General features: G+C 75.7%; 53 protein-coding genes. 21 read left to right on the forward strand and 32 right to left on the reverse strand.

Annotated elements, in window-relative coordinates; translation table 11 throughout:
* Positions 1 to 176: 176 nt before the first annotated feature.
* Positions 177 to 518, reverse strand: coding sequence for a helix-turn-helix domain-containing protein (locus ACI78U_RS15885; protein ID WP_456876303.1), 342 nt, complete (start codon positions 516 to 518; stop codon positions 177 to 179).
* 250 nt (positions 519 to 768) lie between these two features.
* Positions 769 to 1,587, reverse strand: coding sequence for a pyrroline-5-carboxylate reductase (gene proC, locus ACI78U_RS15890; protein WP_456876304.1), 819 nt, complete (start codon positions 1,585 to 1,587; stop codon positions 769 to 771).
* Positions 1,588 to 1,673: 86 nt separating this feature from the next.
* On the opposite strand from proC, the gene ACI78U_RS15895 reads away from it, so the two are divergent.
* A complete protein-coding gene (locus tag ACI78U_RS15895; RefSeq protein ID WP_456876305.1) occupies positions 1,674 to 2,243 on the forward strand; it encodes a type 1 glutamine amidotransferase domain-containing protein in 570 nt (189 codons plus the stop codon).
* A gap of 18 nt (positions 2,244 to 2,261) precedes the next feature.
* Here the strand turns inward: ACI78U_RS15895 and ACI78U_RS15900 are convergent, their stop codons facing one another.
* Together ACI78U_RS15900 and ACI78U_RS15905 are read right to left on the reverse strand one after the other, a co-directional pair.
* The gene (locus ACI78U_RS15900; protein ID WP_456876306.1) at positions 2,262 to 3,026 is read right to left on the reverse strand and encodes a hypothetical protein; all 765 of its coding nucleotides are present in this window, start codon (positions 3,024 to 3,026) and stop codon (positions 2,262 to 2,264) included.
* Positions 3,026 to 3,970 (reverse strand): Ppx/GppA phosphatase family protein, encoded by a 945-nt coding sequence (locus ACI78U_RS15905; RefSeq protein WP_456876307.1) that lies wholly within the window; start codon positions 3,968 to 3,970, stop codon positions 3,026 to 3,028. Before ACI78U_RS15905 ends, ACI78U_RS15900 begins: the two co-directional genes overlap by 1 nt.
* An 82-nt stretch (positions 3,971 to 4,052) precedes the next feature.
* Between ACI78U_RS15905 and ACI78U_RS15910 the strand changes: the two genes are divergently transcribed.
* From ACI78U_RS15910 to ACI78U_RS15920, 3 genes are all read left to right on the forward strand, one after another.
* Positions 4,053 to 4,859 carry a hypothetical protein gene (locus ACI78U_RS15910; protein WP_456876308.1) on the forward strand — a complete coding sequence of 269 codons (807 nt, stop codon included), beginning with the start codon at positions 4,053 to 4,055 and terminating at the stop codon, positions 4,857 to 4,859.
* A gap of 93 nt (positions 4,860 to 4,952) precedes the next feature.
* Positions 4,953 to 7,151 carry a bifunctional MFS transporter/dTMP kinase gene (locus ACI78U_RS15915; protein ID WP_456876309.1) on the forward strand — a complete coding sequence of 733 codons (2,199 nt, stop codon included), beginning with the start codon at positions 4,953 to 4,955 and terminating at the stop codon, positions 7,149 to 7,151.
* Positions 7,152 to 7,156: 5 nt separating this feature from the next.
* Complete coding sequence (locus ACI78U_RS15920; protein WP_456876310.1) at positions 7,157 to 7,996, forward strand: class I SAM-dependent methyltransferase; 840 nt, start codon at positions 7,157 to 7,159, stop codon at positions 7,994 to 7,996.
* Between the two features lie 12 nt (positions 7,997 to 8,008).
* Here the strand turns inward: ACI78U_RS15920 and ACI78U_RS15925 are convergent, their stop codons facing one another.
* Positions 8,009 to 9,010 (reverse strand): helix-turn-helix domain-containing protein, encoded by a 1,002-nt coding sequence (locus ACI78U_RS15925; protein ID WP_456876311.1) that lies wholly within the window; start codon positions 9,008 to 9,010, stop codon positions 8,009 to 8,011.
* Between the two features lie 82 nt (positions 9,011 to 9,092).
* On the opposite strand from ACI78U_RS15925, the gene ACI78U_RS15930 reads away from it, so the two are divergent.
* Both ACI78U_RS15930 and ACI78U_RS15935 read left to right on the forward strand, forming a co-directional pair.
* The gene (locus ACI78U_RS15930; protein WP_456876312.1) at positions 9,093 to 9,302 is read left to right on the forward strand and encodes a hypothetical protein; all 210 of its coding nucleotides are present in this window, start codon (positions 9,093 to 9,095) and stop codon (positions 9,300 to 9,302) included.
* A 10-nt stretch (positions 9,303 to 9,312) separates the two neighbouring features.
* Complete coding sequence (locus ACI78U_RS15935) at positions 9,313 to 9,534, forward strand: DUF3072 domain-containing protein (protein ID WP_456876313.1); 222 nt, start codon at positions 9,313 to 9,315, stop codon at positions 9,532 to 9,534.
* Between the two features lie 131 nt (positions 9,535 to 9,665).
* Here ACI78U_RS15935 and ACI78U_RS15940 read toward each other — a convergent pair whose 3' ends face one another.
* Positions 9,666 to 10,346 (reverse strand): winged helix-turn-helix domain-containing protein, encoded by a 681-nt coding sequence (locus tag ACI78U_RS15940; protein ID WP_456876314.1) that lies wholly within the window; start codon positions 10,344 to 10,346, stop codon positions 9,666 to 9,668.
* The gene (locus ACI78U_RS15945; protein WP_456876315.1) at positions 10,343 to 11,560 is read right to left on the reverse strand and encodes a sensor histidine kinase; all 1,218 of its coding nucleotides are present in this window, start codon (positions 11,558 to 11,560) and stop codon (positions 10,343 to 10,345) included. Before ACI78U_RS15945 ends, ACI78U_RS15940 begins: the two co-directional genes overlap by 4 nt.
* Positions 11,561 to 11,780: 220 nt before the next feature.
* Between ACI78U_RS15945 and phoU the strand changes: the two genes are divergently transcribed.
* Entirely contained in the window at positions 11,781 to 12,440 is a 660-nt protein-coding gene (phoU, locus tag ACI78U_RS15950; RefSeq protein ID WP_456876316.1) for a phosphate signaling complex protein PhoU, read from the forward strand.
* Between the two features lie 63 nt (positions 12,441 to 12,503).
* Here phoU and ACI78U_RS15955 read toward each other — a convergent pair whose 3' ends face one another.
* The 5 genes from ACI78U_RS15955 to mshA are packed head-to-tail and all read right to left on the reverse strand — an operon-like array spanning position 12,504 to position 17,140.
* Positions 12,504 to 13,274, reverse strand: a complete 771-nt coding sequence (locus ACI78U_RS15955; RefSeq protein ID WP_456876317.1) for a phosphoglyceromutase — start codon at positions 13,272 to 13,274, stop codon at positions 12,504 to 12,506.
* Positions 13,275 to 13,322: 48 nt separating this feature from the next.
* Positions 13,323 to 13,625, reverse strand: a complete 303-nt coding sequence (locus ACI78U_RS15960) for a hypothetical protein (protein WP_456876318.1) — start codon at positions 13,623 to 13,625, stop codon at positions 13,323 to 13,325.
* Between the two features lie 10 nt (positions 13,626 to 13,635).
* Positions 13,636 to 15,237: an MFS transporter gene (locus ACI78U_RS15965; protein ID WP_456876319.1), complete on the reverse strand. Its 1,602-nt coding sequence runs from the start codon at positions 15,235 to 15,237 to the stop codon at positions 13,636 to 13,638.
* Positions 15,234 to 15,818 carry a YbjN domain-containing protein gene (locus ACI78U_RS15970; protein ID WP_456876320.1) on the reverse strand — a complete coding sequence of 195 codons (585 nt, stop codon included), beginning with the start codon at positions 15,816 to 15,818 and terminating at the stop codon, positions 15,234 to 15,236. Before ACI78U_RS15970 ends, ACI78U_RS15965 begins: the two co-directional genes overlap by 4 nt.
* Positions 15,815 to 17,140: a D-inositol-3-phosphate glycosyltransferase gene (gene mshA, locus ACI78U_RS15975; protein WP_456876321.1), complete on the reverse strand. Its 1,326-nt coding sequence runs from the start codon at positions 17,138 to 17,140 to the stop codon at positions 15,815 to 15,817. The genes ACI78U_RS15970 and mshA overlap by 4 nt, the downstream gene beginning before the upstream one ends.
* An 86-nt stretch (positions 17,141 to 17,226) precedes the next feature.
* Here mshA and ACI78U_RS15980 point away from each other — a divergent pair, with 86 nt between their 5' ends.
* Positions 17,227 to 18,015, forward strand: a complete 789-nt coding sequence (locus ACI78U_RS15980; RefSeq protein ID WP_456876322.1) for an SDR family oxidoreductase — start codon at positions 17,227 to 17,229, stop codon at positions 18,013 to 18,015.
* Positions 18,016 to 18,158: 143 nt separating this feature from the next.
* Here ACI78U_RS15980 and ACI78U_RS15985 read toward each other — a convergent pair whose 3' ends face one another.
* Positions 18,159 to 19,160 (reverse strand): UDP-N-acetylmuramate dehydrogenase, encoded by a 1,002-nt coding sequence (locus ACI78U_RS15985; protein WP_456876323.1) that lies wholly within the window; start codon positions 19,158 to 19,160, stop codon positions 18,159 to 18,161.
* 98 nt (positions 19,161 to 19,258) lie between these two features.
* Here ACI78U_RS15985 and ACI78U_RS15990 point away from each other — a divergent pair, with 98 nt between their 5' ends.
* The 3 genes from ACI78U_RS15990 to ACI78U_RS16000 are packed head-to-tail and all read left to right on the forward strand — an operon-like array spanning position 19,259 to position 21,231.
* Positions 19,259 to 20,116, forward strand: a complete 858-nt coding sequence (locus ACI78U_RS15990) for a class I SAM-dependent methyltransferase (RefSeq protein WP_456876324.1) — start codon at positions 19,259 to 19,261, stop codon at positions 20,114 to 20,116.
* A gap of 17 nt (positions 20,117 to 20,133) precedes the next feature.
* A complete protein-coding gene (locus tag ACI78U_RS15995; protein WP_456876325.1) occupies positions 20,134 to 20,970 on the forward strand; it encodes a spermidine synthase in 837 nt (278 codons plus the stop codon).
* A gap of 51 nt (positions 20,971 to 21,021) precedes the next feature.
* Complete coding sequence (locus ACI78U_RS16000; protein ID WP_456876326.1) at positions 21,022 to 21,231, forward strand: PspC domain-containing protein; 210 nt, start codon at positions 21,022 to 21,024, stop codon at positions 21,229 to 21,231.
* Between the two features lie 13 nt (positions 21,232 to 21,244).
* Here ACI78U_RS16000 and ACI78U_RS16005 read toward each other — a convergent pair whose 3' ends face one another.
* The 9 genes from ACI78U_RS16005 to murD all read right to left on the reverse strand — a co-directional run bounded on the left by ACI78U_RS16005 (position 21,245) and on the right by murD (position 28,825).
* A complete protein-coding gene (locus tag ACI78U_RS16005; RefSeq protein WP_456876327.1) occupies positions 21,245 to 21,529 on the reverse strand; it encodes a DUF2516 family protein in 285 nt (94 codons plus the stop codon).
* A gap of 157 nt (positions 21,530 to 21,686) precedes the next feature.
* Positions 21,687 to 22,412: a hypothetical protein gene (locus tag ACI78U_RS16010; protein WP_456876328.1), complete on the reverse strand. Its 726-nt coding sequence runs from the start codon at positions 22,410 to 22,412 to the stop codon at positions 21,687 to 21,689.
* Positions 22,409 to 22,933, reverse strand: coding sequence for a helix-turn-helix domain-containing protein (locus tag ACI78U_RS16015; RefSeq protein ID WP_456876329.1), 525 nt, complete (start codon positions 22,931 to 22,933; stop codon positions 22,409 to 22,411). Before ACI78U_RS16015 ends, ACI78U_RS16010 begins: the two co-directional genes overlap by 4 nt.
* Positions 22,934 to 23,033: 100 nt before the next feature.
* On the reverse strand, positions 23,034 to 24,002 hold the full coding sequence (locus ACI78U_RS16020) for an asparaginase (protein WP_456876330.1): 969 nt from the start codon (positions 24,000 to 24,002) through the stop codon (positions 23,034 to 23,036).
* Complete coding sequence (locus ACI78U_RS16025) at positions 23,999 to 24,565, reverse strand: RsiG family protein (RefSeq protein WP_456876331.1); 567 nt, start codon at positions 24,563 to 24,565, stop codon at positions 23,999 to 24,001. The genes ACI78U_RS16020 and ACI78U_RS16025 overlap by 4 nt, the downstream gene beginning before the upstream one ends.
* Positions 24,562 to 25,668, reverse strand: coding sequence for a CAF17-like 4Fe-4S cluster assembly/insertion protein YgfZ (ygfZ, locus tag ACI78U_RS16030; RefSeq protein WP_456876332.1), 1,107 nt, complete (start codon positions 25,666 to 25,668; stop codon positions 24,562 to 24,564). The genes ACI78U_RS16025 and ygfZ overlap by 4 nt, the downstream gene beginning before the upstream one ends.
* Entirely contained in the window at positions 25,665 to 26,120 is a 456-nt protein-coding gene (locus ACI78U_RS16035) for a Fur family transcriptional regulator (protein WP_456876333.1), read from the reverse strand. Before ACI78U_RS16035 ends, ygfZ begins: the two co-directional genes overlap by 4 nt.
* A 25-nt stretch (positions 26,121 to 26,145) precedes the next feature.
* A complete protein-coding gene (locus ACI78U_RS16040; RefSeq protein ID WP_456876334.1) occupies positions 26,146 to 27,474 on the reverse strand; it encodes a hypothetical protein in 1,329 nt (442 codons plus the stop codon).
* Complete coding sequence (gene murD / locus ACI78U_RS16045; RefSeq protein ID WP_456876335.1) at positions 27,467 to 28,825, reverse strand: UDP-N-acetylmuramoyl-L-alanine--D-glutamate ligase; 1,359 nt, start codon at positions 28,823 to 28,825, stop codon at positions 27,467 to 27,469. The genes ACI78U_RS16040 and murD overlap by 8 nt, the downstream gene beginning before the upstream one ends.
* Before the next feature lie 129 nt (positions 28,826 to 28,954).
* Here murD and nhaA point away from each other — a divergent pair, with 129 nt between their 5' ends.
* Together nhaA and ACI78U_RS16055 are read left to right on the forward strand one after the other, a co-directional pair.
* A complete protein-coding gene (nhaA, locus tag ACI78U_RS16050) occupies positions 28,955 to 30,304 on the forward strand; it encodes a Na+/H+ antiporter NhaA (protein ID WP_456876336.1) in 1,350 nt (449 codons plus the stop codon).
* 322 nt (positions 30,305 to 30,626) lie between these two features.
* On the forward strand, positions 30,627 to 31,325 hold the full coding sequence (locus tag ACI78U_RS16055; RefSeq protein ID WP_456876337.1) for a hypothetical protein: 699 nt from the start codon (positions 30,627 to 30,629) through the stop codon (positions 31,323 to 31,325).
* A gap of 33 nt (positions 31,326 to 31,358) precedes the next feature.
* On the opposite strand, the gene ACI78U_RS16060 is transcribed toward ACI78U_RS16055, so the two are convergent.
* Positions 31,359 to 32,291 (reverse strand): NAD-dependent epimerase/dehydratase family protein, encoded by a 933-nt coding sequence (locus tag ACI78U_RS16060; RefSeq protein ID WP_456876338.1) that lies wholly within the window; start codon positions 32,289 to 32,291, stop codon positions 31,359 to 31,361.
* 129 nt (positions 32,292 to 32,420) lie between these two features.
* On the opposite strand from ACI78U_RS16060, the gene ACI78U_RS16065 reads away from it, so the two are divergent.
* On the forward strand, positions 32,421 to 33,104 hold the full coding sequence (locus ACI78U_RS16065; RefSeq protein WP_456876339.1) for a TetR/AcrR family transcriptional regulator: 684 nt from the start codon (positions 32,421 to 32,423) through the stop codon (positions 33,102 to 33,104).
* On the opposite strand, the gene ACI78U_RS16070 is transcribed toward ACI78U_RS16065, so the two are convergent.
* The 3 genes from ACI78U_RS16070 to ACI78U_RS16080 are packed head-to-tail and all read right to left on the reverse strand — an operon-like array spanning position 33,105 to position 35,539.
* Positions 33,105 to 34,817, reverse strand: coding sequence for a DUF885 domain-containing protein (locus ACI78U_RS16070; protein ID WP_456876340.1), 1,713 nt, complete (start codon positions 34,815 to 34,817; stop codon positions 33,105 to 33,107).
* On the reverse strand, positions 34,814 to 35,350 hold the full coding sequence (locus ACI78U_RS16075; protein WP_456876341.1) for an FABP family protein: 537 nt from the start codon (positions 35,348 to 35,350) through the stop codon (positions 34,814 to 34,816). The genes ACI78U_RS16070 and ACI78U_RS16075 overlap by 4 nt, the downstream gene beginning before the upstream one ends.
* Before the next feature lie 48 nt (positions 35,351 to 35,398).
* Positions 35,399 to 35,539 (reverse strand): hypothetical protein, encoded by a 141-nt coding sequence (locus ACI78U_RS16080; protein ID WP_456876342.1) that lies wholly within the window; start codon positions 35,537 to 35,539, stop codon positions 35,399 to 35,401.
* A gap of 67 nt (positions 35,540 to 35,606) precedes the next feature.
* Between ACI78U_RS16080 and ACI78U_RS16085 the strand changes: the two genes are divergently transcribed.
* A complete protein-coding gene (locus tag ACI78U_RS16085; RefSeq protein WP_456876343.1) occupies positions 35,607 to 36,416 on the forward strand; it encodes a DUF4184 family protein in 810 nt (269 codons plus the stop codon).
* Here ACI78U_RS16085 and ACI78U_RS16090 read toward each other — a convergent pair.
* From ACI78U_RS16090 to ACI78U_RS16115, 6 genes are all read right to left on the reverse strand, one after another.
* The gene (locus ACI78U_RS16090) at positions 36,377 to 36,994 is read right to left on the reverse strand and encodes an NADPH-dependent F420 reductase (RefSeq protein WP_456876344.1); all 618 of its coding nucleotides are present in this window, start codon (positions 36,992 to 36,994) and stop codon (positions 36,377 to 36,379) included. The genes ACI78U_RS16085 and ACI78U_RS16090 overlap by 40 nt on opposite strands.
* A gap of 126 nt (positions 36,995 to 37,120) precedes the next feature.
* Entirely contained in the window at positions 37,121 to 37,414 is a 294-nt protein-coding gene (locus tag ACI78U_RS16095) for a DUF1416 domain-containing protein (protein ID WP_456876345.1), read from the reverse strand.
* A 2-nt stretch (positions 37,415 to 37,416) separates the two neighbouring features.
* On the reverse strand, positions 37,417 to 38,250 hold the full coding sequence (locus ACI78U_RS16100; protein WP_456876346.1) for a sulfurtransferase: 834 nt from the start codon (positions 38,248 to 38,250) through the stop codon (positions 37,417 to 37,419).
* Between the two features lie 275 nt (positions 38,251 to 38,525).
* Positions 38,526 to 38,837, reverse strand: coding sequence for a thioredoxin family protein (locus ACI78U_RS16105; RefSeq protein ID WP_456876347.1), 312 nt, complete (start codon positions 38,835 to 38,837; stop codon positions 38,526 to 38,528).
* Between the two features lie 72 nt (positions 38,838 to 38,909).
* Positions 38,910 to 39,611, reverse strand: a complete 702-nt coding sequence (locus ACI78U_RS16110; RefSeq protein WP_456876348.1) for an LmeA family phospholipid-binding protein — start codon at positions 39,609 to 39,611, stop codon at positions 38,910 to 38,912.
* A 2-nt stretch (positions 39,612 to 39,613) separates the two neighbouring features.
* Positions 39,614 to 40,429, reverse strand: coding sequence for a hypothetical protein (locus ACI78U_RS16115; protein WP_456876349.1), 816 nt, complete (start codon positions 40,427 to 40,429; stop codon positions 39,614 to 39,616).
* A 216-nt stretch (positions 40,430 to 40,645) separates the two neighbouring features.
* On the opposite strand from ACI78U_RS16115, the gene ACI78U_RS16120 reads away from it, so the two are divergent.
* The 6 genes from ACI78U_RS16120 to pstB all read left to right on the forward strand — a co-directional run bounded on the left by ACI78U_RS16120 (position 40,646) and on the right by pstB (position 46,668).
* Positions 40,646 to 41,413, forward strand: a complete 768-nt coding sequence (locus tag ACI78U_RS16120; RefSeq protein ID WP_456876350.1) for a winged helix-turn-helix transcriptional regulator — start codon at positions 40,646 to 40,648, stop codon at positions 41,411 to 41,413.
* Positions 41,410 to 42,366 carry a mycothiol synthase gene (gene mshD / locus ACI78U_RS16125; RefSeq protein WP_456876355.1) on the forward strand — a complete coding sequence of 319 codons (957 nt, stop codon included), beginning with the start codon at positions 41,410 to 41,412 and terminating at the stop codon, positions 42,364 to 42,366. The genes ACI78U_RS16120 and mshD overlap by 4 nt, the downstream gene beginning before the upstream one ends.
* 232 nt (positions 42,367 to 42,598) lie before the next feature.
* A complete protein-coding gene (gene pstS / locus ACI78U_RS16130; protein WP_456876351.1) occupies positions 42,599 to 43,726 on the forward strand; it encodes a phosphate ABC transporter substrate-binding protein PstS in 1,128 nt (375 codons plus the stop codon).
* Positions 43,727 to 43,830: 104 nt separating this feature from the next.
* A complete protein-coding gene (gene pstC / locus ACI78U_RS16135; protein ID WP_456876352.1) occupies positions 43,831 to 44,784 on the forward strand; it encodes a phosphate ABC transporter permease subunit PstC in 954 nt (317 codons plus the stop codon).
* Entirely contained in the window at positions 44,784 to 45,863 is a 1,080-nt protein-coding gene (gene pstA, locus ACI78U_RS16140) for a phosphate ABC transporter permease PstA (protein ID WP_456876353.1), read from the forward strand. The genes pstC and pstA overlap by 1 nt, the downstream gene beginning before the upstream one ends.
* Before the next feature lie 25 nt (positions 45,864 to 45,888).
* Positions 45,889 to 46,668, forward strand: coding sequence for a phosphate ABC transporter ATP-binding protein PstB (gene pstB, locus ACI78U_RS16145; protein WP_456876354.1), 780 nt, complete (start codon positions 45,889 to 45,891; stop codon positions 46,666 to 46,668).
* Positions 46,669 to 46,714: the final 46 nt, after the last annotated feature.

Consider the following 46,714-nt stretch of genomic DNA (forward strand, 5'->3'; position numbering starts at 1 on the left):
TCACTCCTCGCGGGAGCCTCCGGCCCCCACTCCTCGCGACACCGCGGCCAGGTGCCCTCCCGCGTCGCGCGGAGCCCGACCGTCACTCCTCGCGGGAGCCTCCGGCCCCCACTCCTCGCGACACCGCTGTCGCGGGTGGGGGCCTCGTCGGCCGGTGGGCCGACGGTGTGCCGGCGTCAGGCGATGTCGGTGTAGGCGTCGCGCAGGTAGTCCTGGACGGCGCGCTCGGGCACGCGGAAGGACCGGCCGACGCGGACGGCGGAGAGCTCGCCGGCGTGGACGAGGCGGTACACGGTCATCTTGGAGACGCGCATCATGCTGGCGACCTCGGCGACGGTCAGGAAGGTGACCGCGGCGCGCGGCTGCGGGACGGCGGCGCGGCCGACCGGGACGGCGGCGGGGTGCTGCGGGCCCACCGGGCGCGCGACGGCGGCGGCCGGGATCGGGCGGGCCATCGGGCGCGGGCCGGGGACGGCCGGGCGGACGTAGGCGGCGTTGGTGCGCTGGGGCATGGTCATCTCTGTCTCCGGACTCAGCACGAGTCGAGCGCCGGCTTCCCCACCGACTACGGGACTCACACGTGCTGACACAGAGAGTAGGGGGACCCGCGTGACAGAAGCGATGGAAGAAACGGACAGGCGGAACGGTCCGTCCTGGGCAGAACTACACCTATGCAACTCGCTTCACAGCTGTATCGGCGCGTCAGCAAGGAGATGTGTCGACACGGTGACGCAGCGTCCACGAACGGAGCCGTGAGACGGGGTAGGTTCACCGGCTCCCGTCGGCCCGGCCGAGCTCGACCGAGCGCTGCGCGGCCGCCTCGATGGCCGCGATGAGCGCCGAGCGGACCGAGTGGCGCTCCAGCTCGCGGATGCCGGCGATCGTCGTCCCGCCGGGGCTGCTCACCGCGTCGCGCAGCTGGGCCGGGTGCTCCCCGGACTCGCGCAGCATCACCGCCGACCCCAGCGCGGTCTGCACCACCAGCTCGGTGGTCAGCGCCCGCGGCAGGCCGAGCAGCACGCCGGCGTCGACCATCGCCTCGACGAGGTAGAAGAAGTAGGCCGGCCCGCTGCCCGACAGCGCCGTCACCGCGTCCTGCTGGTACTCCGGCACCCGCGCCACCCGGCCGACGGTCGACAGCAGTGCCTCGGCCTCGTCGAGCTCGGCCTCCCCCGCCGAGTTCCCGGCCGAGAGCACGCTCATCCCCTGGTCGACCAGCGCCGGGGTGTTGGGCATGACCCGCACCACCGGCACCCCGGAGGGCAGCGCCGCCTCGATCGCGGCGGTGGGGAAGCCGGCGGCGATGCTCACCACCAGGTGCCCGGGGTCCACCGACGGCGCGAGCTGCTCGAGCAGCGACGGCAGGTCCTGGGGCTTGACCGCCAGCAGCAGCACCCGGGCCCGCGCGGCGGCCTCCGCCACGCCGACGGCGTCGATCCCGTAGCGCGCCGCGAGCTCGGCCCCGCGCTCCGGGTGCCGCTCGCAGACGACCACGCCGTCGGGACCCGAGCGCCGCACCAGCCCGGCCAGCAGTGCCTCGCCCATCTTGCCGCCGCCCAGGACCGCCAGTCCCCGTCGTCCGCCCATCGCCCGCTCCCGCCTGTCGAGGTCCCCGGTCGGGACCGTAGTGCGCGTGGGTGTGCTGCCCGGGGGGCCCGGGTAGCCGCGCCCGCATGGCAGGAGAACTGGACGGGATGAAGGTGGCCGTGCTCGCGACCGACGGCGTCGAGCAGGTGGAGCTCGACCGGCCCTGGCAGACGCTGGAGGAGGCCGGGGCCGAGCCGGAGCTGGTGTCGCTGGCGGGCGGCACGATCACCGCCTTCCAGCACCTCGACAAGGGTGACCAGAAGAAGGTCGACACGACGGTCGCCACCGCCGACCCCGACGACTACGCGGCGCTGGTCCTGCCCGGCGGCGTCGTCAACGGGGACTTCGTGCGGGCCGACGCCGACGCGGTCGCCTTCGTCACGGCCTTCTTCGAGGCGGGCCGGCCGGTGGCGGCCATCTGTCATGCGCCCTGGGTGCTCGCGGAGGCCGACGTCGTGCGGGGGCGGCGGATGACCTCGTGGCCCTCGCTGCAGACCGACCTGCGCAACGCCGGCGCGACATGGGTGGACGAGGAGGTCGTCGTCGACGGCAACCTGGTCACCAGCCGCGACCCCGACGACCTCGACGCCTTCTGCGCGGCGATCGTCGAGCGGTTCGCGCAGGTCACCGACGACGAGGCCGACGAGGCCGGGTGAGCCGGCCCGCCCGCCGGCTCAGGTGGCGGCGAGCAGCCCGGCGGCCGGGGCGATGGTGAGCAGCGTCCCGGCGAACACGAGGACGGCGACCAGCCTCGGGCCGGTGGGCTCGCGGCCGGTCCGCGCGCGCCACGCCCCCACGCCCGCGACCAGCCCGGTGACCGCCAGCGGGACCAGGACCACCGCGAGCTGGGGCAGCTGTTCCCACACCACGGTGGAGAGGAAGTAGATGCCGACGCCGGCGGCCAGCGCGACCACGAGCTCGCCGGCGAAGCGCAACCACGCCAGCGCGCCCTCGCGGGCGCCCAGCGGCTCGTCGAGGACCTGCGTCTCGCGGGACCGGGCCACCGGGATGGGTCCGGTGGCGGGAGCGGGCTCGTCGGCGCCGGGGACGCCGGGCTTGCGCGAGGGCCGGATCCCGGGGATGGCCGCCGTGGAGGGTCCCTGTGGCCCGCGGCCGGGCTTCTCCGGCGACACCCGCCCGGTGTCCCGGTCCGGCTCCCGGGCAGGCCGGGCCGCCTCGCGGGCGACGCGGCCGGTGTCCGACACCCTGTTCTCCGACACCCGGCCGGTGTCGCTGGCCCGGCGCCCCGGGTTGGGCCGGTCGGCGTCGGTGTCGGCGTCGCGCTGGCGCTGCTTGATCGGGACGTCGCCGGTGTCGCCCCGCCGCCGACGGGCGCTGCGCGGTGCCTCGATGCCGGCCTCGCGGAGGATGTCGGCCAGCGGCCGCCCGCCGGTCTCGGGCCCGCGCCCGGGATCGGGGTCCCGGCGGGGCTGTGCCATCACGCGCCTCCCAAGGTGTCGAGCCGGCGGAGGATGACGCCCTCGCGCAGGGCCCACGGGCAGATCCGCACGGAGGGTAGATCCAGTGCCTGCATGGCGGCCTGCGCCACCACGGCACCGGCGGGCACCTGGTGGGCGCGGTCGGGCGACACGCCGCGCAGCTCGGCCAGCGCGCGGGACTCGATGCGGGACACGAACCCGATCAGCTGGCCCAGGCCGTCGGCGCTGAGCTCGCGCGGCACGCGCAGGCCCGCGGAGTAGGGCGCGGCGCCGGTGAGCCGGGCCAGCGTGCGGAAGGTCTTGCTGGTGGCCGCGACCAGGTCGGGCGGCCCGGCGCCGCGGAGCTTCTTGGCCGCCGGCCGGAGCACGTCGGCGGCGTGCTCGCCCAGCGCGTGGAGCGCGGCCAGGTCGGGACGGCCCCCGGTCGCGGCCTCGGGGAGGAACCGGCGGGTCATCCGGCCGGCGCCCAACGGCAGCGAGAGGGCCACGTCGGGGTCCTCGTCGGTGCCCGCGGCCAGCTCCAGCGAGCCGCCGCCGATGTCGAGGACCAGCAGCCGCCCGGCGCTCCAGCCGTACCAGCGGCGCACGGCGAGGAAGGTCAGCCGGGCCTCCTCCTCGCCGCTGGTGACCTGCAGGTCGACGCCGGTCCGCTGACGGACCCGCGCGAGCACCTCCATGCCGTTGCGCGCCTCGCGGATGGCCGAGGTGACCAGGGCGAGGACCTCGTCGCAGCCCTCCTCCTCCGCCTGGACGCACGCCTTCTGCACCGCCTTGACCAGGGCCTTCTCGCCCTCCTTGGACAGCACGTCGTCGGCGCCGACGTGCTCGGCCAGGCGCAGCAGCCAGCGGTCGTCGTGCTGGGCGGTGGGCTCGGCCCCGCGGTGGGCGTCGACCACGAGCAGGTGGACGGTGTTCGAGCCGACGTCCAGCACCCCGAGCCGCATGGGCCCAGTCTGCCTGGCCCCCTCCGGGGGCTCGTGCCGAGCTGGGTGCGAGGGGAAGGGGTCCCCTCTCTAGCCTGGCGCCGTGGAGGACGTGCCACCCGAGGTCGATCCCGACTTCGCCCGCGAGTGGGTGGAGTTCCCCGACCCGGCCGACCCGCGCCACCGGGTCCGCGCCGACCTGACCTGGCTGTCCTCGGCCTGGACCTGCGTCTTCGGCCGCGGCTGCGCCGGCGTCGTCCCCGGCCGGCCCGACGACGGCTGCTGCAGCCACGGCGCCTTCTTCAGCGACGAGGACGACCTCGCGCGGGTCACCGCCGCCGTCGCCGACCTCGCCGACGACGACTGGCAGCTCGCGCCGGTCGGGCGCGGCGCCTGGACGGAGGAGGACACCGCCGACGACGAGGGCGGGATCCGGTCGCTGCGCACCCGCCTGGTCGACGGCGCCTGCGTGTTCCTCAACCGGCCCGGCTTCCCCGGCGGGACCGGCTGCGCGCTGCACCGCATGGCGCTGCGCGAGGACCTGCACCCGCTCCACACCAAGCCCGACGTCTGCTGGCAGCTGCCGGTCCGCCGCGAGCAGGAGGAGGTCGAGCGGCCCGACGGCAGCACGGTGCTGGTCAGTACGGTCGGCGAGTTCGACCGCCGTGGCTGGGGCCCCGGCGGCACCGACCTGCACTGGTGGTGCACCGGCTCCCCCGCCGCGCACGTCTCCCCCGAGCCGCTCGTGCTCACCTACGCCGCCGAGCTCACCGCCCTGCTGGGCCCGGCCGCCTACGCCGAGCTGCGCCGGCTCACCGAGGCACGGCTGGACCAGGGGCTGGTCGCGCCGCACCCGGCCAGCCCCGCCCCGGTCCCCCTGACGCTGCAGCGGCGGCGGCCGGCGGACTGAGCGTTCTCCTCGGTCCGGGTGCGGTGACCCCCGGACGTCACCCCGCGCCACTACCCTGCGCAGGACGACCGCGACGACCGGACGGCGAGGACAGTGAGCGACGGACAGGCGGCGGACCCGGCGGGCACGCGCGCGTCGGGGTCGTCGCCGAGCGGGCACCGGGCCGACAACGCGCTGCTCGCGCTGGTGCGGATCCCGGTGTTCCGGCGGCTGTGGGCGTCGATCACCGTCTCCAGCCTCGGCGACTGGCTGGGCCTGCTCGCCACCACCGCGCTCGCCCAGCAGCTCACCCGCGACGAGTCGACCGCGGTCCAGGGCGCGGCGATCTCCGGGGTCATCCTCACCCGGCTGCTGCCCGACCTCCTGCTCGGCCCGCTGGCCGGGGCGCTGGCCGACCGGCTCGACCGGCGGATCACCGTCGTCGTCGGGGAGCTGCTGGCCTGCGGGCTGTACCTGTCGATCGCGGTCAGCTACGAGCTGACCTGGCTCTACGTCGCCCAGTTCCTGGTGGAGGCCGTCGGGCTGTTCACCAACCCCGCCAAGCAGGCGATCTGGGTGGCGATCGTGCCGCGGGAGCGGCTCGCGGTGGCCAACCAGGTCTCGCTGTTCAGCGTGTACGGCTCGGTGCCGGTGGCCTCGCTGCTGTTCGCCCTGCTGTCCACCGTCGCCCGCGTGTTCCCCGGGAGCGAGGAGGGCGGCGACGCGCGCACGGCGATCACGGTCGCCCTGCTGTTCAACTCCGCGAGCTTCGCGGTCTCGGCGGTCACGGTGTTCCTGTCCCGCCGGCTCATCCCGCCCACGGCCGTCGACCGCGAGGCGCCGACCAACGTGTTCTCCCTCGTCGCCGAGGGGATCTCGTTCCTGCGCGGCCAGCCGCTGATGCGCGCGCTCTACGTCGGCGTGATCGGCGCGTTCGGCGCCGGGGGCCTGATCATCGGCGTCGCCCAGCTCTACATCGCCACGCTCGACGCCGGCGCGGCCGGTTACGGCGTGGTGTTCGGCATCGTGTTCACCGGGCTGGCCCTGGGCATGCTCACCGGGCCGCGGATCCTGCCCACGGTGCCGCGGCGGTCGCTGTTCGCCCGCTCGATCGGCCTGGCCGGCATCGCCCTGCTGGCCATGTCGGTGCTGCGGGACTTCGTGCTGGCCACCGCCGCGGCCTTCCTCGTCGGCCTGTTCGCCGGGATCGCCTGGATCATCGGCTACACGCTGATCGGCTTCGAGGTCGAGGACCGGCTGCGCGGGCGGGTGTTCGCCTTCGTCGTCTCGTCGGTGCGGATCGTGCTGCTGCTCTCGGTCGCCGTCGGCCCCGGCCTGGCGGGTCTGCTCGGCACGCACGACCTGCGCGTCGGGGAGCTGCTGCTCACCCTGACCGGCCCGGGGCTGACCCTGCTGATCGGCGGGGTCATCGCGCTGCTGGTGAGCGGCTACGCCGTCCGGCAGGTCGCCCCCCGCGGCCGGGCGCACACCCGCCCCCGGGACCTGCTGCGGCTGCTGTGGGGCAGCTCGGACATCCTCTCGGCGTCCTCCAGCGGCGTCGGGCTGTTCGTCGTGGTGGAGGGCGCCGACCGCGACCTCACCCGCCGCTACACCGCCGACCTCGCCCGCGTGCTGCGCAGCACCGGCCACCCGGTGGTCACCACCCACGAGCCCAGCGACACCGCGCTCGGCCGCCAGGTGCGCCAGTTGCTCTACCCGTCGGCGCCCGAGGCCGCGCCCGGCCAGCCGGTCACCGACGGCGAGGGCCGCCCGGTGGCCGCCTACACCGCGGCGCTGCTGGCCGCCGCCGACCGCGCCGAGCACGTGGCCACGGTCATCCGCCCGGCGCTGCAGCGGCGCCAGGTCGTGGTGTGCAACCACTACGTGGACACCTCGATCGCCTTCCACGGCGCCGGGCAGGGCCTCGACGCCGACCGCATCACCCGCACCTCGCTGTGGGCCACCCGCGGCCTGCTGCCCGACCTGACCGTCGTCGTCGACTCCGACGTCACCGCGGCCCCGGCCGGCGCCGACGCCGACGCGGTGCGGGCCGGCTTCCTCGCCCAGGCCGACGCCGCCCCCGACCGCTACGTCGTCGTGCCCGGCGAGCTGCTCGCCGCCGACGCCCCGGCCGGCGGGGACGGACTGGTCTCCCCCGTGGTCCGGCGCCGGCTCACCGCACTGCTCGCCCAGCGCTACCCCGAGGCCGGCCCCGGCGGCGCGGAGGGCAGCGGGGCCGGCGGTGCCGACGACCCGCCGGTCGGCGCGGCGCGCACCGCTACCGGGAGGAGCGCCGGCCGCTCCGTAGGCTGACCGCCGTGGCTGCCCCGGTGACCTCCGCCCCGGTGACGTGGACCGCCGAGGACACCGAGGAGGTCGACTGCTGCCTCTGCGGCGTGCGCGGCCGCCTCGTGCACGACCTGCGGCCCTTCGGGGTCGTCCGCTGCCCGTCGTGCTCGCTGGTGTTCGTCAGCCCACGGCTGGCACCGGCGGCCCTGCAGCGGCTCTACGACGACGTCGGCTACTTCGAGGGCGGGGTGTACGGGGAGGCCGCGCAGGAGCCCCGCCGCCTCGACCCCGCGATGCTGCTGCAGCGCACCTGGACCGCCGGCCGGCTGGCGCTGCTCGACCGGGTCCGCGGCCGGGCCCCCGGCGGCCGGCTGCTCGAGGTGGGCGCCGGGTACGGCCTGTTCCTCGACGCCGCCCGGGCGGCGGGCTGGCGGACCAGCGGCGTCGAGCTCTCGCGCACCGGCGCCCGGCACGCCGTCGAGGCCCTCGGACTCGACGTCTTCTGCGGTCAGCTCGCCGAGGCGCCGCTGGAACCCGGCTTCGACGTCCTGTGCGCGTGGGACACCGTCGAGCACGTGCCCGACCCGCTCGACTTCTGGCGGACGGCGCGCTCGCTGGTGGCCGACGACGGCGTCGTGCTGTTCTCCACGCCCTACGTGTCCTCGCTGCCCGCCCGGCTGCTGGGCACCCGCTGGTGGACGCTCAAGCCGGCCGAGCACATCTGGCACTTCACGCCGCGCACGCACGCGATGCTGCTGGCCCGGGCCGGCTTCGCCCTCACCCGGGTGGTGCGCAGCCCGCTGGCGCCGAGCAACGCCGGGCGGCTGGACTCCCTGGTCGGCGTCGCCCGCCCGATCCCGCTCGACTGAGCCGCGGCCGGGTCAGGCGGCCGAGCCCTCCCCCACGGGCACCGCCGCAGCGGTCCGGAACGTCTGCCGGTAGGCGCGCGGGGACACGCCCCGGCGGCGGGCGAACTGTTCGCGGAAGCCGGCGGCCGTCCCGAAGCCGACCAGCCGCGCGATCTCCTCGACCGGCGCGTCGCTCTCCTCCAGCAGCGTCTCGGCGGCGGCCAGCCGCTGGCCGAGCAGCCACGCGTGCGGCGTCGTCCCGGTGGTGGCCTTGAACCGGCGGGCGAAGCTGCGCGGGCTCATCAGCGCGCGGCGGGCGAGCACCTCGACGCTGATGTCCTCGGCCAGGTGCGCGCAGGCCCACTCGAGGACCAGCGAGAGCCGGTCGTCCTCGCAGCGGGCCACCGGCGCGTCGATGAACTGGGCCTGCCCGCCGTCGCGGTGCGGCGGGACGACCATCTCCCGCGCGAGCGCGTTGGCCGCGGCGGCGCCCCACTCGCGGCGCACCAGGTGCAGCGTCGCGTCGACGCCGGCCGCCGTGCCGGCACCGGTGATGACCTGCCCGTTGTCGACGTAGAGGACGGCGGGGTCGACCCGCACGGCCGGGAACCGGGCGGCCAGCTCGCCGGCGTAGCGCCAGTGCGTGGTGGCCCGCTTGCCGTCGAGCAGGCCCGCCGCCGCGACGACGAAGGCCCCGGTGCAGTGGCTGACGATGAGCGCGCCGCGGTCGTGCGCGGCCCGCAGCGCCTCGACGAGCGCGGTCGTGGGCTCGTGGTCGACCAGCTCCCAGGCGGTCACCAGCAGGATGTCGCTGGCGGCCAGCCGCTCGAAGCCGTGCTCGACGGTGATCGTGATGCCGGTGTCGGTGCGCAGGACCCCGGGCCGCTCGCTGACCAGGGCGAAGTCGAAGCGCGGCAGGCCCATGTGCCGCCGGTCGTAGCCGAACACCTCGGCGGCCACGCCCACCCCGAAGCTGCCCACGAGACCGTCGGCGACGACGGCGCTGACGACGAGGGGGCGGTCGGATCCGGTCATGCGCACAGCATGGCAGAAAAGACGCGGACTGTGTCGTTCCTGCCACTCGTGCGGGCGGGGGGCTGCGGAGCACGCTCGTCCCATGTTGCTGATCACCTGCCCCGTGACCCGGACCGACGAGCTGGTCGCCGACCGGCGCATCCGGTCGGTCACCAACCACCCGACCCACATCGCCCTGGGTGTGGAGTGCCCCTCCTGCGGGAGCGTGCACGTCTACCGGACCGGACGCCGCTGGGCGTCGCGCTCCACCACCCCTCCGGCTCGGGCTGCGGCGGAGCTCACCCCCGCCTAGGATCGAACACATGAGCGAATCGAACGTCAACACGGGCCAGGCCGGCGACCCGACCGCGGAGAAGGACCCGTCGGAGTGGGTGACCGGCGACGAGCCCGCCACCGGGGCCCAGAAGAGCTACCTGCACACGCTGGCCCGCCAGGCCGGTGAGGACGTGCCCGACGACATCACCAAGGCCGACGCGTCGCGCAAGATCGACGAGCTGCAGGAGGAGACCGGCCGGGGCCAGTGACCCCGGCCGGTCCCGCGGCCCGCTGACGTGCTGGAACGGCCCCTCCACAGGGGTCAGGTGACGTGCTGGAACGGCCCCCTCCCGGGTCCCATCCTGAGCGTGCGAAGGGTGGGGAGGAGGGGGTCCTTCTACTACTGCTCGAACTTGTAGCCCAGGCCGCGCACCGTCACCAGGTGCTTGGGGTTGGCCGGGTCGGGCTCGATCTTGGCCCGCAGCCGCTTGACGTGGACGTCGAGGGTCTTGGTGTCCCCGACGTAGTCCGAGCCCCACACCCGGTCGATGAGCTGCCCGCGGGTCAGCACCCGCCCGGCGTTGCGCAACAGCAGCTCGAGCAGGTCGAACTCCTTGAGCGGCAGCGCCACCGGCTCGCCGTCGACGGCGACCACGTGCCGCTCGACGTCCATCCGCACCGGGCCGGCCTCGAGCGCGCCGTCGTCAGCGGGCTCGACGTCGCCGCGGCGGCGGAGCACCGCGCGGATGCGGGCGACCAGCTCCCGGGCCGAGTAGGGCTTGGTCACGTAGTCGTCGGCGCCGAGTTCCAGGCCGACGACCTTGTCCACCTCGGAGTCCTTGGCCGTGAGCATGATGATGGGGACGTTGCTCCGGGAGCGCAGTGCCCGGCAGACCTCGGTGCCCGGCAGGCCGGGGAGCATGAGGTCGAGCAGGACGATGTCGGCCCCCGCGCGGTCGAACTCGGCGAGGGCGTCGGGCCCGGTGGCGGCGACGACCGCCTCGAACCCCTCCCGGCCGAGCATGTAGGACAGCGCGTCGGAGAAGGACTCCTCGTCCTCCACCACCAGCACTCGGGTCATGACCGTCCTTCCTGGAGGACCGCGGCCTCGGCGTCGCGCGCCGCGCCGGCGGGTTCGGGGCGGTCGGAGGGGTCCTCGACCGCCAGGGGGATGCGGAGGGTGAAGGTGGAGCCGAGGCCCTCCTCGCTCCACACGCTGACCGAGCCGCCGTGGTTGCTGGCGACGTGCTTGACGATCGCCAGCCCGAGCCCGGTGCCCCCGGTGCTGCTGGCCCGCGACTGGTCGACACGGTAGAAGCGCTCGAAGACCCGCTCGCGGTCGGCCCGCGGGATGCCGATCCCGCTGTCGGTGACGGCGATCTCGGCCTGCCCGCTACGCGCCCGCGCCCCGACGGCGATCCGCGTGTTCTCCGGGCTGTAGGCGACGGCGTTGGCCAGCAGGTTGGTGACCGCCGTCGTCAGCTGGGACTCCACGCCGCGGACCACCAGCCCGCGCCGGCCACCGACGGCGATGGTGATCCCCTTCGCGGCGGCGGCCAGGCCGGTGCGGTCGACGGCCTCGGCGAGCACCGTGTCGACGTCGACGGGCACCAGCTCCGGCAGCGGCTCGGCGCCCTGCAGCCGTGACAGGTCGATCAGCTCGCGCACCAGCTTGGCCAGCCGGTCGGCCTCGTGCGCCATGCGGGCGGCGAAGCGCTGCACCGTCTCGGGGTCGTCGGCGGCGCCGAGCATGGCCTCGGCGAGCAGGCCCAGGGCGCCCACCGGCGTCTTCAGCTCGTGGCCGACGTTGGCGACGAAGTCGCGCCGGACGGCCTCGACCCGGCGGGCCTCGGTGACGTCCTGGAGCACGAGGGCGACCGGGCCGGGGACGACGGTGGGGACGGCGTCCAGCGGGATGCCGTGGACGCCGACCAGCCGGGAGCCGCCACCGACGAGCTCGCCGGGCAGCGACACGTCGGCGCGCCGGCTCCCCGAGGAGTGCACCGCGCGCACCACCTGCTGCAGGGCGGGGACCAGCAGCCGCCGGTCGCGGACGATGCCGAGGGCCCGCGCCGCGGGATTGGCCACCACGACGGCGTCGTCCTTGTCGAGGACGACGACGGCGGGGTCCATGAGGTCGAGCAGTCTCCTGGCCAGCGCGGCCTCCCGTGCGGCGTCCCCGGGGTCGGCCCCGGCCTGCTCGGCCGCGGCGGACGACCGCCGGGCCAGCAGGACGACGACGGCCCCCAGGACCGCGCCGACGACGAGGCCGCCGAGGACGGCCAACAGGATCACGGAACCGATGCTAGGCCGCACCCCACCGGGGACATCCCCCGTGTGAGTGGCCGCAGAACCGGTCCGGGCGATTGTTCACACCCGGGTGCCCCGGCGTTCACCCGGCCCGGACCTGCAGGCCGCGGAACAGCACCTACCCTCGGGGGGACAGCTGGCGGCGCATCGAGCAGACGGTGTCCGGACGGCGGGGCCGGCGTCCGACCGGTCGGGAGGAGGACCCGTGCGCGAGCACTACCGCGAGGAGCTCGAGGACATCAACACCTGCCTGGTGGAGATGGCGAACTCGGTCGGCTCGGCCATGAGCAAGGCGACCACTGCCCTGCTCGACGCCGACGTCGCCCTCGCCGACCTCGTCATCGCCGGGGACGAGCACGTCGACGCGGTGCGCGAGAGCATCGAGGAGCGCTGCTTCACCCTGCTGGCCCGGCAGCAGCCGGTCGCCACGGACCTGCGCACGATCACCACCGCCATGCGGATCGTCGCCGACCTCGAGCGCATGGGCGACCTCGCGGTGCATGTGGCGAAACTGGCACGGATGCGGTTCCCCGAGTCGGCCGTCCCGGCCGAGGTGCGGCCGATCTTCCTCGAGGCCGGCCACGTGGCGCAGAGCCTGGTGACCAAGACCGGCGCGGTGATCGCCAAGCTCGACGTCCGCGCGGCCACCGAGCTCGAGAGCGACGACGACCTGATGGACGCGCTGCACCGGCAGCTGTTCACCGAGCTGCTCAGCCCGGGCTGGCCGCACGGCATGGAGTCGGCCATCGACATCACGCTGCTCGGCCGCTACTACGAGCGCTTCGCCGACCACGCCGTCAGCGTCGCCCGCCGGGTGGTCTACCTGGTCACCGGCGAGCGGGAGATGACGTCCCTCCCCACCTGACGCGGCCCCTCCGCAGGGTCCCGCCCCGAGCCCGCGAGGGGCGGGACCCCGCGGAGGGGTCCTTCACTTCTTGCCCTGGTTCTTGACCGCCTCGATCGCGGCCGCGGCGGCCTCGGGGTCGAGGTACTCGCCGCCGGGCTTGACCGGCCGCAGGTCGTCGTCGAGGTCGTAGCGCAGCGGGACGCCGGTGGGGATGTTGAGGCCCACGACCTCGTCCTCGCCCATGCCGTCGAGGTGCTTGACCAGCGCGCGCAGGCTGTTGCCGTGCGCGGCCACCAGCACCGTGGCGCCGGTGCGCAGGTCGGGGACGATCGCGTCGTACCAGTACGGCAGCATCCGCACGACGACGTCGGCCAGGCACTCGGTGGCCGGGCGGACCTCCGGCGGCAGGAAGGCGTAGCGCGGGTCGGCGTCCTGGGAGTACTCGCTGCCGGGCTCGATCGGCGGCGGCGGGGTGCTGTAGGAGCGCCGCCACACCATGAACTGCTCCTCGCCGTACTCGGCGAGGGTGGCGGCCTTGTCCTTGCCCTGCAGCGCGCCGTAGTGCCGCTCGTTGAGCCGCCACGAGCGGCGTACCGGGATCCACTGCCGGTCGGCGGCGGCCAGCGCCAGCTCCGCCGTGGTGATCGCGCGCTTGAGCAGCGAGGTGTGCAGCACGTCGGGCAGCAGGCCGTGCTCGGCCAGCAGCTCGCCGCCGCGGGCGGCCTCGGCGCGGCCCTTGTCCGACAGTTCGACGTCGACCCAGCCGGTGAACAGGTTGGCCTTGTTCCACTCGCTCTCGCCGTGGCGGAGCAGGACCAGGGTGCCGGGTGCGGTCGCCGCAGACTGGGTCACGGAGTCCATCCTGCCCGACCCGCCCGGCCGGCGGCCCGCCGAGGCGGCCTAACGGGTCACCAGCGGCCAGAGCACCCAGGCCTCGTAGAGCACCGGCGGCGCCAGGCCCACCAGCAGCCAGGGGCTGCGCACCCGGCGGGCCGCACCCCAGCGCACCGCGGCCACCAGCGCCACGCTGCAGGTCAGCGCCACGCCCAGCCACAGCACGGTCGCGCCCACGTCGACCACGACCAGCTGCGCGAGCACGAGCTGCACCGCGCACAGCAGCAGCGGGTAGACCAGGCCGGAGGCGGCCACCACGCCGATCAGCGCCCGGCCGAGCCGTTCCTGCTGCGCGGGTGGCTCCTGCACGCCGCCCACGCTAGGCCGCGGACGGCGCCCCTGTCCCCGGCCGGCGGCGGCCGGGGAGCCAGACGAGCACCACGACGGCGGCGACGGCCGAGGCGGTGGCGGTGCCGACGGCGGTCAGGTGCATCGCCGAGACGAACGCGTCGCGGGCGGTGTCCTCCAGCTTCACCGCCGCGGCCACGGTGGCCTCGTCGCCGGCCGCGCGGGCCTGCACCGCCGTCGCCCGGGCGGCCTCCAGCGTGGCCGCGATCGAGGTGCTGGCCTCGTCGCGGACCGGCGCGGGCAGCACGTCGACGGCCCGGCCGACGTTCGCGGCGTAGGCGGTGGCCAGCAGCGAGCCGAGGATGGCCACCCCCAGCGCGCCGCCGACCTGCCGGACGGTGTTGTTGACCGCGGCACCGGCGCCGGCCTTCTCCCGCGGCACCACCGACATGATCGACTCGGTGGCCGGCGCCATGACCGCGCCCATGCCGAGCCCCTGCACGCTCAGCACGGTGACCAGCAGCCACAGCGGCGCCGCCTCGTCGAGCAGCTGGAAACCCAGGAACGACAAGGTGATGAGGGCGAACCCGCCGGCGCAGACGGCCTTGGCGCCGAACCGCTCGGCCAGCCGGGAACTGCGCGTCGCCATGAGCGCCATCCCGAGCGCGACCGGGATGAGCGCGGCACCCGACTGCAGCGGGTCGTAGCCGCGGGCGCCCTGCAGGTAGTAGACGAGGTAGAAGGTGGCGCCCATCAGCGCGAAGAAGTTCAGGCCGAGGGCGGCGGCCGCGGCGGAGAAGGCCGGGACGCGGAACAGCGAGACGTCCAGCGCCGGGTGCGAGGAGCGCCGCTGCAGCCAGACGAACAGCGCCATGAGCAGTGCGCCGCCGGCCAGCGGCACCAGCACCCCGGGCGTCGCCCAGCCCACCCCGGAGCCGGCGTGGATGATCCCGTAGACCAGGCCGGCCAGGGCCACGATCGACAGCAGCACCCCGGGGACGTCGAGCCGGCCCGGCGACGGGTCGCGGGACTCGGGGACGACCGCCAGCGTGCCCACGACGCCGAGCACGGCCACCGGGACGCCGACGAGGAAGACCGCGCCCCACCAGAAGTGGGTGAGCACCGCGCCGCTGGCCAGCGGGCCGCCCGCGACGGCGAGCCCCGCGGTCGCCGCCCAGATGCCGATCGCGCGGCCGCGCTCACCGGCCGGGAAGACGTTGGTGATGACGGCGAGGGTGGTCGGCTGCACGGCGGCGCCGCCGACCCCCATCACCGCGCGCCAGAGGATGAGCTCGAGCGGGCTGCCGGAGAACGCGGCGAACACCGACCCGACGGCGAACACGGTGAGGCCGACCAGCAGCACCCGGCGCCGGCCGATCCGGTCACCGATCACGCCCCACGAGAACAGCAGCCCGGCGAAGACGACGATGTAGGCGTCCACGGCCCACTGCAGCTCGCCCTGCGTGGCGCCCAGCTCGCGCTGCAGTGTGGGGATGGCGACGTTGAGCGTGGTGTTGCCGGTGATCACCACGAGCAGGCAGATGGTCATGGTCGCCAGCACCCACCACCGCCGGGCGTAGCCGGGGCGCTCCTCGGCCTCGGCGAGCGCCCCGTCCCGCTCGGTGGCGGTCATCCCCCGCCGTCCGGGGGATCCCCTCCCCCGTCACCCTGCCGGTCGGTGCGGCCGGCCCGGGCGAAGGCGGCGAACGCCTCGAGGTTGCGCAGGGACTCCCCGCGCCGGACCCGCCACTCCCACTCGCGGCGGATCGACGTGCCGAACCCGATCTCCAGCAGGGTGTTGAAGGAGTCGTCGGCGTAGCTGAGCACCGCGCCGAGCACCCGGTCGAGCTCCTCGGGCGTCACCGCGGCGTGCGGCAGCCGTCCGGTCAGGTAGATGTCGCCGACCCGGTCGATCGACCAGGCGACGCCGTACATGCGGGCGTTGCGCTGCAGCAGGTGGGTCCACAGCTGCTCGCGGTTCTCGTCGGGCTGGCGGCAGACGAACGCCTCGACCCGCAGCGCGTGCTCGCCGACGACCAGCCCGCACACCGTCTTGAGCTTGTGCGTGCCGGGCAGGTCGACCAGCCACCGGCCCGGCGCCGGGTGCTCGTGCACCAGCTCGGCCTCGCGCAGCGTCCGGTCGACGACGGCGTCGAGCCGGGCCACGACGTCGGCCCGGGCCGGGCGCTCGGCGTCGTCCGTGCCGCCGGTCACCAGGCCACCTGCGTGCCCAGCGGGACCCCGACCACCGGCCGCAGCGCGCGGCGCGCGGCCGCGGCCATCTCGGCGGCGGCCGAGGCGTAGGCCGCGACGAGGGCGTCGGCGGTGCGGTCCCAGGAGAAGTCCGCGGCGTGCCGGCGGGCACCGGCGGCCAGCAGCGGCCGCCGGGCCAGCACCGAGCGGATGGCGGCGGCGTAGGCACCGGGGTCGCGGCCGGCGACGAGCACCCCCGAGACGCCGTCGCGCACCGCCGTGGGCAGGCCGCCGACCGCGGCGGCGACCACCGGCGTCCCGCAGGCCTGTGCCTCCAGCGCGACCAGGCCGAAGGACTCGTTGTGGCTGGGGACGACGGCGACGTCGGCGGCGCGGTAGTGCAGCGCCAGCCGCTCGGGCGGCTGCGGCGGCAGGAAGCGCACGAGGTCGGCGATGCCCAGGGACGCGGCCAGCTCCTCGAGCTGGCGCGGCGCCTCCAGACCCGAGCCGCTGGGCGCCCCCACCACGTGCACCTGCAGCCGGCCGCGGAGGGAAGGGTCGTCCTCCAGCATCCGGGCGGCCGCGGCCAGCAGCACGTCGGGCGCCTTGAGCGGCTGGATGCGACCGACGAATGCCAGCACGACGGCGTCGGCGGGCACGCCCAGGGCACGGCGGGCCGCGGCGCGGTCGCCGGGCGCGAACCGGTCGAGGTCGACCCCCGGCGGGACGACGAGGGTGCGCCGCGGGTCGGCCCCGTAGTGCTCGACGAGCTGGCGCGCCTCCTCCTCGGTGTTGGCCACCAGCCGGTCGGCCTCGGCGACCACCTGCTCCTCGCCGATCACCCGCAGCCGCGGCTCGGGGCGGTCGCCGTCCGCCAGCGCGGCGTTCTTGACCTTGGCCAGCGTGTGCGCGGTGTGGATCAGCGGCACGCTCCACCGGTCGCGCGCGAGCCAGCCGACCTGGCCGGAGAGCCAGTAGTGCGAGTGGACGACGTCGTAGTGCCCGGGCTCGTGCTGGGCCTCCTCGCGCAGCACGCCGGCGGTGAAGGCGCACAGCTGGGCGGGCAGCTCGTCCTTGCCCAGGCCCTCGAACGGCCCGGCGCTGACGTGCCGCACGCAGACGCCGGGACTCATCTCGACCACCGGCGGCAGGTCGCTGGACGTGGCGCGGGTGAAGACGTCGACGGCGATGCCGCGAGCGGCCAGCCGGCGGGAGACCTCGACGATGTAGACGTTCATGCCGCCGGCGTCGCCGGCGCCGGGCTGGTCGAGCGGGCTGGTGTGCACCGAGATGGTCGCCACCCGGCGCGGCGCACGGTGCGGCAGGAGACGGCGAGCAGGCACTCCGACCTCCCGCCTCGTCCCCGTCCGGAGCGCCGTCGCGGCACCCCTGTCGGCTCTCCATCCTGCAACAGCGACAGGATGGCCACATGCCCGGTGTCAGCGATCTCTCACCCTCCGGCCCCGCCCCGCTGCCCGGGTCCGGGCGCACCGCCGTCGTCACCGGCGCCTCCAGCGGCATCGGCGCCGCGACGGCGGAACGGCTGGCGGCCGAGGGGTTCGACGTCGTCCTGGGCGCCCGGCGGCTGGACCGGCTGACCGCGCTCGCCGACCGGATCGGTGGCCGCGCGCTGCCGCTCGACGTCACCGACGCCGCCTCCGTCGGGGCCTTCGCGGCCGCGGTCCCCCGGGTCGACGTCCTGGTCAACAACGCCGGCGGCGCCTTCGACGTCAACCCGGTGGCCGAGGCCGACCTCGACTCGTGGGCGCGGACCTACGACGTCAACGTGCTGGGCACCGTCCGGCTGACCAAGGCCCTCCTGCCGGCGCTGCGCTCCTCGGGCGCCGGCGACGTGCTGTTCGTCGGCTCCACGGCGGGGATCGTCAGCTACGAGGGCGGCGCGTCGTACACGGCGGCCAAGCACGGCGTGCACACCCTGGCCGAGACCCTGCGGCTGGAGCTGGTCGGCGAGCCGGTGCGGGTCATCGTGATCGCGCCCGGGATGGTGCGGACGGAGGAGTTCTCGCTCGTCCGCACCGGCAGCCAGGAGGCCGCCGACGCCGTCTACCGCGGGGTGCGCGAGCCGCTGGTCGCCGAGGACGTCGCCGACTGCATCGCCTGGACGCTCACCCGGCCGCACCACGTCAACGTCGACCTGCTCGTCGTCCGGCCGCGCGCCCAGGCCGCCCAGCACAAGGTGCACCGCGAGTCCGAGTGACCCCGCGCAGCCGGCCGCACCTGCGCGAACTGGGGTCCCCGGTGGTGTGAACGGCCACACCGCGCGGCGACCGCACCCCGCGGTGCCCGACCTCACCCTGCAGCGCGAGGTCGGGCACCGCGCGGCGACGCCGGGCGACGGCGTCAGAGCCGCTGCGGCTCGGGGACCAGCGTGACGCCGAAGCGGTCGTGGACGGCGGCGACGACGCGGTCGGCGAAGGCCATGAGCTCGGCCGCCGTGGCACCCGGCTCGGTGGTCAGCGCCAGGCTGTGCCGCGACGACGTCCCGACCCGGCCCTCGCGGGTGCCGCGGCCGAAGCCCGCCGACTGCACCAGCCACGCGGCGCTGAGCTTGACCCGCCCGTCGCCGGCCGGCCAGCTCGGGCACCCCGGCACCGCCTGCCCGGCCGGGACGACCGGGTTGGTGAAGAACGACCCGGCGCTGCGGGTGTCGGGGTCGGCCGGGTCGACGACCATCCCCTTGCCCCGGCGCAGGTCGAGCACCGCGGCGCGGACGTCGGCCAGGGGCGCCCGGCCACCCAGGTCGACGCCCAGCCGCTTGGCGAGCTCGGCGTAGCCGACCGGCCGCGACAGCGGTCCCGACTCGAGCGCGAAGGTCACGGTCAGGACGACGAAGCGGCCGGGCTCCCGCTTGAACCGGCTGTCGCGGTAGCCGAAGTCGCACTCGGCGGTGGCCAGCGTCCGCTCGGTCTTCTCGGCGCGGTCCCACACCCGCACCCCGGTGATCGTCTGGGCGACCTCCTGGCCGTAGGCACCCACGTTCTGCACCGGGGTGGCGCCGGTCGAGCCGGGGATGCCCGAGAGCGCCTCCATCCCGGCCAGCTGCTGCTCGACGGTGTACGCGACGAGGTCGTCCCAGTCCTCCCCGGCCTGCACCTCGAGGACGTCGCCGCGCCGCTCGACGCCGCGGCTGCGCACGGCCACGACGTCGCCGTCCCACCCCGCGTCGGGGGCGACGACGTTGGAGCCCCCGCCGAGCACCAGCAGCGGCCGGCCGGCCTCGTCGGCCTCGCGGACGGCGGCGACCAGGTCGGCGGCGTCGGTGACCTCGACCAGCCGCTGCACGGGCCCACCCACCCCGAGGGTGGTGAGGTCGGCGAGACGGGCGTCGGATCGGACGAGCACCGCCCCACGGTAATCGGGTCACGCCGATCGGTGGCCGGGCCGCACGGGGTGGACGCGGGCGGCGAGGCGACCCGGGAGGCCGACTACCCTCGGGTCCGGTGAGTGAGGGCGGCAGCGAGCACAAGCGCCGGGCGAACCTGGCACCGCGCAGGGCCCACCCCCGGCTGGCCGCGGGCCGCGCCCGGGCCCTGGGCCTGCCGACGCGCGGCACCACCAACGCCAACCGCCTGCGCCGGGTCGACCGCTGGATCCTAGCCACGCAGGTCCCGCGGCTGCGTGACGCCGTCCGCCCGCTGGTGGTCGACCTGGGCTACGGCTCGTCGGCGGTGACCACCCTCGAGCTCGCCGACCGGCTCGGCCCCGAGGTGCCGGGGCTCGAGGTCGTGGGCCTGGAGATCGACCCCGCCCGCGTCGACGCCGTCGCCGAGGACCGCGACCCGCCGCGCGTCGACTTCCGCGTCGGCGGCTTCGAGCTCGCCGGGCTGCGGCCGGTGCTGGTGCGCGAGTTCAACGTGCTGCGCCAGTACGACGAGGCGTCCGCGGCCCGCGCCTGGGAGACCACGTGCGCCGCCCTGGGCCCGGGCGGGCTGCTGGTCGAGGGCACCTGCGACGAGTGGGGACGGCGGGCGAGCTGGGTGGCGCTGGACGCCGACGGGCCACTCACCCTCACCCTCGCCGCGCGGGTCGCCGACCTCGACCGGCCCTCCGACCTCGCCGAGCGGCTGCCCAAGGCGCTGATCCACCACAACGTGCCCGGGCAGCCGGTGCACGAGCTGCTGCGCGCGTTCGACGCCGCGTGGGCGGCCGCGGCAGGGCTGTCGACCTTCGGGCCGCGGCAGCGCTGGGTCGCCGCGGTGCAGACGCTGGCCGACGACGGCTGGCCGCTGGTCGGCACCACCCGGCGCTGGCGGCACGGCGAGCTCAGCGTCCGCTGGTCCGCGGTCGCGCCGCGGTGAGGAGGGACCGGACGCCGGTGGTGCCACCGGGCCCCACCGAGGTCGACGGCGGCACCGCGGAGCTGCTCGGCGACGCCGACCGCGACGGCTCCTGGGTGCTCGTGGTGGCGGGGACGCCGCAGTCGCACGTGGACCTCGACGACCCCGCGCACCTGGAGTTCGAGTACGTCCGCCGGATGGGCCACGTCCTCGACCTGGTCGCTCCCGAGGGGGAGCCGGTCGACGCGGTGCACCTGGGCGGCGGTGCGCTGACGCTGGCCCGCTACGTCGCCGTCACCCGGCCGGGCTCGCGGCAGCGGGTGGTCGAGGCCGACCAGCGGCTCACCGACCTGGTCCGGGCCCACCTGCCGCTGCCGCGGGGAGCGCGGGTGCGGGTGCGCGCCGCCGACGCCCGCGCCGGGCTCGCCGCCCTGCCCACCGGCAGCGCGGACGTCGTCGTCAGCGACGTCTTCGCCGGGGCCCGCACCCCGGCGCACCTGACCACCGTCGAGTACGCCGCCGAGGCCCGCCGCGTGCTGCGGCCGGGCGGCGTGCTGACCGCCAACGTCGCCGACGGGCCGCCGCTGCGCTTCGCCCGCGGCCAGGTGGCCACGCTGCAGGCGGTGTTCGCGCACGTCTGCGTGCTGGCCGAGCCCGGGACGCTGCGCGGCCGGCGCTTCGGCAACCTGGTGACGGTGGCCTCCGACGCGCCGCTGCCGGTGGCCGCCCTGACCCGGCGCTGCGCGGGCGACCCGATGCCGGCGCGGGTGGTGGCCGGCGAGGACCTGGCGCGCTTCGCGGGCGACGCGCCGCCAGTCCGGGACGCGCAGGCGGTGGCCTCCCCGGAACCGCCTCCGGGTGTGTTCAGCCGTTGACCAGGGTCTTCCCCGATGCCCGGCGGCCGGTGCCGCACCTAGGGTCGGGACATGACCTATCCCGCACCGGCTCCGCGCCGGCTGGCCCGCGACACCCGCAACAAGATGATCGCCGGCGTCTGCGCCGGCATCGCCCGCCGCTACGGCATCTCCACCGGGGCCCTGCGGCTGGCCTTCGTGGTCTCGTGCATCCTGCCGGGGCCGCAGTTCATCGCCTACCTGGTGCTGTGGGCGTTCATGCCGCGCGACGACCGGTACTGAGCCGGCCGTTGCGTCACCAGCTGCTGTTGCCCCGCTGCACGCCGCGGACGGCCGGGCGCACGTCGACGAGGTAGACGACGGCGGCAATGACCGCGGGCAGGCCGAGGAAGGTCATCGGGCCCTGCAGGTAGATGACCACCGCGGCCAGCGCGGTGATGGCCGCCCAGGCCGGCTTGCTGAGCTTGCCGGCCGCGACGTACCCGGCGGCCGGGCGGATCACGGCGTCGACGAGTGCCCAGACGGTCAGCGCCTGCGTGGCGTAGTAGAGCGCCAACAGCACGATCGCGTCGAAGGACATGCCCGGAGGGTACCCGCCGGAGCGGTGCTCGGGCTGCCTCCGACGGGTGGACACCGTCCCGGGACGCGACAGGGCCCCGGAGCGCGACGTGCAGCTCCGGGGCCCTGGATCGTCACCCTGGGTCGCGGCCCTCCTGCAGGAGCAGGAGGGTCCTTCGTCAGTCGGTGGTCTTCTTGGTGGTGCGGGTGCGGGTGACGCGGGCCGAGGTGCCCTTGGCGGCCGACGAGCGCGCGGCGGTGGTGCGCTTCGCGGGCTTGCGGGCGGCCTTGGCGGTCGCCTGGTCGGCGGCCTCGACGGTCTCCTCGAGGGTGGCCTTGGCCTGCTCGGCGGTCTCCTCGACCGCGGCCTCGGCCTTGGCGGCGGCCTTGGTCGTCCGGGAGGCGGCCTTCTGGACCCGCGAGGTGATCTCGTCGGAGGCCTCGGTCACGGCCTCGGCGGCCTCCTCGATGACCTCCTCGACGGCGTCCTCGACGGTGTCGACGGCCTGCTCGGCGCGCACCACGAAGCGGCGGAGGCCGGGCTGACGGCGCAGCTCCTGCAGGACGTCGGCGCCGCGCTCGGCCAGCGCCTCGACGGTGCCGACGGCCTGGGTGCGGGCCTGCTCGACCAGCCCGTTGACGGTGGTCACGACGGCGTCGGGGCGGACGACGGTGGCCAGCTGGCGGGCGCGGTCGGCGGCCTGCTCGGCGCGGGTGCGGGCCTCGCGGGTGGCGAGGTCGACCTGGACCTGGGCCTCGCCGGGGAGGGCCACGGCGCGCGAGCGCAGCGAGGCGAGGACGGTGCGGGCCTGCTCGACGGCGAGGTCACCGGCGCCGACGGCGACCAGCAGCGGGGTGCGGCCGCGCTCGGCGACCTGCTCGAGGAGGGAGGTGGCGGTGGTCATGCGGTCTCCTTGGAGGGGTTCGGGTCGTCCCCGGGCGTGCGGTCCCGGGCGGTGCTCACGGATCCGCGGGGAGCGGTGGCGTGCTCGCGGACGTAGGTCTCGTACAGCTCGAGCAGCACGGCCTTGTGCCGCTCGGAGAGCTGGTCGTCGGACCGGATGGCCGCGACCGTGTCGGGGTTGCCGGCGCGCCGGTCGAGGATGCCCGCCTGCTCGTAGAGCGTCTCGGCGGAGATCTCCAGTCCCTTGGCGATGGCGGCGAGGATCTCCGCCGACGGCTTGCGCAGCCCCCGCTCCACCTGCGAGAGGTAGGGGTTGCTCACTCCCGCGGCGCGGGCGAGCTCGCGCAGGGACACCCGGGCGGCGCTGCGCTGCTCCCGGATGAACTCCCCCACCTGCGAGCGCACGGTCGAGACCTGCTGGGCCTCGGCCGCGACCGTCTCCGCGACGCTGCCGGCGAACTGGTCCACCTTCTCGCGGACCGACCTCACCTGACCGCTCACGAACTCGCCGGGGGTCTGCACGTACTCGACGGTAGGCAGGGGTGCTAGCAACTGCAAGCGCAGCTGCTAGCAGTCCTCCGTGAGTCGCCTCACACCCGGCGTGTCGCTCCCTCCCCGCAGGTCAGTCGGCGAGCACGGCCGACGGCCGGACCTCGCCCACGACGCCGTCGCCACCGGTCACGGGCGGAGCCGACCACGGCGTCAGCACGCCGGCGTCGACACCGAGCCGGCGGAGGGCGGCGGCGAGCACCGGGGCCCGGCCGCGGTCGCCGCCGTCGTCGAGCTTGAAGGCCACCGCGCCGCGGCCGGGCAGCGCGGCGACGTGCACGCCGTCGGCGCCGCCCTTCACGAGCAGGCCCGGGACGGCGGTCATGAGGTCGGTGTCCTCCCGGCCGGTGCCGGCGACGTACCAGGGGTGCGCCCGGACCGCGTCGGCCACCGCCCGCTCCGGGCTCTCCGCCGGGGCCTCCACGAGTGAGCCGACGCCGCGGGCCAGCCCCGTCAGCGACAGCCCGTGCTGCGGCGCGCCGCACCCGTCGACGACCACGGCCGCCACCGGCTCACCCGCCGCCGCGCCCAGGCGGGCCTCGATCGCCTGCTGCAGCGGGTGCTCCCGCTGCAGGTAGCCCTCGGTCGGCCAGCCGGCGGCGGCGCAGGCCGCGAGCATCGCCGCGTGCTTGCCCGAGCAGTTCATCGCCAGCCGCTCGGGCGCGCGGCCGGCGACCAGCCAGGCGGCGCGGGTCGGCTCGTGTCCGGGCAGGGCCGGCGGGCAGCCGAGGGCCGACGGGTCCAGGCCCGCGGCGGCGAGAATGCCCTCGGCGAGATCGCGGTGGCCGTCCTCGCCGAGGTGCGAGCCGGCCGCGATCGCCAGCTCCTCGCCGGAGCGGGGGACCCAGCCGGCGGCCAGGTAGGTGGTGGCCTGCACGGGCTTGTTGGCCGACCGCGGGAGGACCGGGCGGTCGACGTCGCCGGCCGACCAGCGCACCGCGCCGTCGGGGTCCACGACGACGACGGCGCCGCGGTGCACCGACTCCAGGAACCCCGAGCGCCACACCTCGACGAGGACCGGCGCGTCGGGCCAGTCCGTCATCGACCCTCGGCGGCGAGCAGCGCGGCGACGTCGGCCTCGCCGTTGCGGTACCGGCGGGCGAGCTCCCCGGCGAGGGTGTCCATGACCTGCTGCACGCCGCGGCGGCGCTCGGACAGCGACCCCTCGGCGGCGGCGAGCGCGCGGGCGGCCCGCTCCAGGTCGGTGTCCGGGAGCGCGGCGACGTCGGACAGGTCGACGTCGGGCGTCAGGCCGTGCACCCACGACTCGTAGACGCCGGGCGCGGCGGGCTGCAGCGTCTGGTGCCGGCCCAGGCCGTGCGCCGGCCCGCGGCCCTTCTCGGCGAGGATCTCCGGCAGCAGGTCGAGCAGCGAGCGGCCGTCCTGGTCGGCCCGGCGCTGCAGCTCGCGGCGCACGATGTCGAGCCGGCCCTGCAGCAGCCGCCGCGTGTAGGAGAGGTTGACCTCCTCCTGCTCGGCGCGGCGGCGCAGCTGCCGCACGTCGGACATGGACCGCTGCTCGACGGCGCGGAGGAAGGCGGGGTCGAGCAGCTCGTCGACGGCCGCACCGCCGGCGGGCGTCGGGTCGGGGCTCAGCGAGGTCACCGCCCGATGGTGGCAGACCGGACGGCCCGGACCCGGTCGCGGGCGGCGGCCCGGGTGTCGTCGACCGCGGCCGGGACGTCGTCGGGGTCGACGACGGCGCGCGAGCCGCCCACGGTGAGCTCGGCGGCTGCGCCCACCGACTGCTTGACCAGCGCGAGCGCGACGACGCCCAGCTCGTGGTGGCGCACCACGGTGCCGGCGCGGCCCACCTCGCGGGCCCCGGACAGCACCGGGGCGCCCGGGGCGGGCAGGTCCTCGCTGACGCCGTCGAGGTGGAGCAGGACCAGCCGCCGCGGCGGGCGGCCGAGGTTGTGCACGCGGGCGACGGTCTCCTGCCCGCGGTAGCAGCCCTTGTCGAGGTGGACGGCGCTGGTGAGCCACTCCAGCTCGTTGGGGATGGTGCGGTGGTCGGTGTCGGTGCCCAGCCGCGGGCGGCGCGCCTCGACCCGCAGGGCCTCGTAGGCGTCCAGCCCCGCGGCGCCCGCACCCGCGGCGGAGAGCGCGTCGGCGCGGGCGGCGAGGTCGGCACGGGGGACGAGCAGGTCGAACGCGGTCGCGCCGCCGTCGCCGAGCGGCGGCATCCGCCGCGCCCAGCCGCCGTCGGGCAGCGCGGCGACGGCGTACGGGGCCGCGGGCGCGGGCAGCCCGGCGGCGGCCAGCACCTCCGGCGCGCGCGGGCCGACGAGCGACAGCACCGCCCACTCGCCGGTGACCAGGGCCGGCTCGACGCGCAGCATGAAGACCATCCGCTGCAGGAAGGCCAGCAGGGCGGCCCCGGTGCCGGGCTCGACGTCGGCCCAGGTGGTGCCGGCGAGCTCGGCGAGGACCAGGTGGTGCTCCACGTGGCCGTGCGGCGAGAGCACCAGCGCCTCGGTGCCGGTGCCGTCGGCGAGCCGCTCGAGGTGCTGGCTGGTGAGGCTGTGCAGCCAGGTGAGCCGGTCGGCGCCGGGGACGGTGAGCACGTCCCGGTCGCTGCGGTCGACCCAGCCGGCGCGCTCGGCGAGCAGCCGCTGCTCGCGCAGTGGGTCGCCGAGGTGGGCGGCCACGGTCGCGCCCTCGGCGACGACGGCGCCTGCTCGCGCGGCCAGCGGTGAGGTGGTCATGGGTTCTCCGTCCCGGCTTCCCTGCATCGACGGCACGTCCCCGACAGCGCGACGTGCCCCACGTCCACGGTGAAACCCAGGTCGGCCGCCAGACGTTCCGCCGCGGCGTCGAGGAGACCCGGGTCGGCGGAGGAGATCTCGCCGCACGAGGCGCAGACCACGTGCAGGTGCGGGTGCTCGGAGGAGTGGTAGACCGGCGCTCCCTTGCCCAGGTGGGTGTGCCAGACCAGGCCGAGCCGCTCGAGCAGTTCCAGCGTGCGGTAGACCGTCGAGGTGTCGGGGGCCGCGCCGTCGGGTCCGGCCTGCTCGCGCAGCCGCGCGCCGATGGCCTCGGGGGTGGCGTGGTCGAGGGCGGCGACGGCGGCGAGCACCTGCTGGCGCTGGGGCGTCAGCCGCAGTCCCTGCGCCCGCAGCCGCTCGGCCAGCGGCGCCGTCCCGTGCTCCGGTCCCACGGCGACGAGCGTAGTTCCGGCCGGGCTAGGCGACGGCGCTGCGGGAGCCGGCCAGCACCCGCTGCAGCGCCTCGAGGTACCGCTGCGGGATGCCGTGCTCGCCACGCGGCGGCAGGAACCGGGCGACGGTGGCCCCGGTGACCTCCGCGGCGTCGGCGGCCTCGGCGCCCAGCAGCCGCACCACCGGCGCGTCACCCCACGAGCGGCTGGCGGCCAGGTGCGCCATCGCCGCGGCGCTCTCGGCCCGCTCCCCCACGCAGTCGAAGGGCTTCTCGGTGGCCCACAGCCTGCGGAACCCGTCGGCCAGCGCGGGGTCGTCCAGCGGGTTGCCGCCGAACACCTCGTGCGCCTCGTCGGGGGTGAGGAAGACAGCGAAGCAGAGGAACGTGAACAGGCACTTGTCGCAGTGCAGGCACCAGCGCTGCTCGGCCTGCCCGCCCAGGTGTCGCTGGGTGTAGGAGCGGTTGCAGCTGAGGATGTCGGAGCGCAGTGGTAGCGCGGCGACGGCGGCGACCGTGGCCAGCTCCGACAGCTGCCGGGTCAGGCTGAAGTAGCCGGTGCCGACCTCGGCGGCGGCCGCGGTGAACAGCCGCTCGAAGGCGAAGGACTTCGAGTACTGGTGGTTCACGCTCGCGCCGTCGACGGTGAGCGTCTCCTCGTCGGCGGAGCGCTCGTTGGCGAAGACCACGGGGTCGTGGCCACCGAGCACGGCCACCAGCGTGGCGATCGCGGAGTTGATCGCGGTCACCGGGACGTGCCCGTTGAGGCCGCCCTGCGCGGTGCGCTCGGCCAGCAGCGGGTCGAGCCGGCGGCGCACCTCGAGGAGCGGCACACCGGCCGCGCGGGCGACGTCGCGCTGCGCGCCGGTGGGGTTGACCGCCAGGGCGGTGCCGTCGGGGACGACGACCAGGGCCAGCGCGGAGTCCTTGCCGCCGCCGACCGGCAGCAGCGCACCGCGGGTGCCGGGGGACGGCGCCGGGCCGGCCGGGCGGACCTCGACGTCGAACTCGACCCGGTGCGGCACCGGCAGCCGGTTCACCGCGGCGAACTCGCCGAGCCCGTCGGTGTAGGCCGCCCGCGCGACGGCGAGCTGGGCGGCGGTGACCGGCCGCTCGACGACGACCCGGCCGGGCGCGGCCAGCTTGTAGTAGCTGGTGCCCATGACCAGGTGCACCAGGTCGAGGGCGGCGTCGAGCTGCGCGGGCGCCGGGCCGGTCAGCAGCGCGGGGTCGAGGGTCAGCCGCTCGGTGAACTCGTCGTCGCCGAGCCGGTAGGTGAAGGCGGCCTCGCCGGTGGCGCGGTCCAGGGACCGGCCGGCGACGACGAAGGCGCCGGTGCCCGGGCGGTCAGACACGCTCGGCGCCGGCATCGGCGAGGACGTGCTCATAGGTGGCTGCCAACTCCTCGAAGTCGCGGTAGCGGTTGTAGCTGGGGGCGCCGGGCGAGAGCAGCACGACCCCGCCCGGCGGCGTGCCGGCGATCGCCGCCGCCACCGCCTCGGCGAGGGACTGCGTCTCGGTGAGGCGCACCGCCGCCCCGGCGGCCTCCCGGCGGACGTCGTCGGCCAGCCGCCCCCCGGTGTCGGGGACGGTGACCAGCGCGACGGAGTCCCGCCGCTGCACCAACGCCGCGGCCAGGCCGGTGTAGTCCAGCCCCCGGTCCTGGCCGCCGGCGATCAGCGTCACCGGGCGGTCGGCCAGGGCGTCGAGCGCGGCGAGCACCGACACCGGCGTGGTGGAGAGCGTGTCGTCGACGAAGGTGACGCCGCCCAGCGTGGCCACGGGCGCCAGCCGGTGCGGCAGCGCGCGGAAACCCGCGACCGCCGCCGTGACCGCGTCGGCGGCCGCGGCGAGGTCGAGGCCGAGCAGCGCGCAGGCGGCCAGCGCGACGGCGACGTTGCTGCGGTTGTGCGCGCCGGGCAGGTGCACCGGGCGGGCCCGGTCGGCCAGGCCGGGTGGCAGCACCTCGGCGGGGTCGACCAGCTGGGCGGGGTCGAGGTGGCGCTCGGCCAGTGGCCGCGCCTGCGCGCTGACCACCACCGACCGCTCCGGGCAGGCGGTGAAGACCCGCAGCTTGTCGCGGAAGTAGGTCGCCTCCGAGCCGTGCCAGTCCAGGTGCTCGGGCGCCAGCGAGGTCAGCGCCCCACGGCCGGCGAAGTCCGGCACGGCGGCGGCCTGGTAGCTGGAGATCTCCACGACGAGCGTCCGGTCCCCCACGTCGGCCAGGACGTCGAGCAGCGGGGTGCCGATGTTGCCGGCGTGCACCGCCGGGCGCCCGGCCGCGGTGAGGACGGCGGCGGCCAGCGCGCTGGTCGTGCTCTTGCCCTTGGTGCCGGTGACGCACAGCACCGGGACGCCCCGCGCGGCGGCCTCGGCCAGCGCCATGCCGGTGCCGGTGGTCACCACGGTCCGGTCGGCCAGCTGCCGCGCGTCCTCGCGGTACGGGCTGATCCCCGGGGAGCGGACGACGACGTCACAGCCGGCGAGGTCGGCGGCGTCGGTGGTCGCGGTGACGCCCTCGGGCAGGGACGCGGGGTCGACCGGGCGGCTGTCGGCGACGAGCACCCCGGCGGCCCCGGCGGCCAGTGCGGCCCGGACGGCGGCGCGGCCCTCGCGGCCGTGACCCCACACGCCCACGCGGCGGCCGGCCAGCTCGGCCGGCCGGAGAGAACGCTCCCGCGGGGGCGGTGCCGGGCGGGGGTCCACGGCGCCCACTCTACGGACGGCCCCGGCTCCGGACGGCGACGACGGGACCCCGCCGCTAGGCTTCCCCCGGGTGTGCCGGGAAGTCTGGTCGGCGGTGTCCGACCCGACCCACCGCCCCGGAGCCGCCCCATGAACGCCCCTCACGGATCCACCCGCATGTTCGCCCGCGGCTCGTGGACCGAGACCAGCCGGATCGCGGACATCCTGCGCAAGGAGACCGTCGGCGGCGTCCTGCTGCTGATCGGCACCGTCATCGCCCTCGCGTGGGCGAACTCGCCGTGGTCGGCGGCCTACGAGGCGCTGCGTGACACCCGTGTCGGGCCGGCCTCGCTGCACCTGGACCTGAGCCTGGGCACGTGGGCGGCCGACGGCCTGCTCGCGATCTTCTTCTTCGTCGCCGGGCTCGAGCTCAAGCGGGAGTTCGTGGGCGGCGACCTGCGCGACCCCCGCCGGGCGGCACTGCCGGTGGCCGCCGCCGTCGGTGGGATGATCGTGCCGGCGGTGCTCTACACGGTCATCAACCTGGGGGGCGGGGACGCCCTGCGCGGCTGGGCGATCCCGACGGCGACCGACATCGCCTTCGCCCTCGCCGTCCTGGCCGTGATCAGCACCCACCTGCCCAGCGCGCTGCGCACGTTCCTGCTCACCCTCGCCGTCGTCGACGACCTGCTGGCCATCACGATCATCGCGGTCTTCTACACGACGTCGCTGGCCGCCGGCTGGCTGGCACTGGCCCTGGTGCCGCTGGCGGTGTTCGGGTTCCTCGTGCAGAAGCGGATCCGCTCGTGGTGGCTGCTGCTGCCGCTGGCGGTGCTCACCTGGGTGTTCGTCCACGAGTCGGGCGTGCACGCGACCGTGGCCGGCGTCCTGCTCGCCTTCACCGTGCCGGTGGTCCGCAGCGAGGCGGCCGGGGGACCCGGCGCCGGGCCAGGCCTGGCCGAGCACCTCGAGCACCGGTTCCGCCCGATCTCGGCGGGCTTCGCCGTCCCGGTCTTCGCGTTCTTCGCCGCGGGGGTCACCGTCGGCGGGCTGTCCGGGCTGGTCGAGTCGATCAACGACCGGGTGACCCTGGGGATCATCGCCGGCCTCGTCGTGGGCAAGGTCGTCGGCATCGTCGGGGCGAGCTGGCTGGTCACCCGGTTCACCCGGGCGGAGTTCGCCGACGACCTGGGCTGGCCCGACGTGGTGGGCCTGGCGCTGCTCGGCGGCATCGGTTTCACCGTGTCCCTGCTCATCGGCGAGCTGGCCTTCGGCGTCGGGAGCGAGCGCGACGAGCACGTCAAGGTCGGTGTGCTCCTCGGCACCCTGCTGTCGGCCCTGCTGGCCACGATCGTGCTGCGGCTCCGCAACCGCCGGTACCGGCAGATCTGGGAGATGGAGCAGGTCGACGCCGACCACGACGACATCCCCGACGTCTACCAGCGGGGGTCCGACACGCCCGGCTCTCCCTCGCCACGCCGGGGTTCCGCCGACGGCTGAAGAACGTCGTTGCCGACCCCGGAACCACGTCGTACCGTCGAGGTACACGAGAGAGGAGGTGGTCCGTACTTTGCATGCTTATCGGACTCGTGAGGTGGCTGTCCGCTAGCCGCCGTCCAGATGGGCCGCCCGTTCGGAGTGGAATCCGAACGACGGCATGATCGCCCGTCCGTCGTACGGCGGCGAGCGAGAACCGGACAGTCACCCGACCCCCGGGCCGCCGACACTTGTCCAGTCGGCCCGCGAGCTGCCACCCGTACCGGGACGGCGCCGCGGAGCAGCCCGGGGGTTGTCCGTTTCCCGGGGGAGGGGGCAGCGCCCGGTGTCGATCGTGGGGCGCACCGCGCCGGCCGGCCGCTGGATCGCCGAGTCCGTCCGCCGGGCTCCGCCGGAGACCGTCGCCGCGCTCCTCCCCGCCGGCTTCGCCGCCGCCGCCCGCGTGTTCCACCCCGCCGTCCGCTACGACGGCGACGCCGACGTGCACGTCCGCTGGGACGAGGTCGCCGCGGCCAACGGCACGACCCCGCACCGGCTGATGCAGTGGCCGGGCATCACCGGCTCCTGGGACCACCTCGGCGAGGCCGACCAGCCCGGGCTGTGGAACGACGCCCCGGCCGAGGGGCACCTGCCCGCGCACGTCGCCCGCGAGCTGGCCGCGGTGCTCGCCGGGCACACCACCACCCCCGGCGAGTGCTGGTTCGGCTGGGACGACGGCGCTGTCGCCGACCTGCCGCGGCTGCTGCTGCCCCGCGCCGACCTGCTGCTGGTGCGCGGCCCGGTCGAGCGGGCCGCCGAGAACTTCGCCCCCGAGCCGCGCGAGCAGAGCGCCTCCCTGTGGTGGCCGGCCGACCGCGCCTGGTGCGTCGTCACCGACCCCGCGCTGACCAGCACCTACGTCGGCGGCACCGTGGCGGCTGTCGACGCGCTGCTGGCCAGCCGGCTGGAGGTGGCCCCGGCCCGGCCCGGCGACCCGGTCACGCCGGACAGCGACCCGGTCAACGTCGTCGACCGGGTCCGCTGAGCGCCCGCCGTCCGGGGAGACCCCACCGGGCACTCAGGCCCGGGACGCCACCGGGGCGCCCACCGTCGCCGCGACCACCTGGTCCCACGGGGTGGCGGTGAGGCCGAAGGTCTCGGTGGTCGCCGTCGCGTCCAGGACGAACTCCTGGTCGAACTGGTGCCGGACGTCGACGATCTCGCGCATCTTCGGCGCGACCACCCCGAGGGCGGAGAGCACCGGCCACGGGATGCCGCTGACCGGCACCGGCGGGCGGCCCATCGCCCGGGCCAGGTCGGCGAGGGCCTGGCGCTGCGAGCGCGGCGGGTTGCTCGGCACGTGCCAGGCGCGGCCCAGGGCCCGCTCGTCGGTGCCCAGGACGGCCAGCGTGGCGGCGACGTCGAGGAGGTAGGTCCAGCTGCGCGGCACGTCGGGGTCCCCGACCACCCAGGCGCGGCGGCCGCGGCGCAGCGTCTCCAGCTGGCGCACGAGGTGCGACTGGGCGGGCGGGACCTGCGGTCCGACGAAGTCCCCGGCGCGGGCCTCGGTCATCCGGATCCGACCGGCCTCGTGCGCGGCGAGCGCGTCGCGCCACATGGTCGTCCGCACCCGGCCCTTGGTGTCGGTGACCGCCAGCGGGCTGTCCGGCGTCATCGGCCCGGTCGGCCGGCCGTACACGTAGAGGTTCGACATCGTCACCAGCACCGCGCCGGTGCGCTCGGCGGCCGCGAGCAGGGCGGCGGCGACCGGCGGCCAGTCGGTGGGCCAGCGGTGGTAGGCCGGGTTGACGGCGTTGTAGAGCGCGGCGGCGCCGGCCGCGGCCTCGGTGAGCGCCCGGGCGTCGGCGGCGTCGACCCGGCGGTGCTCGACGGTGCCGGTGGAGGTGCCGCCGCTGCGGGAGAGGACCCGTACCTGGTGGCCCCGGGCGGCCAGCAGCTCGGCCGTCGTCGTGCCCACCGGGCCCTTGCCCACGATCACGTGCAGTGCCATGAGGACTCCTCGTCCGCTCCGACGAGAGCGGTGCTCTCGTTCGCGAACGACGATCTCACCTGCTCGACTGCCTGTCAAGAACGCTGCTCGCACTTGCGTGCACCGCTCTCGATACGGCACCATCCGGGCGTGCCCACTGCCCGCGAGCGCGTCCGCGCCGAGCTGACCGCCGAGATCACCGAGGCCGCGCGCCGGCAACTGGCCGAGGTCGGCGCCGCGGCCCTCTCGCTGCGCGCGGTGGCGCGGGAGGTGGGGATGGCGTCGTCGGCGGTGTACCGCTACTTCCCCAGCCGCGACGACCTGCTGACCCGGCTGATCATCGACGGTTACGACGCCCTCGGTGCCGCGGCCGAGGCCGCCGACGACCCCGCCGCGGCACCGGAGCGGCGCTGGTCGGCGGTGTGCGCCGCGGTGCGGGACTGGGCGCGGACGCACCCGCACGAGTACGCGCTGCTCTACGGCTCGCCCGTACCCGGTTACGCCGCGCCGCGGGACACGGTGCCGGCGGCGTCGCGGGTCGGCATCGTCCTCGGCCGGATCCTCGGCGACGCCGCCCGGGCCGGGCTGCTCACCGGGGACGGCGGCCGGGAGCCGGGCCTGCTCGGCGACGCCGCCGTGGAGATCCTCGGGCAGGACGCCCCGGGCATCGACGACGCCGTCCGGGTGCGCGCCCTGCTCGCCTACTGCGCGCTGTTCGGCACGGTGGGCTTCGAGCTGTTCGGCCAGCTGGTCGGGTCGGTCGAGGACGGCGACCGCTTCTTCGCCCGGGCGACGGCCGAGCTGGCCCGCCTGGTCGGGCTCGCGCCGTCCTGACTAGAGCCGGGCGAGCTCGGCCTCGAGGTCGTCGAGGCCGAGCGAACCCTGCGACAGCGCCGCCATGTGCCACGCCTTGAGGTCGAAGTCCGCGCCGCGGGCGCGGTGGGCCGCGGCGCGGCCGGCCAGCCACGCGCGCTCGCCGAGCTTGTAGCTGATCGCCTGACCGGGGAGGCCCAGGTAGCGGATCAGCTCGCTGTCGAGGAACGCCGGGTCGCTGCCCAGGTGGTCGCCGGCGAAGGCCCGCGCGAGCTCGGGCGTCCACGGCTGCCCGCGGTGGGCGGCGAGCGCGCCCTCGGCGTCGTCGGGGACCGGCAGCCGCAGGTGCATGCCGATGTCGATCACCACCCGGATCGCGCGCAGCTGCTGGGCGTCGAGGTAGCCCATCCGCGCGCCCGGCTCGGTGAGGTAACCGAGCTCGTCCATGAGCCGCTCGGCGTACAGCGCCCAGCCCTCGACGTTGGCGCTCACCGAGCCCAGCGACGTCTGGTAGGTCGACAGGTCGCGGGAGACGTAGACCCACTGCGCCAGCTGCAGGTGGTGGCCGGGGACGCCCTCGTGGTACCAGATCGAGACCAGGTCCCACAGCGGGAAGCGCTCGCGGCCGAGGGTCGGCAGCCAGGTGCGGCCGGGACGGGAGAAGTCCAGCGCGGGGCGGGTGTAGTACGGCGCCGCCGCGCTGCCCGGCGGGGCGATCATCGCCTCCACCCGGCGCACCGGCTCGGCGAGGTCGAAGTGCGTGCCGTCGAGGGCGGCGATCGCCTCGTCCATCATCGCCTGCAGTCGCTGCCGGATGGCCTCGACGCCGTCGACCGCGGGGCCGTGCTCGTCGAGCCAGGCCATGGCCTCGCGCGGGGTCGACCCGGGACGCAGCGCCTCGGCCTCGGCCCGCTGCTCGGCCAGGATCCGCCGGTGCTCGGCCCAGCCCCAGGCGTAGGCCTCCTCCAGGCCGTCCCCGCTGCCGAGGTCGGAGCCGTTCCAGCGGCGCGCGGCGAGCGCGTAGCGGTCCCGGCCGACGGCGTCCGGGGTGTGCTGCGCCTGCGGCAGGTAGGTGTCGCGGAGGAAGTCCCGGACCTCGGCCACCGCGGCGTCGGCCGACCGCGCGGCGGCCTCCAGCTCGCCCCGGCGCGCCTCGGGACCGGACGCGGCCAGGCCGCCGAAGAACGGTCCGGACAGCCACTCGTCGAGCTGCCCGACGACGGTCGACACCTGGCGCGGTGCGACGAGGAGCCCGCGCCGGGCGCCCTCGCGCAGCGTGTCGAGGTAGCCGCGGTAGGCCCCCGGGATCCGCGCCATGCGGCGGGCGACCACCGACCAGTCGTCCTCGGTGGCCGTGGGCATGAGCAGGAAGACCTGGCGCACCGAGTGGACCGGGCTGAACAGGTTCGACAGCGCGCGAAAGCCCTCCCCGGCCTCGTGCGCGGCGAGCTCGGCACCCAGCCGCTCCCGGAGCAGGCGGGCGCAGCGCCGCTCGACGGGGGCGTCGGCCAGCGCGGGGTCGGCGGCCAGGACGGCGTCGAGCTCGGCCAGCGTCCGCCGGGTCAGGTCGGCCTCGGCCGCCAGCCCGTCGGGGCTCAGGTCGGGCAGCCGGTCGTCGCCGGGCCGGGTCCCCAGCGACGTCGCGACGATGGGGTCGAGGTCGCAGACGTCGTCGACGTAGCGGTCGGCGACCTGGCGGGGGGTGCTCACCGAGCCGCTCACCGGGACGCTCACCGCAGCCGCTCCAGCCGCGCCGACATCATGGGCCGCAGCGGGGTGTCGGCCCCCGCCCGGTCGATCGCGTACATGAGCGCCCCCTCGACGATGCCGTAGAGCCGCACGGCCCGGGTGGTCTCCGGCGCGTCGGGCGTGCGGGCCACCACGTCGCTGGTGAGCTCCCAGCTCGTGGTGGTCCGCGCCGAGCCCACGTAGAGCTCGATCAGGCCCTCGGGGCTGGTCACCAGCAGCTCGACGTCGTCCTCGCCGCGGGGCCGCCAGAAGCCGGTCTCGCGGACGGCGGGGCCCTCGACCCGGCCGTCGTCGCCGATCAGCCAGGTCCGGGACTCGTAGGCGAGGAAGTCGCGGCCGTCGTGTGCGAAGCGGATCCACTGGCCGAAGCGCCGGTCGCCGGTGTCTCCCCCGGCGAGCACGCCCTCGCCGTGCCACTCCCCCAGCAGCGGCAGCACCGACAGCAGGTCGTGCGCGACCTCGGGTCCGGAGCGGACGTCGACGGTGTCGGCGACGGGCAGGTCGGTCGGGCCGGTCACCGGCCGGCGTCCCGGGGAGACATGCCCGTCACCGTAGCCGGGCGCCGGTCAGTGGCCCCGCGCGCCGCGGCCGGGGCGGGACCGCTCCCGGCGCGGGCGCCCGCCCGGCCGGGCCAGCCGCCGGGCGGCGGCGAGGCAGGCGAGGGCCGCCAGCGCGGCGAGCGCGACCAGGACCCACGCGGCGACCACGGCGCCACGGTAGGCGCGCCGGCACGCGACCGGTGGCCGGACCCGCCGCGGGAGGCACGATGGGCCGGTGCCGTTCACCGGGAGCCACCCCGCGGCGGTGCTGCCGTTCCTGCGATCCGGCCTGCCCGCGTCCGCGCTCGTGGCGGGGAGCCTCGCCCCCGACGTGCCCTTCTACCTGCCCGGCCGCCCGGACTGGCCGACCCACGACCCGCTCGCGGTGGTCTCCCTCGACGTCGCCCTGGGCGCCGGGCTGTGGCTGGTGTGGCACGGCCTGCTGGCCGCGCCGGCGCTCGCCGCCGCACCGAGCGGGCTGCGCCGCCGGGTGACCGCGGAGCCGGGCCTGCGCGCGAGGCTCGGGTCGGCGCGGGCGGTGGCGGCCGTCCTGGCCGCCCTCGCGATCGGGGCGGCCACGCACGTCGGCTGGGACCAGTTCACGCACTGGTGGGGCTGGGGCACGCGGAACGTGCCGGCGCTGACCGCACCGGTGGGCACCCTGGCCGGTGAGGACTGGTTCGGCTACGACGTCGCGCAGCACGTCAGCACGGTGCTGGGCGCGGTCGCCCTCGCCGGCTGGCTGGTCCTGTGGTGGCGCCGGACGCCGTCGCGGCCCGGTGACCTGCGCGGGACCGCGTGGGCGGTGTGGGCCGGGCTGGTCGGGCTGGGCGCGGTCGTGGGCGGCGGCGCCGCCGTCCGCGCGCCCGACGTGCTCCGGGCCGGGTTCGCCGGCGCGACGGCGGGTGGCGCGGCGATGGCGGTGGCCGCGGTGCTGGGCGCGGTCGCCTGGCACCTGGGCCGGCGCCGCGGCCGGCCGCCGGGCCCGGGGACGTCGCGGCGCGGTCAGTCCCCCGCGTCCGGGCGGAGCAGCCGGAAGGCGTGACCCCAGGTGCCGTGCGTGGCGCCGTAGGCCACCCACGCCATGCACAGGCCCTCGAGCCAGCGGCTGGCGGTGATCCCGCCGAGGTCGGCGACGTCCCAGCCGGTGTTGCGGAGCAGGCCGGTGACCAGGTCCTTGGCCGCGGGGTCGTCCCCAGCGACGAACATCGTGGGCGGGCCCCCGGGCAACTGCGGGTCCACCATCAGCGCGTTGCCCACCGTGTTGTAGGCCTTGACCACGCGCGCGCCCGGAGCCGCCCGCTGCACCCGCTCGCCCAGCGAGTCGTCGGTGCCCACGAAGAGGGCCGGGGCGCCGGAGGAGGAGTCGAGCGGGTTGGTGGCGTCGACCAGGACCGTGCCCTCCAACCGCGGGGCCAGGGCGGTCACCAGGTCGACGGCGGCGTCGCCCCGCACGGCGAGCACGACGAGGTCGGCGCCCCGCACCGCGTCCTCCGGCCGCGCGACGGGCAGGTCGCCGACCGCCGCCTGCCGGGTGCCGACCACCACGTCGTGCCCGTACCGCGGGTAGCCCCGCGCCAGCGCCTGCCCCACCTGACCGCTGCCGAGGACCGCGATGCGCACGCACCCGAGCACAGCACCGCGCCCGCCCCCCGGGAAGGGGGACGGGCGCGGGCGACGTGCTGGAACGGCCCCCTCGCAGGGTCCCGCCGCGAGCGTGCGAGCGGCGGGGGCGAGGGGGTCCTTCGACTAGTCGAGGACGACGGTCGTCTCGGTGAGGCCGACCTCGGCGGCGACGATCCGCTCACCGCGGCCGACCGGGGCCAGCGAGCGCAGCTTCCACTTCCCGGGCGCGGCGAAGAAGCGGAACTCGCCCTCGGGGCTGGTGACCACCTCCGCGGTGAACTCGTCGGTCGAGTCGAGCAGCCGCACGTAGGCGCCGGCCACCGGTGCGCCGTCGTGCCAGACCTGGCCCTGGATCACCGTCTGGGTGTCCAGGTCGATCCCGGCGAGGGCGCCGCCCTGCTTCGGGGCTCCGCACATGCTCAGGCGCCCTTCTCGATCGGGACGCCGACGAGCGAGCCGTACTCGGTCCAGGAGCCGTCGTAGTTCTTGACGTCCTGGTGGCCGAGCAGCTCTCGCAGGACGAACCAGGTGTGGCTCGAGCGCTCGCCGATCCGGCAGTAGGCGATCGTCTGCTTGGAGTCGTCGAGGCCGGCGTCGGCGTAGAGCCTGCGCAGCTCGTCGTCGCTCTTGAAGGTGCCGTCCTCGTTGGCCGCCTTGCTCCACGGCACGTTCACCGCGGTGGGGATGTGGCCAGGGCGCTGAGCCCCCTCCTGCGGCAGGTGGGCCGGGGCGACCAGCTTGCCGGCGAACTCGTCGGGCGAGCGGACGTCGACCAGGTTCTTCTGGCCGATCGCGGCGACGACCTCGTCGCGGAAGGCGCGGATGGAGGTGTCGGGGTCCTTCGCCTGGTACTGCGTGGCCGGGCGCTCGACGGCGTCGGACGAGAGCGGGCGGCTGTCGAGCTCCCACTTCTTGCGGCCGCCGTCGAGGAGCTTGACCTGGTCGTGGCCGTAGAGCTTGAAGTACCAGTACGCGTAGGCGGCGAACCAGTTGTTGTTGCCGCCGTAGAGGACCACGGTGTCGTCGTTGCCGACGCCCTTGGCGCTCAGCAGCTCCTGGAACTGCTCCTTGCTGACGAAGTCGCGGCGCAGCGGGTCCTGGAGGTCGGACTTCCAGTCGAGCTTCACCGCGCCCTCGATGTGGCCCTTGTCGTAGGCGCTGGTGTCCTCGTCGACCTCGACGAAGACGATCCCGGGCTGGCCGATGTGCTCCTGGGCCCAGTCGGCGGTGACGAGCACGTCGTTGCGGCTCATGGGGGGTGTTCCTCCCTGTGGTGGGTGTGCGGCGGTCAGGCGGTGCACGCCGGGGGGCTCCGGCGGACGACGGGGTACGGCGCACGCCCTGGGCGCACGTCGGCGGTGCGCGTGGGGCCGTGGGGCATGGGATGGGCTCTCCGGACGGCGGTCAGGGCACGTCTGGGCGGAGCGGGGCCGCCCTCAGGAGGCGGGACACAGGCAGCTGCCGACGCGGCACAGGTCCACTGTGCGGCGCGAGGTCAGCAGGGTGCCCACGTGACGAGGGTAACCGATCAGGTCCGTGCGCCCGTGTGGGCGTCGACCAGGGCGGTGAGCTCCTCCGGACGTGGCGCGCCGCTGCTGCGGCCCACCAGGCGTCCCGCCCGGTCGAGGTAGAACAGCGTCGGCGTGCGCCGGACCCCGAGCTCGCGGACGGCGTCGAGGTGGCTCTCGGCGTCGACCTGCACGTGCGCCAGTCCCGGCCGGGTGGCCGCCAGGTGCTGCAACCGGGCGCGGGTGGTCCGGCACGGCCCGCAGAACGCGGTGGAGAACTGGACGACGGTCAGGTCGGCGTCACCCGGCCGCACGCCCAGGCCCTCGAGCACGGCGGTCGGCCCGCCCCGCCCTCGTCCTCGCGCATCCCCCCGACCAACCCGGCCGGGGGGTGCGGTGTTCCGTCAGGGCGTGCGCAGCACCGTGTCGGTGGCCTCGACGGCCACGTGCACGCCGTCGTCGGCGGGGCGGACGCCGGTCAGCCGCAGGCCGAAGGGCAGCTGCACCGGGTAGCGCAGGTCGAGCGCGTCGTCGGCCCGGTCGACGACGGCGTCGGGCACGTCGACGTCGGCCGCCGAGGCCCCCTCGACGTCGACGACGAGGTCCTGCCCGTCGAGCGCCACCCGGCCCACGGCGGTGAGCGGCACCGTGTACCCGAGCACCTCGACCGTGCGCGTGACGCGCAGCCCGTCGCCCTCGCGCCGCAGGACGGTGTCGGCGCCGAGCTCCTGCGACAGCAGCGCGTAGGACAGCGTCGCGGTCCCGTCGATCCGGTCGACGGGGACCTCCTGCACCGAGCCGGCGAGCGCGTCCGACAGCGGCACGTGCACGCCGCGCAGCGTCACGTCGGCACGGGTGCCCTCGGGCCGGCCGAGGTCCTCGGCGGTCAGCGAGATCCGGACGTCGTCGTAGGTGCCCGACACCGCCTGGGTGAGGAAGGGCCAGCCGGTGACGTCGACCTCCGGCGTGCCGGCCAGGCCGCCGCCGTCCCCCAGCGCCGCCGCGACGCGCTCCTCGGCGGCGCCCTCGGCGATCGGGTCGGCGACCAGCCCCACGACGACGAGCAGCGCGACCAGCAGCGCGACCAGCACGAGGAGGGTCCGCACGGTCAGACCACGGTGAGCGCGAGCAGCGCCGGCGCGCAGACGGCCAGCGGCAGCAGCGCCTCGACCACCGCCCCCGCGATCCCGGGCACCCGGCGGCCGGTGTCGGCGAGCAGGAAGGAGGCCGCCGTCCCGGCCAGCGCGGCGACCAGGCCCAGCACCAGTCCGGTGGTGACCCCCGAGATGACGTCGACCAGCGCCGTGGTGCCGCTCTCGAGCAGCGCCACGGCCATGCCCGCCGCCACCGCGGCCAGCAGGCCAAGCACGCCGCGGGAGGCCCCCTCGGCGACCGGCGGACGCAGCAGCACGGCGTCGACGAGCAGGCCGGCGGCGAGCGCGCCCCCGACCACCAGCAGCGGCGAGGTGGCCGGGGAGTCGGGGTCGCCGGCCACCCCGGGCAGCAGGAGCAGCGACAGCGCGCAGGCCGACGAGACGAGCACGGCGACCGACCCGAGCGAGCCGACCACGTCCGACCGCGGCGGGCGGCGCAGCATCTGGTGCACGACGGCGGCCAGCAACGCCGGCCCCGCGACGACGAGCAGCACGCCCGGCCCGGGGTCCTCGACCGACCGGACGAGCAGGTCGGAGCCGGCGGCGGCCGCGACGGCCAGCACCACCGCCCCGGCCGCCCCGGCAGGGGCGAGCGCCCGCGCCCACGCGGCGGCCAGCGCGACCTGCAGCAGGAGCACCGCGCCCAGCCGGCCGTCGTCCCCGGCCACCTCGGGCGCCCAGACCACGGCGGCCGCGGCGGCCGCGACGACGACCGCCGCGGCGAGGTGCCGCCCGCGCGTGGCGGCACCGGTCTCCAGCGCGGTGGTCACGTCGCCTCCTGCCCGCGGACGGCGGGTCCGCGCCCCGGCGCCCGCTGGACCCCGATCGTCGCAGACGCCCCCGCACGGTGCGCCCGGCGAGCGGGAGGCCCCGGCGTGTCCGGCCGCGACGCGGGCACCCGTGACCTCGGCGTCCCGGCTGAACCCGTCGGTTATCCTGCGATCTCGGTTCGACAGCGCCGTCGACGCCCTCCCCGAGGAGACGACATGCGACTCGTGCTCATGACCGCGGCGCGTCAGGCCACCACCGAGGTGCTCCCCGCACTGGGCCTGCTCGGCCACCAGGTGCGCGTGGTGGCGCCCGAGCTGTCCAGCCTGCTCGACGGCGACTCCGGCGACGTGGTGCTCGTCGACGCCCGCCACGACCTCGTCCGGGCCCGCGCCCTGTGCGCCCTGCTGTCCTCCACGGGGGTGGCCTCCGCGCTGGTGGCGGTCCTCTCCGAGGGCGGGCTGGTGGCGCTGTCGGCCGACTGGGGCGTCGACGACGTCCTGCTCGACACCGCCGGCCCCGCCGAGGTGGACGCCCGCCTCCGGTGGGCCACCGCCCGCCGGCTGGCCGCCGCCACCCCCGCCGACGGCGCCGACGGCGGCGTGACCCAGGCCGGCGAGCTGGTCATCGACGAGCACAGCTACTCCGCCAAGCTCCGCGGCCGCCCGCTCGACCTCACCTACAAGGAGTTCGAGCTGCTCAAGTACCTGGCCCAGCACCCGGGCCGGGTGTTCTCCCGCGCGCAGCTGCTGCAGGAGATCTGGGGCTACGACTACTTCGGCGGCACCCGCACCGTCGACGTCCACGTCCGCCGGCTGCGGGCCAAGCTCGGCACCGAGCACGAGGCACTGATCGGCACGGTGCGCAACGTCGGCTACAAGCTCGACCAGCAGGTCGCCGACGCCACCGCCGCGGCCGCGCGCGCCCAGGCCGACCTCGCCGAGCCCCTGACCGGGGGTTCCCGCAGCACCGCCCCGCTGCACTGAGCACCGCCGCCGTCCGCGACACCGAGCGGCTCGCCCCCGCCGAGACCGCGGCCGTCCTCGCGCTGCTGCGCGCGGCGGCCGCCGTCGACGGCGTCCGGCCGCTGTCGGAGGAGGCCGAGCTGCGCCTGCAGCACGGCGGCCCGGCCGGCGGCCGCGACCTGCTGGCCACCGACGCCGACGGCGCGCCGGTGGGCTACGCCCGCCTGGAGCTGGGCGCGCCGGGGGCCGACGGCGACGCCGAGGCCGAGGTCGTCGTCGCCCCCGCCGCCCGTGGCCGCGGGACCGGGCCGGCGCTGCTGTCCCGGCTCGAGGAGCTGGCCGGGAGCCGGCCGCTGCGGGTCTGGGCGCACGGCGACCTGCCGGCGGCCGCCGCGCTGGCCGGCGGGCGCGGGTACACGCGGGCACGGGTGCTGCTGCAGCTGCGCCGTCCGCTCACCGACGCCGACCTCGACCCGCGTCCGGCGCTGCCCGCGGACGTCACCGTCGCCGCCTTCCGGCCCGGGCGGGACGAGGAGGCGTGGCTGCGGGTCAACGCCCGTGCCTTCGCCACCCACCCCGAGCAGGGCTCCTGGACGCCCGAGGACCTGCGGCTGCGCGAGGCCGAGCCCTGGTTCGACCCGGCCGGCTTCCTGCTCGCCTGGCGGGGCGACCCCGGCGCCGGCGGCACGCTGCTCGGGTCGCACTGGACGAAGGTGCACCCGCCGGGCGACGCCGGCCCCGACCCGGTCGGCGAGGTGTACGTGCTCGGCATCGACCCGGACGTGCAGGGTCTGGGCCTGGGTCGCGCGCTGACCGCCCTGGGCCTGGCCCACCTGCGCCGCCTCGGTCTGGAGCAGGTGCTGCTCTACGTCGAGGAGGACAACGTCCCCGCGGTCGCCCTCTACGAGCGCAGCGGGTTCACGCGGTACGCCGTCGACGTCTCCTGGCGGCGCGTCCCGCAGGCCCACGCCTGAGGCGCAACCGCTCAGTTCTGCCCTACCGGTGTGCCCGGCGCCACCCGAAACGCACTCGTTCACCTGCCGGACGTGACCTCGTTCTCACCCGGTCGGGAAAGGCTCGGTGGGCGTTCACCCGGCGTTCACCGATCCACCCGGGACCGGCCACCTGCGCTGCCTACCGTCGCTGCCCGTTGGTCCCGCCATGCCCGGCGACGAGGCCCGGGCTCCCTCTGCGAAAGGCACCCAGTTGAAGCTCAGCACCAGGTCGCGCGCCGCCGTCCTCTCGACGGCGCTGGCCGGCACCCTCGCGCTCACCGCGTGTGGCGCGGCGAACGAGTCCGACACCGCCTCCGGGGGCAGCGGCAGCGGCGGCGGCAGCGAGGAGAGCGCCGCGGAGCTCAGCGGTGACCTCGTCGGCGCCGGCTCGAGCGCGCAGCAGGCGGCCATGGAGGCGTGGCAGGCCGGCTTCGAGGGCGAGTACCCCGACGTGGCCTTCAGCTACGACCCGGTCGGCTCCGGCGGTGGCCGCGAGCAGTTCATCGCCGGCGCCACCGACTTCGCCGGCTCCGACGCCCCGCTGGACGAGGAGGAGCTCACCGCCGCGCAGGAGCGCTGCGGTGGCGGTGAGGTCTTCGAGCTGCCCAACTACATCTCGCCGATCGCGGTCATCTTCAACCTCGAGGGCGTCGACCAGCTGGACCTCTCGCCGGGCACCATCGCCCGCATCTTCGCCGGCCAGATCACCACCTGGAACGACCCGGCGATCGCCCAGGAGAACCCGGACGCGCAGCTGCCGGACACGCCGATCACCCCCGTGCACCGCGGCGACGACTCGGGCACCACCGACAACTTCACCGACTACCTGTTCCAGACCGCCGGTGACGTGTGGACCTCCGAGCCCGACGGCGTGTGGCCGCTGCCCGGTGGCGAGGCCGCCAACGGCACGTCCGGTGTCGTGGGCGTGGTCGAGAGCACCGTCGGTGCGGTGACCTACGCCGACGCCAGCCGCGCCGGCGAGCTGGGCGTGGTCAACGTCGGCGTCGGCCAGGAGTTCGTGGCGCCGTCGGCCGAGGCCGCCTCGGCCGTCGTCGAGAACTCCCCGGCCGTCGAGGGCCGCGGCGAGTACGACTTCGCCATCGAGGTCAACCGGCAGACCGAGGGCTCGGGCGAGTACCCGATCGTCCTGGTCAGCTACCACATCGGCTGCGTCCAGTACGATGACCAGTCGGCCGCCGACAACGTCAAGGCCTTCATGTCCTACGTGATCAGCGAGGACGGCCAGCAGGCGGCCGCCGAGAACGCGGGCAACGCGCCCATCTCCGACACCCTGCGCGAGCAGGCGCAGCCCGCGGTCGACGCGATCAGCGCCGGCTGACCGGAGCACTCCCGGATGGCCCGGGGCGTCGGCGACGTCCCGGGCCACCCGCCCCGCCCGCAGACGGGCTCCCCCGCACCACCGACCGACCACCCGGAGCAGCGGTGACCGCCACGAAGGCCCCGACCGAACCCCCGACGAAGCAGCGCGTGGTCCGCAGGCCGGGCGACCGCGTCTTCGCCGGCAGCGCGAAGGGCTCGGGCATCTTCATCCTGCTCGTGCTCGCCGGCGTGGCCGCCTTCCTCATCGGCGAGGCGATCCCGGCCCTCACGGCCCCGGCGGAGGAGATCCCCGGCGGCGAGGGCCTGGGTGCCTACGTCGCCCCGCTCGTCCTCGGGACGCTCCTGGGCGCCGTCCTCGCCCTGCTGGTCGCCACCCCGCTCGCCGTGGGGATCGCGCTCTACATCACCTATTACGCGCCGCGGCGGATCGCCGCGACCATGGGCTACGTCATCGACCTGCTCGCGGCCATCCCGAGCGTCGTCTACGGCTTCTGGGGCCTGGCGGTCCTCGCGCCGGCCCTCGTCCCCTTCCACGTGTGGGCCGCCGACAACCTGGGCTGGCTCCCGTTCTTCGCCGGCCCGGCCTCCTCCAGCGGGCGCACGATGTTCACCGTCGGCCTGGTGCTGGCGGTCATGATCCTGCCGATCATCTCGGCCATCGCCCGCGAGGTGTTCAGCCAGGCGCCGGCGCTGCACCGCGAGGCCGCCCTCGCCCTCGGCGCCACGCGCTGGGAGATGATCAAGATGGCGGTGCTGCCGTACGGCAAGTCCGGCGTCATCGCCGGCGCCATGCTGGGCCTGGGCCGCGCGCTCGGCGAGACCATGGCGGTGGCCATCGTGCTGTCCGGTGGCGCCGGCGCCACGCTGAACCTGATCAGCAGCTCCAACCCCTCGACGATCGCGTCGAACATCGCCCTGCGGTTCCCCGAGGCCACCGGCATCGACGTCAACACGCTGATCGCCAGCGGCCTGGTGCTGTTCGTGATCACGCTCGCGGTCAACATGCTCGCCCGCTGGATCGTCAACCGGCGCGCCGACTTCTCCGGAGCCAACTGATGAGCACCCAGATCCAGCCGCCCCTCCGGGTCGCCGACGAGCCCGGGACGGGCATCCGCCCGCGGCGCCGGCTGCCCCGGTACGCCGCGGCCGGGCTCTACGCCGCGGGCATCGCGCTCGGGGCCGGCCTGTCGGCCCTCACCGGCTTCAGCATCGCCCTGACCGTCGTCTACGGGGCGGTCCTGGGCACCCTGGCCGTCTACGTCGGGGCGCGGGCCGTCGAGGGCAGCCGCAAGGCCACCGACCGGCTGGTCACCGCCCTGGTCACCACGGCGTTCGTGATCGCGATGATCCCGCTGGTGTCGCTGGTCTACACCGTGCTCGACAAGGGTCTGGCCCGCTTGGACGCCGTCTTCTTCACCAACTCGATGTACCGGGTGGTCGGGGAGGGCGGCGGCGCGTACCACGCCATCCTCGGCACGGTGATCATCACCGCGCTGGCCACCCTCATCTCGGTGCCGATCGGCCTGCTGACCGCCATCTACCTGGTCGAGTACGGCCGCGGCCGGCTCGCGCGGGCCATCACCTTCTTCGTCGACGTGATGACCGGCATCCCGTCGATCGTGGCCGGCCTGTTCGCCTTCGCCCTGTTCACGCTGCTGTTCGGCAACGACGTCCGGATGGGCGTCATGGGCGCGATCGCCCTCTCGGTGCTGATGATCCCGGTGGTCGTCCGCTCCTGCGAGGAGGTCATCAAGCTCGTGCCGAACGAGTTGCGGGAGGCCAGCTACGCCCTGGGCGTGCCGAAGTGGCGGACGGTGGTCAAGGTCGTCCTGCCGACCGCCATCGCGGGGCTGGGCACCGGCATCACCCTGGCCGTCGCGCGCGTCGTGGGTGAGACCGCGCCGCTGCTGGTGACCGTGGGCCTGATCACCGGCACCAACCTCAACCCGTTCGACGGAAGGATGGCGACACTCCCGGTGTTCGCCTACTACCAGCTGACCCAGCCGGGGACGGACACCCAGGCATTCCTGGACCGCGCCTGGACGGCGGCCCTCGTCCTCATCATCCTGGTCATGGCCCTCAACATCGTGGCCCGCCTGATCAGCCGCTTCTTCGCCCCCAAGACCGGTCGCTGACCGGACAGTCCCGGAGGATCTGTACGTGGCCAAGCGCATCGAGGTCTCCGACCTCAACATCTACTACGGCAACTTCCTCGCCGTGGAGGGCGTCAACGTCTCGATCGAGCCGCGCAGCATCACCGCGCTGATCGGCCCCTCGGGCTGCGGCAAGTCCACCTTCCTGCGCTCGCTCAACCGGATGCACGAGGTCATCCCCGGCGCCCGCGTCGAGGGCAAGGTCGTCATGGACGGCCAGGACCTCTACAGCCCCGACGCCGACCCGGTCGACGTCCGGCGGCAGATCGGCATGGTCTTCCAGCGCCCCAACCCGTTCCCGACGATGTCGATCTACGACAACGTCGTGGCCGGCAACCGGCTCAACAACCGGAAGATGAAGAAGTCCGAGACCGACGACCTCGTCGAGCGCTCGCTGCGCGGCGCCAACCTGTGGAACGAGGTCAAGGACCGCCTGGACCGGCCCGGCTCCAGCCTGTCCGGTGGTCAGCAGCAGCGGCTGTGCATCGCCCGGGCGATCGCGGTCGAGCCCGACGTGCTGCTGATGGACGAGCCCTGCTCGGCGCTGGACCCGATCTCCACCCTGGCGATCGAGGACCTGATGGCCGAGCTCAAGGACCGCTACACGATCGTCATCGTCACCCACAACATGCAGCAGGCCGCGCGGGTGAGCGAGTCCACCGGGTTCTTCAACCTCAACGGCGTGGGCCAGCCCGGCCGGCTGATCGAGTTCAACCCGACCGAGAAGATCTTCAGCAACCCCGACCAGAAGGCGACCGAGGACTACATCTCCGGCCGCTTCGGCTGAACGGAGGACCCCCTCGCCCGACCGGGCCGCCGCGGACGTCCGCGGC

The sequence above is a fragment of the Geodermatophilus sp. SYSU D00710 genome, from assembly GCF_054050195.1.

Bases quoted from the DNA above. Each gene is read 5' to 3' on its own strand.
- ACI78U_RS15885 (WP_456876303.1), bottom strand. From the start codon at position 518: ATGACCATGCCCCAGCGCACCAACGCCGCCTACGTCCGCCCGGCCGTC.
- proC (WP_456876304.1), bottom strand. From the start codon at position 1,587: ATGGGCGGACGACGGGGACTGGCGGTCCTGGGCGGCGGCAAGATGGGC.
- ACI78U_RS15895 (WP_456876305.1), top strand. From the start codon at position 1,674: ATGGCAGGAGAACTGGACGGGATGAAGGTGGCCGTGCTCGCGACCGAC.
- ACI78U_RS15900 (WP_456876306.1), bottom strand. From the start codon at position 3,026: ATGGCACAGCCCCGCCGGGACCCCGATCCCGGGCGCGGGCCCGAGACC.
- ACI78U_RS15905 (WP_456876307.1), bottom strand. From the start codon at position 3,970: ATGCGGCTCGGGGTGCTGGACGTCGGCTCGAACACCGTCCACCTGCTC.
- ACI78U_RS15925 (WP_456876311.1), bottom strand. From the start codon at position 9,010: ATGACCGGATCCGACCGCCCCCTCGTCGTCAGCGCCGTCGTCGCCGAC.
- ACI78U_RS15930 (WP_456876312.1), top strand. From the start codon at position 9,093: ATGTTGCTGATCACCTGCCCCGTGACCCGGACCGACGAGCTGGTCGCC.
- ACI78U_RS15935 (WP_456876313.1), top strand. From the start codon at position 9,313: ATGAGCGAATCGAACGTCAACACGGGCCAGGCCGGCGACCCGACCGCG.
- ACI78U_RS15940 (WP_456876314.1), bottom strand. From the start codon at position 10,346: ATGACCCGAGTGCTGGTGGTGGAGGACGAGGAGTCCTTCTCCGACGCG.
- ACI78U_RS15965 (WP_456876319.1), bottom strand. From the start codon at position 15,237: ATGACCGCCACCGAGCGGGACGGGGCGCTCGCCGAGGCCGAGGAGCGC.
- ACI78U_RS15980 (WP_456876322.1), top strand. From the start codon at position 17,227: ATGCCCGGTGTCAGCGATCTCTCACCCTCCGGCCCCGCCCCGCTGCCC.
- ACI78U_RS16000 (WP_456876326.1), top strand. From the start codon at position 21,022: ATGACCTATCCCGCACCGGCTCCGCGCCGGCTGGCCCGCGACACCCGC.
- ACI78U_RS16005 (WP_456876327.1), bottom strand. From the start codon at position 21,529: ATGTCCTTCGACGCGATCGTGCTGTTGGCGCTCTACTACGCCACGCAG.
- ACI78U_RS16010 (WP_456876328.1), bottom strand. From the start codon at position 22,412: ATGACCACCGCCACCTCCCTCCTCGAGCAGGTCGCCGAGCGCGGCCGC.
- ACI78U_RS16020 (WP_456876330.1), bottom strand. From the start codon at position 24,002: ATGACGGACTGGCCCGACGCGCCGGTCCTCGTCGAGGTGTGGCGCTCG.
- ygfZ (WP_456876332.1), bottom strand. From the start codon at position 25,668: ATGACCACCTCACCGCTGGCCGCGCGAGCAGGCGCCGTCGTCGCCGAG.
- nhaA (WP_456876336.1), top strand. From the start codon at position 28,955: ATGAACGCCCCTCACGGATCCACCCGCATGTTCGCCCGCGGCTCGTGG.
- ACI78U_RS16060 (WP_456876338.1), bottom strand. From the start codon at position 32,291: ATGGCACTGCACGTGATCGTGGGCAAGGGCCCGGTGGGCACGACGACG.
- ACI78U_RS16095 (WP_456876345.1), bottom strand. From the start codon at position 37,414: ATGTGCGGAGCCCCGAAGCAGGGCGGCGCCCTCGCCGGGATCGACCTG.
- ACI78U_RS16100 (WP_456876346.1), bottom strand. From the start codon at position 38,250: ATGAGCCGCAACGACGTGCTCGTCACCGCCGACTGGGCCCAGGAGCAC.
- ACI78U_RS16120 (WP_456876350.1), top strand. From the start codon at position 40,646: ATGCGACTCGTGCTCATGACCGCGGCGCGTCAGGCCACCACCGAGGTG.
- pstA (WP_456876353.1), top strand. From the start codon at position 44,784: ATGAGCACCCAGATCCAGCCGCCCCTCCGGGTCGCCGACGAGCCCGGG.